General features: G+C 70.9%; 36 protein-coding genes, 3 tRNA genes and 3 pseudogenes. 24 read left to right on the top strand and 18 right to left on the bottom strand.

What is annotated here, in order from left to right:
- Window positions 1-546: 546 nt before the first annotated feature.
- From ADK54_RS35080 to ADK54_RS35065, 5 genes and pseudogenes are all read left to right on the top strand, one after another.
- Window positions 547-1,254, top strand: coding sequence for an HNH endonuclease (locus tag ADK54_RS35080; protein ID WP_159048004.1), 708 nt, complete (start codon window positions 547-549; stop codon window positions 1,252-1,254).
- Window positions 1,251-1,907 (top strand): hypothetical protein, encoded by a 657-nt coding sequence (locus tag ADK54_RS35075; protein ID WP_159048003.1) that lies wholly within the window; start codon window positions 1,251-1,253, stop codon window positions 1,905-1,907. The genes ADK54_RS35080 and ADK54_RS35075 overlap by 4 nt, the downstream gene beginning before the upstream one ends.
- Window positions 1,898-2,176 (top strand): hypothetical protein, encoded by a 279-nt coding sequence (locus tag ADK54_RS35070; protein WP_053729834.1) that lies wholly within the window; start codon window positions 1,898-1,900, stop codon window positions 2,174-2,176. The genes ADK54_RS35075 and ADK54_RS35070 overlap by 10 nt, the downstream gene beginning before the upstream one ends.
- A 65-nt stretch (window positions 2,177-2,241) precedes the next feature.
- Window positions 2,242-2,367, top strand: a pseudogene (locus ADK54_RS44170) (VapC toxin family PIN domain ribonuclease); the annotation flags it as partial.
- 172 nt (window positions 2,368-2,539) lie between these two features.
- Window positions 2,540-3,079: a site-specific integrase gene (locus ADK54_RS35065; RefSeq protein ID WP_234392343.1), complete on the top strand. Its 540-nt coding sequence runs from the start codon at window positions 2,540-2,542 to the stop codon at window positions 3,077-3,079.
- Window positions 3,080-3,170: 91 nt separating this feature from the next.
- Here ADK54_RS35065 and ADK54_RS35060 read toward each other — a convergent pair.
- Together ADK54_RS35060 and ADK54_RS35055 are read right to left on the bottom strand one after the other, a co-directional pair.
- Window positions 3,171-3,243: transfer RNA gene (locus ADK54_RS35060), tRNA-Arg, on the bottom strand.
- Between the two features lie 452 nt (window positions 3,244-3,695).
- Window positions 3,696-3,789: transfer RNA gene (locus ADK54_RS35055), tRNA-Ser, on the bottom strand.
- 237 nt (window positions 3,790-4,026) lie between these two features.
- Between ADK54_RS35055 and ADK54_RS35050 the strand changes: the two genes are divergently transcribed.
- Complete coding sequence (locus ADK54_RS35050; RefSeq protein ID WP_053729833.1) at window positions 4,027-4,464, top strand: SSI family serine proteinase inhibitor; 438 nt, start codon at window positions 4,027-4,029, stop codon at window positions 4,462-4,464.
- Window positions 4,465-4,615: 151 nt separating this feature from the next.
- Complete coding sequence (locus tag ADK54_RS35045; RefSeq protein ID WP_053729832.1) at window positions 4,616-8,671, top strand: PAS domain-containing protein; 4,056 nt, start codon at window positions 4,616-4,618, stop codon at window positions 8,669-8,671.
- An 80-nt stretch (window positions 8,672-8,751) separates the two neighbouring features.
- Here ADK54_RS35045 and ADK54_RS35040 read toward each other — a convergent pair whose 3' ends face one another.
- The 9 genes and pseudogenes from ADK54_RS35040 to ADK54_RS35005 form a co-directional block, all read right to left on the bottom strand.
- Window positions 8,752-10,407: a long-chain fatty acid--CoA ligase gene (locus ADK54_RS35040; protein ID WP_053729831.1), complete on the bottom strand. Its 1,656-nt coding sequence runs from the start codon at window positions 10,405-10,407 to the stop codon at window positions 8,752-8,754.
- 202 nt (window positions 10,408-10,609) lie between these two features.
- A complete protein-coding gene (locus tag ADK54_RS35035; RefSeq protein WP_053729830.1) occupies window positions 10,610-11,155 on the bottom strand; it encodes a SigE family RNA polymerase sigma factor in 546 nt (181 codons plus the stop codon).
- Window positions 11,156-11,397: 242 nt separating this feature from the next.
- Window positions 11,398-12,240 carry a DUF1906 domain-containing protein gene (locus ADK54_RS35030; protein WP_053729840.1) on the bottom strand — a complete coding sequence of 281 codons (843 nt, stop codon included), beginning with the start codon at window positions 12,238-12,240 and terminating at the stop codon, window positions 11,398-11,400.
- 190 nt (window positions 12,241-12,430) lie between these two features.
- On the bottom strand, window positions 12,431-13,597 hold the full coding sequence (locus tag ADK54_RS35025; protein WP_053729829.1) for a lipid-transfer protein: 1,167 nt from the start codon (window positions 13,595-13,597) through the stop codon (window positions 12,431-12,433).
- Between the two features lie 110 nt (window positions 13,598-13,707).
- Window positions 13,708-14,085 (bottom strand): annotated as a pseudogene (locus ADK54_RS44165) (MaoC family dehydratase); the annotation flags it as partial.
- A gap of 69 nt (window positions 14,086-14,154) precedes the next feature.
- Window positions 14,155-15,174: pseudogene (locus ADK54_RS35020) on the bottom strand (acyl-CoA dehydrogenase family protein); the annotation flags it as partial.
- A complete protein-coding gene (locus ADK54_RS35015; RefSeq protein WP_053729828.1) occupies window positions 15,174-16,145 on the bottom strand; it encodes a bifunctional MaoC family dehydratase N-terminal/OB-fold nucleic acid binding domain-containing protein in 972 nt (323 codons plus the stop codon). The pseudogene ADK54_RS35020 and the gene ADK54_RS35015, both read right to left, overlap by 1 nt.
- Entirely contained in the window at window positions 16,142-17,305 is a 1,164-nt protein-coding gene (locus ADK54_RS35010; RefSeq protein ID WP_053729827.1) for an acyl-CoA dehydrogenase family protein, read from the bottom strand. The genes ADK54_RS35015 and ADK54_RS35010 overlap by 4 nt, the downstream gene beginning before the upstream one ends.
- Window positions 17,306-17,539: 234 nt before the next feature.
- Window positions 17,540-17,851, bottom strand: a complete 312-nt coding sequence (locus ADK54_RS35005; protein WP_053729826.1) for a hypothetical protein — start codon at window positions 17,849-17,851, stop codon at window positions 17,540-17,542.
- 449 nt (window positions 17,852-18,300) lie between these two features.
- Here ADK54_RS35005 and ADK54_RS35000 point away from each other — a divergent pair, with 449 nt between their 5' ends.
- A complete protein-coding gene (locus tag ADK54_RS35000; protein ID WP_053729825.1) occupies window positions 18,301-19,164 on the top strand; it encodes a bifunctional DNA primase/polymerase in 864 nt (287 codons plus the stop codon).
- Window positions 19,165-19,507: 343 nt separating this feature from the next.
- Here ADK54_RS35000 and ADK54_RS34995 read toward each other — a convergent pair whose 3' ends face one another.
- The 3 genes from ADK54_RS34995 to ADK54_RS34985 form a co-directional block, all read right to left on the bottom strand.
- Entirely contained in the window at window positions 19,508-20,362 is an 855-nt protein-coding gene (locus ADK54_RS34995) for a helix-turn-helix domain-containing protein (RefSeq protein ID WP_159048002.1), read from the bottom strand.
- Between the two features lie 221 nt (window positions 20,363-20,583).
- Window positions 20,584-20,670 (bottom strand) — tRNA-Ser (locus ADK54_RS34990).
- 50 nt (window positions 20,671-20,720) lie between these two features.
- Window positions 20,721-22,244 (bottom strand): S1C family serine protease, encoded by a 1,524-nt coding sequence (locus ADK54_RS34985; protein ID WP_053729823.1) that lies wholly within the window; start codon window positions 22,242-22,244, stop codon window positions 20,721-20,723.
- 273 nt (window positions 22,245-22,517) lie between these two features.
- On the opposite strand from ADK54_RS34985, the gene ADK54_RS34980 reads away from it, so the two are divergent.
- The 3 genes from ADK54_RS34980 (at window position 22,518) to ADK54_RS34970 (ending at window position 25,161) form a co-directional block, all read left to right on the top strand.
- The gene (locus ADK54_RS34980; RefSeq protein ID WP_053729839.1) at window positions 22,518-23,345 is read left to right on the top strand and encodes a glycerophosphodiester phosphodiesterase; all 828 of its coding nucleotides are present in this window, start codon (window positions 22,518-22,520) and stop codon (window positions 23,343-23,345) included.
- A 53-nt stretch (window positions 23,346-23,398) separates the two neighbouring features.
- Window positions 23,399-24,010 carry an ATP-binding protein gene (locus tag ADK54_RS34975; protein ID WP_078966864.1) on the top strand — a complete coding sequence of 204 codons (612 nt, stop codon included), beginning with the start codon at window positions 23,399-23,401 and terminating at the stop codon, window positions 24,008-24,010.
- 185 nt (window positions 24,011-24,195) lie between these two features.
- Window positions 24,196-25,161 carry a DUF5926 family protein gene (locus ADK54_RS34970; protein ID WP_053729821.1) on the top strand — a complete coding sequence of 322 codons (966 nt, stop codon included), beginning with the start codon at window positions 24,196-24,198 and terminating at the stop codon, window positions 25,159-25,161.
- Window positions 25,162-25,355: 194 nt separating this feature from the next.
- Here the strand turns inward: ADK54_RS34970 and ADK54_RS34965 are convergent, their stop codons facing one another.
- Together ADK54_RS34965 and ADK54_RS34960 are read right to left on the bottom strand one after the other, a co-directional pair.
- A complete protein-coding gene (locus tag ADK54_RS34965; RefSeq protein ID WP_053729820.1) occupies window positions 25,356-25,898 on the bottom strand; it encodes a hypothetical protein in 543 nt (180 codons plus the stop codon).
- A gap of 202 nt (window positions 25,899-26,100) precedes the next feature.
- Window positions 26,101-26,763, bottom strand: a complete 663-nt coding sequence (locus tag ADK54_RS34960; protein ID WP_053729819.1) for a bifunctional DNA primase/polymerase — start codon at window positions 26,761-26,763, stop codon at window positions 26,101-26,103.
- Window positions 26,764-27,211: 448 nt separating this feature from the next.
- On the opposite strand from ADK54_RS34960, the gene ADK54_RS34955 reads away from it, so the two are divergent.
- Both ADK54_RS34955 and ADK54_RS34950 read left to right on the top strand, forming a co-directional pair.
- Window positions 27,212-28,699, top strand: coding sequence for a PP2C family protein-serine/threonine phosphatase (locus tag ADK54_RS34955; protein ID WP_078966863.1), 1,488 nt, complete (start codon window positions 27,212-27,214; stop codon window positions 28,697-28,699).
- An 87-nt stretch (window positions 28,700-28,786) separates the two neighbouring features.
- Window positions 28,787-30,283, top strand: coding sequence for an aminopeptidase P family protein (locus ADK54_RS34950; protein ID WP_053729817.1), 1,497 nt, complete (start codon window positions 28,787-28,789; stop codon window positions 30,281-30,283).
- A gap of 34 nt (window positions 30,284-30,317) precedes the next feature.
- Here the strand turns inward: ADK54_RS34950 and ADK54_RS34945 are convergent, their stop codons facing one another.
- Entirely contained in the window at window positions 30,318-30,776 is a 459-nt protein-coding gene (locus ADK54_RS34945) for an ATP-binding protein (RefSeq protein ID WP_053729816.1), read from the bottom strand.
- Window positions 30,777-31,036: 260 nt separating this feature from the next.
- On the opposite strand from ADK54_RS34945, the gene ADK54_RS34940 reads away from it, so the two are divergent.
- The 9 genes from ADK54_RS34940 (at window position 31,037) to ADK54_RS34900 (ending at window position 40,934) form a co-directional block, all read left to right on the top strand.
- The gene (locus tag ADK54_RS34940) at window positions 31,037-31,885 is read left to right on the top strand and encodes a hypothetical protein (protein WP_199827101.1); all 849 of its coding nucleotides are present in this window, start codon (window positions 31,037-31,039) and stop codon (window positions 31,883-31,885) included.
- 107 nt (window positions 31,886-31,992) lie between these two features.
- Window positions 31,993-32,715: a YcnI family protein gene (locus tag ADK54_RS34935; protein WP_053729815.1), complete on the top strand. Its 723-nt coding sequence runs from the start codon at window positions 31,993-31,995 to the stop codon at window positions 32,713-32,715.
- Window positions 32,716-32,762: 47 nt separating this feature from the next.
- The gene (locus tag ADK54_RS34930) at window positions 32,763-33,422 is read left to right on the top strand and encodes an SCO family protein (RefSeq protein ID WP_053729814.1); all 660 of its coding nucleotides are present in this window, start codon (window positions 32,763-32,765) and stop codon (window positions 33,420-33,422) included.
- The gene (locus tag ADK54_RS34925; protein WP_053729813.1) at window positions 33,419-33,886 is read left to right on the top strand and encodes a copper chaperone PCu(A)C; all 468 of its coding nucleotides are present in this window, start codon (window positions 33,419-33,421) and stop codon (window positions 33,884-33,886) included. The genes ADK54_RS34930 and ADK54_RS34925 overlap by 4 nt, the downstream gene beginning before the upstream one ends.
- Before the next feature lie 28 nt (window positions 33,887-33,914).
- A complete protein-coding gene (locus ADK54_RS34920; RefSeq protein ID WP_053729812.1) occupies window positions 33,915-35,831 on the top strand; it encodes a copper resistance CopC/CopD family protein in 1,917 nt (638 codons plus the stop codon).
- An 11-nt stretch (window positions 35,832-35,842) separates the two neighbouring features.
- Window positions 35,843-37,123 carry an iron uptake transporter deferrochelatase/peroxidase subunit gene (gene efeB / locus ADK54_RS34915; protein WP_053729811.1) on the top strand — a complete coding sequence of 427 codons (1,281 nt, stop codon included), beginning with the start codon at window positions 35,843-35,845 and terminating at the stop codon, window positions 37,121-37,123.
- A 161-nt stretch (window positions 37,124-37,284) separates the two neighbouring features.
- Window positions 37,285-38,220, top strand: coding sequence for a prephenate dehydratase (pheA, locus tag ADK54_RS34910; protein ID WP_053729810.1), 936 nt, complete (start codon window positions 37,285-37,287; stop codon window positions 38,218-38,220).
- Window positions 38,221-38,826: 606 nt separating this feature from the next.
- A complete protein-coding gene (gene serS, locus ADK54_RS34905) occupies window positions 38,827-40,116 on the top strand; it encodes a serine--tRNA ligase (RefSeq protein ID WP_053729809.1) in 1,290 nt (429 codons plus the stop codon).
- Entirely contained in the window at window positions 40,113-40,934 is an 822-nt protein-coding gene (locus ADK54_RS34900) for an HAD family hydrolase (protein ID WP_234392342.1), read from the top strand. The genes serS and ADK54_RS34900 overlap by 4 nt, the downstream gene beginning before the upstream one ends.
- A gap of 332 nt (window positions 40,935-41,266) precedes the next feature.
- Here ADK54_RS34900 and ADK54_RS34895 read toward each other — a convergent pair whose 3' ends face one another.
- Entirely contained in the window at window positions 41,267-41,953 is a 687-nt protein-coding gene (locus ADK54_RS34895) for a rhomboid-like protein (RefSeq protein WP_053729808.1), read from the bottom strand.
- Between the two features lie 119 nt (window positions 41,954-42,072).
- Here ADK54_RS34895 and ADK54_RS34890 point away from each other — a divergent pair, with 119 nt between their 5' ends.
- Complete coding sequence (locus ADK54_RS34890) at window positions 42,073-42,756, top strand: FadR/GntR family transcriptional regulator (protein WP_053729807.1); 684 nt, start codon at window positions 42,073-42,075, stop codon at window positions 42,754-42,756.
- 219 nt (window positions 42,757-42,975) lie between these two features.
- A complete protein-coding gene (locus ADK54_RS34885) occupies window positions 42,976-44,250 on the top strand; it encodes a CynX/NimT family MFS transporter (protein WP_053729806.1) in 1,275 nt (424 codons plus the stop codon).
- The last annotated feature ends 552 nt before the right edge of the window (window positions 44,251-44,802 follow it).

Here is a 44,802-nt window from a genome sequence, read left to right as displayed (position 1 = left end):
ACACACTGAGGTGCTGGACCGGCATCTGCACCACCTGCCACCGCCCGCTACCTAGCCCACGGAAACCAACAAGATCGCCTGAGACTTAACGGAGTCCTATTAGCCATCGTCGTAGGTGGCGATAGTCGTAGCCCTTGTCACCGTGCAGCTTGCCAGGCCGCCGACGTTGCGGGCCGCGGGCCGCGACGTACGCTTCGACGAGCCCCAAGCCCGGAGAGGCGACGTAGCAACAACACTCCTCTACCTCGCGGCCTCGTGCCCTTCAGACAGGACTGCCACAGTCAATAGTGGTGCCACCAAGCCCTCACTCCTGCCGCAGCCCTACAAATCTGCCCAGGTCAGTGGCCTGGGTTTGCTTGTTGTCTAGTCCAACTCGAGAGTGGGAGACCCTCTGCGCGCCCTTCCCATAACTCGTCCGGCACGAGCCTCTCCAGCCATGCGATGGGCAAGATCATGTTCAGCGGGGTTAGTAACACCCCTCAGTCAGTAGGGGCGGCCACGTAGGCTGTCGTCCGCTCGGATGATCCCATCGACGTGGACGGAGCAATGGCAGATACCTCGTGCCGGGTGAACCCAGATGCGAACAGCCGGCGTCGCCTTTGGGGCGACTCCGGTGGCTACTGCGGCAATCCCAAGTGCCGGACGTATCTGTTCCCCGATGATCTAGACGTAGATTTCGCCGAGCTCGCCCACATCATCCCGGCTTCACCCGCCGGCCCGCGTGGAGTACCTCTGACGGAGGTCTCTGCCGAGGCCCGTGCGCATCACCAAAACCTGATCTTGCTGTGCGCCAACTGCCACACGACGATCGACAAAGCTCCGGACCCCTACCCCGCCGACATGCTGTATGGCTGGAAGCAGGCTCGAGTCAACGAGATCCAGGTCGCGGTCGCCACACCGGTGTTTCAGACCCGTGCCGAAGCGCGGGCCCAGATCCAACGCCCGCTGGATGACAACGCCTTGATTCATGCCAGGTACGGCCCGGTAGGTGACCCGTACCAGCAGGGAGATTCAGTCCTCTGGCTTCGCCATGCGCGGTCCACGATCGTTCCCAACAACCGCACGATCCTCCGTGCGCTGGACGCCAACCGGAACCTGTTGACACCGGAGGAACAACGACTCGTGGCGGCCTATCGTCTGCACGTTGAGCAGTTTGAGAGTCGGCATGTCCTCGACGACTTCACGACCGGTACGGAGCGCTTCCCTGAAGCCATTCAACATGTCTTCCTGGACGAGAGGACGGACGAGCCGTGAACGATGTACGAGGCTGGATCGAGAGAAAGCTGGCCGAGAGTCGCTTCTCTGCAACGAGACTGTCGGATCGACAGTTGGAGATCACCCGTGACAACCTCCCGAACGCTCGTGTCCTGTGTGTCGGACTAGCTAAGGGGGAGACGTTCGGGGTCGAAAACCTCGACGCCGCCCTCGCGGATGTCCCTGGCACCGGCTTCATCGTCGTGGTGCCGACGGCCATCACACATGCTGCGTACGAGCGAGCCGAGGAACTCGGCGTCTGCGTGGCAGGTTTCGGCGAACTCGTCAGTGCCCTGCACCATGACCCGGACGTAGCTCAACACATCGACAGCCAGGAGCAGTACGAACGGCGCCGTTTGATCCGCAACGAAGCCGTGACGTCCATCAAGCGCAAGGGGTACCACGCGTACGAGATCCAGCGGAGGAAACTCCGGTCGCTTACCGTCGTCACGACGAACGACTATGAGTTTACTGCGGACCGGCTGTACAGCATTCTGGAGAGCCATGATGGAATTAACCCTGACCTGATTATCGTCACCAATCCGAATTGCCGGGGGTTCTCCACCGACTCGCGAAAGGCTGCCGCCCGGGCGGGCATCCCCCTCGTCCACTTCGAGGACTTTCTCGACGGTCTCGGCTCCAAGTGGGCCTGAGCCGCTGGCCTCACCTGAAACTTCTGACGGAGGCGGCGCGTGCCTTGCCATCATTGGAGGTTTGGCTATTCGGCTCGGCACTACGGTCCGAACGCCCTGCGGATCTGGACATTCTGCTGATCTACGAGGATCGCTCCGCAGTGGTGGCCCTGCGCAAGATGAACCACTGGGAAGACATGCGCCCGCCGTTCCACCTCATCGCCATGACACCCCGGGAGGTCGACGAGTACGACTTCATCAGGATCACCGGGGCGGTGCGCTTGATGTGACCATACCGGTGACTGATCACCGCCGATTCGCTCGCCGATCAGCACCCCAGCACCGAGACCATCGACTCGTGGTGGCCGCCACGGCCGAGTTGCAGGAACTGACACTGGTCAACCGCGACCGCGTCTTCGTGTGCATCGCCGCAGTCACCGGCCAAGCACTCCAGTGGTACAACCCGGAAGCCGGCAATTGAACCAAGGGCCAGCCCCGGCCACGGCACCAAGCGCGAGATCGAGCCGCTGACTGTGGTGGAGGGGCGCCAGCTCTTGGCGGCGGCCCGTGAAAACCGCCTCTGGGCCGCGTACGAACTCGCTGTTCGGATCGGTTTGCGGCGCGGTGAGGTGCTGGGCCTGCGCTGGTAGGACGTGGACCTGCACGAAGGAGTTCTCACCGTCCGGCAGGCGCTCCAGCGCGTCAGCGGCGAACTCCTGATCGTCCCGCCCAAGACACAGCGATCTGCACGTCGCGTGGCCCTGCCGCCCGAGTGCGTGACGGCGCTCCGCGCCCAGCGCGCCCAGCAGATCACGGACAAGAAGGGGGCGGGCGACAAGTGGAAGGGCACGGGACACGACCTCGTCTTCACCACGAAGAACGGGACGCCCATCGAGCCGCGCAACCTGAACCGTTCCTTCGAGGTGCTGTGTGTCCGCGCTGGCGTCCGCAAGGTCCGCTTTCACGACCTGCGGCACACCTGCGCGTCCCTGCTCCACGAGCAGGGGGCCGACGCCCGCATGATCATGGAAGTCCTCGGGCACAGCTCGATCCGCGTCACGATGGACATCTACACCTTCGTGCGGCTCGACTCGCAACGCACGGCCATCGACCGCGTAGATGACGCGCTCAGGGGTGACGGCGACAGCGGCGAGGACGACGACGGCTCGGCCGGTGTCCCGATAGCCGTCTGATCCACACGCCAGGGCGGTTGCCGTCAACGACCGCCGTCAGGAGAAACACCAGAGGCCCCGTCGATCTCTCGACGGGGCCTCTGGCCTGCTGTGCACTCGGCAGGATTCGAACCTGCAACCTTCTGATCCGTAGTCAGATGCTCTATCCGTTAAGCTACGAGTGCTTGTGCTTCCGGGGTTTTTTCTGCCCCGTCGGCGTTGCGAGAACAACATTACATGACCTGCGCCGTGACGCGAAATCCATTAGCCCTACCGCCTCTGACCTGCGGAAATGCCTCTGCGTGAGCAATCCCGGGGTGCCGGGCGAGGTCGGGCGCGGGGCGGGGGCGGGCCCAGAACGGGGCCTCCGTGGCGGAGGAGTGGCGGAGAACGGCCGGGCGGCCGGCCGTGGGCGGGGGGCGCACTCGGAGCACGGGTGGCCGGCAGGCCGAAGGGTGCGAGTCCTGCGCGAGAGTCGGGGGCGGCCCGGCGAAGGGTCAGGGGTGGGAGCGAGATCCACCGGGCGCAGACGTACGGGGCCAAGAGTGGCCCGGGGTGCGCGTCGGGCGCAGGGGCGGGCGGCAGGCTCGGACAACGGCCGAAGCCCCGGCCGTGGGGCCGGGGCTTCGGGTGTTGCTGGCGGAGGCGGAGGGATTTGAACCCTCGATGGGCTTTAAGACCCAAACCGCATTAGCAGTGCGGCGCCATAGACCGGACTAGGCGACGCCTCCAGCACACCGTCGCGTGCGCGAGTGGTGCGTGCAGATGATGACACAGCCTTGCGGGCCGTCACCAATCGCACCCCACGGTACTAGGCAGGTGGGCACCAGAGCAAAGCCGTTCTGCGGCGCAACGCCGGGCGTTGACGCGCGTTAGACCCCTGGAGCCTTCAGGGAGCCTCAGGAGACCCCCCGGGGGACCGAACCGTCCGCCGAAAGTCCGCCCATACGCCTGGAGATACGAGACCCATGCTGCGCCGCCTCGCCATCACCGCCGCCGCTTCCCTCACCGCGCTCGCCGCCGCGCCCGCCGCCTCCGCCGGGCCCCTGCCGGTCCCGCTGTCACTGCTCGGCGACGGCCACACCGAGGACCGGCTCACCGTCACCGTCGAACACGACCCCGGTGTCGAGGGGAAGTACACGCTTGAGTGCCACCCCGCCGGCGGGAGTCATCCGCGGAGCCAGCAGGCCTGCGACAAACTCGACTCCGTGACGACCTGGGGCAAGGACCTCTTCGCGCCGGTGCCCAAGGACCGGATCTGCACGATGCTCTACGGCGGTCCCGCCACCGCGCACGTCACCGGCAGCTGGGCCGGGCGGCCCGTGGACGCGACGTACAGCCGTGCCAATGGGTGCGAGATCTCGCGGTGGGACAACCTGGTGCCGGTGCTGCCGAGCGCCAGGTAGGGGACCCCGTACGCCCACCGCGCGTACCCCTTGGTCACACAACCTTGGTGAGAGCTCCCCCTCATCCGCCGTCGCTCGCGCATCGCCAGCCTTTAGACTCCCTCCCAGTGACAGGCCGCAAGGTGCAGTGGTTCAGGGAGGAAGCGTCGTCGTGAGCAGCAGGCCATCCCGAGGCGCTGCTCGCCTCGCAGCCATACTTGACGCCCTTCCGGACGGGCTACTGCTCGTCAACTGCAACGGCACGGTCGTCAACGCCAACACCGTCGCGCTGGGAATGCTGGAGGCGCCCGGTACGGGGCTCGTGGGGCGGGGAGTTCTCGATCTGCTGCCCACTTTCGACTCCAAGCTCATCCCCGGCTCCATGCGCCGGCCCGAGAGCGAGGACGACCAGGGCCGCACCAAGCCGACCCGGATGATCGCGCGCCGCACCGACGGCACCGAGTTCCCGGTCGAGGTGACCAGCGCCAACCTGGAGGACGGCCGGGACGCGTACGCCTCCTACGGAAGCGGCGGCGGGCCCGGCTCGTACTCGGGCGACGAACTCCTCATGCTGGTCGTACGGGACCTTTCGGGCACCGTCGACACCGAGGCGGAGCTGGCCCGTTCGCAGCGGCAGACCGAGATGATCCTGCGGGCCGCGGCCGAGGGCGTGGTCGGGACCGACACCGACGGGCGGGTCGTCCTGGTCAACCCCGCGGCCGCGCAGATCCTCGGCTACCGGGCCAGCGACCTCGGCGGGCAGGAACTCCACCCGCTGGTGCTGCACTCGCGCGAGGACGGCGAGCCGTTCCCGTACGAGGGCAGCCCGCTCGCCGACACCCTCAAGTCCGGGCGCAAGCACCGGGTGCGCGGGCAGGTCATCTGGACCAAGAACGGCACCCAGGTTCCGGTCGACCTGACCACCGCACCGGTGCGCGACGGCGACCTGCTCGTCGGCGCCGTCATGACCTTCACCGACCGGCGCCCGTACGAGGAGCAGGCCGCCAAGCACGCCGCGGTCCTTGAGCGGGAGACCGCGCGCTACGACGCGCTCGCCGCCCGGCACCAGCAGCTGCTCTCGGTGCTCGCCGGTTCGCTGCGCGGGCCGATCGACGAACTGCGCGCCGAACTCTCCGCGCTCGCCGCCGACGACGCGGGCCAGCTGTGGCCCGAGGCCAACCAGGTCCTGCACCACCTCGCCGCCGGCTACTCCCGCATCACCACGCTCGTCGACAACGTCCTCGGCTACCAGCGCCTCGACGCGGGCAGCGAAGAGCTCAAGAAGGCCAAGGTCCTTGTCGATTCGGTGGTCGGCGCCGGCGTCGACGGCGCCGTCGAGCTGATCGGGCCGGGGCGCGCCCAGTTCGCCGTGCACACTCCGCCCATCGAGGCCGAGGTCGACGCGCCCCGCCTGGCGACCGCGCTGGCCCACCTGATCGCGGACGTCGCCGGCGTCGACGCGACCGGCAAGGCGCCGGTCGCCGCCGGTGGCTACATGGACTCCACCGTGGTCGTCGCGGCCGCGGTGCGCGGCGAGGTCGTACGCATCGAGGTGCGCGGGCCCTACGCGGGGGGCGACCCCGTGCACGGGCCCATCGTGCGCGGCATCGTGAAGGCGCACGGCGGCGTCCTGCAGACCGTGGACGTGCCGGGCATGAGCGGTTCGGCGTACGTGCTCGAAGTGCCGCTCGGCGCGGGCGCCGGGACGGTCGAGGCACCCGCGGCCCCGCAGCCCGACGAGGCGCTGCTGCCCGCCCAGCAGGACGGCGGCGGGCGCAGGCGGGCCCGGCGGGCGTCCACGGACGCGTTCCTGGAGAGCCCGGTCAGCGAGGAGAAGTCCCCGACCGGTCGGCGGCGGGCTCGGGCCGGCGTCGGTTCCGAGCCCGGGTCCGGGTCGGGGTCCAGGTCTGGTGACGGTTCCCCTGCCGGTTCTGGTTCGGACGGTGCTGGGGAGGGCGACGGCCCCGACGGGGAACGAGCCCGGATTCCGGGTCAGCAGAACACCGGGACCGGTGGGCTCACCGAGTCCGCCGAGGGTGCGGGCGTACGCGCGAGTGCTTCCGGTTCCGGGGGCGCGGCCGCGGGCCCCTCCGGGTCCGGTCGGCGTCGTGGGCGGCCCAGCCCCGCTGAGCAGGCCGTCGGGCGCGCAGCCGGACAGCCCTTGGGGCAGGCCGCTGAAGGTTCCGTCGTCACCGGTGCGGAGAGCGCCCGCGAGTCGTCCGGCATGGGCCGGGCCGCGCTGGGCGAGACCGTGCCGCCGCAGGGGGTGCCCACCGAGGCCACGGGTCGCCGGGCCCGCCGTGCGCTGCCCGCGCCTGCCTCCAGCGAGGCACCGGCCGCCCCTTCCTCCGGCCCCGCCGAGAACGCCGCCGAGCCGACGGGGCGCCGGGCCCGCCGCGCCCTGGGTGCCGCGCCGGCCGGGGGCAGCGCCGCGAACGGACAGGAGGGCTCGGTGCGGACCGCGTTCGCGCTGCCGCCCGCCGATGCCGACCGGGCGCCGCGTCCGGCTCCCGTGTCCCCGAGCCCGACCTCGATCCCGACCCCGGATACTGCGGCGGACGCTGCGGCACAGGGGCGGCTCGGCTCCGTACCTTCTGCCGGTTCCGCACGGACTGTGGAGGAGGCCGGGCAGGTAGGGGCGGGGAACGTGGGTGCCGGGCACATGGGGTTGGCCGAGCACATGGGTGCCGGGCCTGTAGGCGCTGGGGCCATGGGTGTTGAGCCCACGGGAGCTCGGGCTATGGGTGCCGGCCCTATGGGTGCCGACCCCATGGGTGCTGGGCCCACAGGTGCCGCCGGGTCCACAGGGGCGCACCCCACTCCCGCCGGGCAGGGTTCGAACACCGCCACCCGGAACAACCCCGCCCCCGGCGACCCCGTGGCGGATCACACCCCGCCTCAGCCGCACCCCGCCGAGCAGCCCGAATGGGCGGCCCGCGCGGTTCCGGTGCCGGGCGCGGCAGGTCCCGTACCGCCGCAGAACCAGAACCAGGCCCAGGCCGACCAGGCCCAGGCCGACCAGCCGCAGAACCAGCCGGCGCCCAAGTCCGCGCCCGCCAGGCCCGCTCGGCAGCCGCTGCCCGCCGAGACTCCGCCCGGAGGCATCCCGGTCGTCGGCGGGGACACACAAGGACGGGCGTTCAGTGTGCGGGCGCTCGGGCAGAATGCGCCGTTCAGCCAGACACAGGCCCCGGCATCGGCCCAGACGTCGGCCCAGACGTCGGGCCAGACGTCGGGCCAGACGTCGGGCCAGACCTCCGGCGGCTCGCTCGGTTCCGGGCGCCGGCGCAAGCTCGGCACGCCTCCCGAGGGCGTCGAGCGCCCCGCCGAACCGGCCGCCCGGCCGCATCCCGTACTCCCCTCGCCTCCCTCGGAGGGCCGGGGCCGCGCGTACGCCATCGGGGCGCCCGACGAGGGTGCCGAGGGACCCGAGCCGCTGGACGGGCCCGGCGGCGCCGTCGAGGTGGCCAACCGGCCGCAGCCGCAGCCCGTCGACGACGAGCTGCCCCCCGAGCCGCTCGACAACCCGCGCCGGCTGCTCGTGTGGCCCGCGCCCGACGTCTCCACCCAGCAGGCGCTGAGCGAGCGCGGCTACCGGCCCGTGGTCGTGCACTCCCGCGAGGAGGTCGACGCGCAGATCGCCGCGTTCCCCGCCGCACTGTTCGTCGACCCGCTGACCGGCCCGATCACCCGTACCGCGCTCCAGTCACTGCGGCAGGCAGCGGTCGCCGCCGAGGTTCCCGTCCTGGTCACGGCGGGGCTCGGGCAGGCGACGCGGGAGGCGGCGTACGGCGCCGACCCGGCCGTCCTGCTCAAGGCCCTCGCGCCGCGCGACAGCGAGCAGCACCCGTCCCGCGTCCTGCTGATCGAGGAGCACGAGGAGATCGCGCTCGCGCTCACCGCGACGCTTGAGCGGCGCGGCATGCAGGTCGCCCGCGCCGGCACCGACTCCGAGGCGGTCACCCTGGCCGCCCAGATGCGGCCGAACCTGGTCGTGATGGACCTCATGCAGGTACGCCGCCGACGGGCCGGAATCGTGGACTGGCTGCGCGCCAACGGGCAGTTGAACCACACCCCGCTGGTCGTCTACACCTCGGTCGGCATCAACCAGGCGGAGCTCCCGAAGCTCTCGTCGGGCGAGACGGTCCTGTTCCTCGCGGAGCGGTCCACCAGCGGTGAGGTTCAGGGCCGCATCGTGGACCTTCTGGCGAAGATCGGCACGAACTAGCACTCACGGCGCTGCAGTTGTTCGGCTGCGGGCCGTCGTGGGCCGCCCGCAGCCGAACAACCCGCACCCCGGCGGAGCGTCTACCGCAGCTCCGTCACGTCCAGCTCCCCGTCCGCGTACTGCCTGCGGATCACCTTCTTGTCGAACTTGCCCACGCTCGTCTTCGGCACCGCCTCGATCAGGGCCCAGCGCTCCGGGAGCTGCCACTTGGCGATCTTCTCGGCGAGGAACGCCTTCAGCGCGGCGTAGTCGGCGGTGGCGCCGGGCTTCAACACGACCGTGGCGAGCGGGCGTTCGCCCCATTTGTCGTCCGGGACGGCGACGACCGCCGCCTCGGCGACCTCGGGGTGCGCCATCAGCGCGTTCTCCAGCTCCTGGCTGGAGATCCACTCGCCGCCGGACTTGATGACGTCCTTGGCACGGTCGGTGAGGGTCAGGTAGCCGTCGGGGCTGATCACGCCGACGTCCCCGGTCCGCAGCCAGCCGTCCGGGCTGAACTTGTCGTCCGGGCGGAAGTCCTCGCCGCCCACGCCGCCGAAGTACGCGCCCGCGATCCACGGGCCGCGCACCTCCAGCTCGCCCGCCGACTCCCCGTCCCAGGGCAGGAATTCGCCGCCGGGTCCGGCGAGCCGCGCCTCGACCCCGGCGGGGAAGCGGCCCTGGGTGATGCGGTACGGCCACTCCTCCTCGGCGCCGAGCCCGGCCGGCGGGTTGGACATCGTGCCGAGCGGCGAGGTCTCCGTCATGCCCCAGGCGTGGCAGAGCCGCACACCGATCTTGTCGTACGCCTCCATCAGCGAGGGCGGACAGGCCGCGCCGCCGATCGTGACGTTCCGCATCGAGGTGAGATCGCGGGGGCGGGCGGTGACCTCGGCGAGCAGGCCCTGCCAGATGGTGGGGACGGCGGCCGCGTGCGTCGGCTTCTCGCGCTCGATCATGTCGGCGAGCGGCGCGGGCTGCAGGAACCGGTCGGGCATGAGCATGCTCACGCCGGCCATGAAGGTGGCGTGCGGCAGGCCCCAGGCGTTCACATGGAACTGCGGCACCACGACCAGCGTCGTGTCCGAGTCGGTGAGCCCCATCGACTCGGCCATGTTGACCTGCATGGAGTGCAGGTAGATCGAACGGTGGGAGTAGACCACGCCCTTGGGGTCGCCGGTCGTGCCGGAGGTGTAGCACATGGCGGCGGCGCTGCGCTCGTCCAGCCGCGGCCAGTCGTACGTCGTCGGCCGCCCGGCGAGCAGCTCCTCGTACTCGTGCACCTGCGGGCCCGCACCGTCGATGTCATCGAGCAGCGAACGGTCCCCGGGACCGGTGACGACGAGGTGCTCCAGCGTCGGCAGGTGCGGCAGCAGCGGGGCGAGCAGCGGCAGCAGTGAACCGTTGACGATCACCACGCGGTCGGCGGCGTGATTGACGATCCAGATCAACTGCTCGGCGGGCAGCCGCAGGTTGAGGGTGTGCAGCACGGCGCCCATGGACGGGATCGCCAGGTACGCCTCGACGTGCTCGGCGTTGTTCCACATCAGGGTGCCGGCCGCCTGGCCGTCCTCGACGCCGAGCTCGCGCAGGGCGTGTGCCAGCTGAGCGGCCCGGGCACCGATCTCGGCGAAGCTGCGGCGGTGCGGTTCGGCCTCGCCGGTCCAGGTCGTGACCTGGGACTTGCCGTGGATCGTCGACCCGTGGGTCAGGATCCGCGAGATCAGCAGCGGTACGTCCTGCATGGTGCTCAGCACGGCGTCCTCCCGGTGAGCGCTACGGTGCGCTCTGCGGCGATAGGGGTGTGCCGAATTCTGCTCACGTACCGCGCGGTATGTCACTACCCGGGAGTAGTTTCAGCCGTGGTTCCGCGAAGTTACCTGCAGAAACCTGGGCCGGGCGCTCGTTCCGTGGCCGAGGCCGTCACCCCGTGTCACCAAATGAGCGGTGCTGACCACGTCACCGTATGGGCTCCAGCTCCGGGTCCTCGCGGAGTTTGCCGAGGGCCCGCGACACCGCGCTCTTGACCGTGCCGACCGAGACCCCGAGCACCTCGGCGGTCTGCGCCTCGCTCAGGTCCTCGTAATACCTGAGGACGACCATGGCCCGCTGACGGTCGGGGAGCTTCATGACCGCCCGCCACATCGCGTCGTGCAGCACCTGCTGGTCGGCCGGGTCGGGGCCGGGCACGACCTCCGGCTCGGGCAGCTCGTCGCAGGAGAACTCGTCGACCTTGCGCTTGCGCCACTGCGAGGTGCGGGTGTTGAGCAGCGCGCGGCGCACATAGCCGTCGAGCGCCCGGTGGTCCTCGATCCGGTCCCAGGCGACGTACGTCTTGGTGAGCGCCGTCTGCAGCAGGTCCTCCGCATCGCTCGGGTTCGCGGTCAGCGAGCGCGCGGTGCGCAGCAGCACGGGGCCCCTGGCGCGGACGTACGACGAGAACGACGAGTACGCGTGGTAGGGCGTCGCCGCTCGGGAGGCGCTGGTGCAGACGGGCGTTGTCATGACTCCACGCTATGAGCGCCGAGGCCCGCCGGGATCGGCCCCAGGTCCCGAAGCGGTGTCCGCCTCAGGTTGTAGGGGTGGGGGTGGCCACACCTCCTGAAGGTGGAGGACGCATCCCCGGCCCTCAGGGTTCACCCTCCGGTCCGACGCCTGTGAAGGTGGCAGGGCCCCTCCGGTCCAGCGACCGCGGAAGACTCCCCGACCCCCGGTTCAGCCAAGACGGAGAGCTCTCCCGACCTCTTTCAGCCGATGCGGGCGACCGGCGCGTCGACCTGGTTGCGGTCCACGACCAGCCGGTATCCGCCGTGCGACTCGGCGGCGTCCCCGGCGTACTGGTGGATGCGCAGGTGCTGCCAGGCGTTCTTGCCCAGCGACGGCTCCTGGTACAGCTCGGGGCCGGTGTGCCAGCGGGCGAACCAGATCGCCGCCGGAAGGTCCTTCACCCCCGCCAGCCTGGCCTGCTCCATCTGCCGTACGCCGGAACCGGCGCTGCTGTAGAACCCCGGCAGGTACCCGCGCCCGCGCACCTCCCGGTTCCAGGCCCGCACGAAGTCGAGCGTGGTCCGGGCGCACGACGCGTTGCCCACGTTGTACGCCTCCAGGTCGAGGTAGAGCGCGCTGCCGGCCACGATGCCGAGCGCCCGCGCCGCCTGGACGGCCTGGCCTCCCTCGGACCTGCCCTGCTTCGCGGGCTTGCTGCCGATCCGTACTCCCTTCTTGTTCTGCGCGTACACGCACGGGGACTGCGAGCCCACGAACACGGGCAGCACCTGCCAGCCCATCCGGTGCACCTGGGTCACCCAGCTCTTGTTCAGGTTCCGCTGCACCGGGCAGTGCCGGCCACGGCCCGCGTAGTAGATGCCGACGGCGCGGTACGGCGAACTCCGCCAGGCCCGCATCGCGGCCAGTGAGGGCGTGTTGCAGAGGTCGAAGGCGGCGCCCTTGAAGGGCGTGGCGGCCACCGCCGCCTGCTCGTCCTGCCCCTCGTCCTGGCCCTCGTCCGCGACCGCGGAGGGGACCAGCAGAGTGGCGAGGGTGAGCAGCGTGGTGGCGCAAGTGGCGAGGGTCAGCGTGAGACGGCGCATGGCCCGAGTGAACGACCGCCCGCCCGAACCGGCCACCGCTCGGCCCGCCGCCTCCGCCGTCCGAGCACAGGATCAGTCGGCCGGGCCAGTTCGGTCGTCCTGCGACGGACCGGCGCTCGCGCCAACCCGTGCGACGCGCATGAGCCCCTGACGTACCTTCAGGCGACGCCACTCACCCCCTGACGGGCTCTCAGCCCTCCCTCCCCAGAACGAGCCCCGACGTGGGGACGCCCGTACCCGCCGTGACCAGGACGTGGGCCGCGCCTGGTATCTGGTTCACCGACGTGCCCCGCAGCTGGCGGACCGCCTCCGCTATGCCGTTCATCCCGTGCAGATACGCCTCACCCAGCTGCCCCCCGTGCGTGTTGAGCGGCACCCCGTCCGCCGCCACGAAGTCGGCCGCCTCACCCGGTGTGCAGAAACCGAACTCCTCCAGCTGCATCAGCACGAATGGCGTGAAGTGGTCGTACAGGATCGCCACATCCATCTCGGCGGGGGTGAGCCCGGACGTCCGCCACAGCTGTCGCGCGACCACCCCCATCTCCGGCAGCCCGGCCAGTTCGTCCCGGTAGAAGCTGGTCATCGCCTCCTGTCGGCGGCCGGCGCCCTGCGCGGCCGCGGTGATCACGGCGGGCCGCTGCCGCAGGTCCCTGGCCCGCTCGGCGGTGGTGACGACGACGGCCTGACCGCCGTCGGTCTCCTGGCAGCAGTCCAGGAGCCGCAGCGGCTCGACGATCCACCGCGACGCCGCATGGTCGGCCAGGGTGATCGGCTGGCCGTGGAAGTACGCCGCCGGGTTGTTCGCGGCATGGCGGCGATCGGTGACCGCGACGTGGCCGAACGCCTCGGGCGTCAGGTTGTAGGTGTGCAGATAGCGCTGGGCGGCCATGGCGACCCAGGACGCGGGTGTGAGCAGCCCGAACGGCAGCGACCAGCCCAGCGCCGCCCCCTCCGCCGACGGCTCCCGCTGCTGCACCCCCGAGCCGAAGCGCCGGCCCGACCGCTCGTTGAACGCCCGGTAGCAGACGACCACTTCGGCCACCCTGGCCGCGACCGCGAGGGCCGCCTGCTGCACGGTGGCGCAGGCCGCGCCGCCCCCGTAGTGGACGCGCGAGAAGAACGACAGCTCGCCCATGCCTGCCGCCTGCGCGACGGTGATCTCCGGGCTGGTGTCCATGGTGAACGTGACCAGACCGTCGACGTCCGAGGGCGCGAGACCCGCGTCGTCGAGCGCCGCGTGCACCGCCTCGACCGCCAGCTTCAGCTCACTGCGCCCCGAGTCCTTGGAGAACTCGGTCGCCCCGATCCCCACGATGGCCGCCCGCCCGCCGAGCGAGTCGGCCTTGCGCACGCTCATGACTCACCCCCGGAACAAGCGGCATGCGCGGCCTGCGCGGTGCCCCCGGGCGTCCCACGGGTCCCGGCAGCTCCAGCGGCCTCAGCGCGCCCAGCGGGCCCGGAAGGCTCGGGGACAGCCACCCGCACCGTGCCGGTGACGTGATGGCCCAGCCCGTTCGCCCCGATCACCCGCACCTCCGCGACCTCCCCCGCCACGGCCGTCACCGTGCCGGTCAACGTCATGGTGTCCCCCGGGTAGTTGGGCGCACCGAGTCGTATCCTCACCGACCGCAGCCTGGCCGCCGGCCCGAAGTGGTCGGTGATGTACCGGCCGACCAGGCCGTTGGTGGTCAGGATGTTCATGAAGATGTCCGGGGACCCCTTCTCACGCGCGATCTCCGCGTCGTGGTGCACGTCCTGGTAGTCGCGGGAGGCCACCGCCCCGGCCACGATCAGCGTCCGGGTGATCGGGATCTCCAGCGGCGCCAGCTCGTCTCCGGCCTTCACGCCCCCACCCCCTCTCCGATGTCGGATCCCCCCCACCGACGGGCGTCCCGCGGACGTCTCCGCCAGCCTCTCCCTCACGATCAACTCACCCAATTCCGCTAGGAGTTCACCCCCGCACCCCAGATACGCATCGAGCTGCCGCCCCCACAGGAAGTGCCGGTGGACGGGGTGTTCCAGGTCCGCGCCGAGGCCGCCGTGCAGATGCTGGCCCGCGTGCACGACTCGGGTACCCGCCTCGGACGCCCACCAGGCCGCCGTCAGCGCATGCGTCCCGTACGGCAGCCCCTCGTCCCGCCGCCAGGCCGCCTCGTAGGAGGTGACCCGTATCGCCTCGGTGTCCATGTACGCGTCGGCCGCGCGCAGCAGCACGCCCTGATTGGTGGAGAGCGGGCGCCCGAACTGCTCCCGGGTCGTGGTGTGCCGGACCGCCCTGGCCAGCGAGCCCGCGCACACACCGGCCTGTAGCCCGGCGAACGCCGTCCGCGCGGTGGCCAGCACGTCCTCGTACGCCTCCGCCCCGCCCACCCGCTCGGCCGGGGTGCCGTCGAGCGTGAGCCGCCCGGCCGCCCAGGGTGCGGTCGTCTCCACCGGCTCGGCCCCCGCGTCGGCGACCCGCACCAGCCACAGGCCGCGTTCCGCGTCAGGGACCAGCACATGGGTGGCGTCCCGCAGCCACGGCACGAGCGGCACGGCCCCGGTCAACTCGCCAGCTGTCGTTGCCCGTACGCGGCCGGCCGACGCGGGGAACGCTCCGGTCGCCACCGCGCTGCCCTCACGCAGGGCGGGCAGCAGCCGGTCGCGCTGTTCGGCCGTGCCGTGCGCCGTGAGCGCGAGCACTCCGTAGACACAGCTCGCCGCGAACGGCACCTGCGCGGTCGTCCTGCCCTGCTCCTCCAGGGCGAGGACCAGGCCGAGGAGGCCGACCTCCTCGACGGCCGCCACGAGGCCGGTCCCACACAGCGCCTTCCACAGCTCGGCGTCGGTGCCCGTACCGGCCGCGGCGAGCCGCTCGTGCGTCGAGAGGTCGCCGAAGATCTGCCCGGCGAGCTCCGAGACGGCCGACTGCTCCTCGGTGGGCGTGAAGTCCATCAGGCCGCCTCCGCCCGGAACACGGGGAGCTCCAACTCGTCGTCCACCCGCAGGAATTCGAGCCGCACCGGCATTCCGATCCGCACCTCGTCCGGCGCCACCCCGACCACGTTGCTGATGATCCGCACGCCCTCCGCGAGCTCGACCAGGCCCACCGCATAGGGCGGGTCGAAGGCGGGGAAGGGCGGATGGTGCATCACGACGTACGAGAAGACGGTCCCGCTGCCGCTCGACTCGACCGTGTCCCATCGCTGCGACCCGCAGGCGTTGCACCCCGGCAGCCAGGGGAAACGCGGCTCCGCACAGTCCTCGCAGCGCTGGATCAGCAGCCGGTGCTCGGCGACGCCCGCCCAGAACCCGGCGTTGTCCCGGTTGATGACCGGCCTGGGGCGCATGGCTCGCGAAGGCGCCTCACCCGCCTCCCTCCCCTCAGCCCGGGCGAGCCCCTCCTCAGGAGGACGCGAACTCCGTTGCACAGGCGCGTACTTGAGAATGCGGAAACGATGTGTGCCCGCGAGCTCGCCGTCCGCCGAGACGTCCATCCGCGTGGTGACGAAGTGCCCCGTCCCCAGCTTGGTGGTCTTGCGCTCCGACACTGTCTCGATCACCGCGTCGTACGTGATGCGGTCGCCCGGCCGCAGGTCACGGACGTACTCCTGCTCGCAGTCCGTCGCCACCACCGAGGTGAATCCGGCGCCGTCGAGCAGCTCGAACAGCTCGTCGTAGCCGGAGGTGCGGCCCGTGCCGTCGCCGTGCCCGGAGAGGCCGCCCATCGTCCACGCCTGGAGCATGGTCGGCGGCGCTATCGCGTCCGGCCCCGTATACGCGGCATGGCTGTCGCCCATCGCCTCGCACCAGTGCCTGATCATCGGCTCGTTGACGAGGTCCTTGCCGACCCCCGCGGTCGCCGCCGGCTGCCCCTCGAACTTCTTCAACCGGCCAAGGAAATCCGCCTCGTTCACCCCGCTCACCTCTTCCCCCGTTTCATCCCGAGCCGCATCGTCGCGACGATCTCCCGCTGCACCTCGCTCACCCCGCCCCCGAACGTGTTGATCTGTGCCGCCCGGTTCATCCGCTCCAGCTCCCCGTCCCCGAAGGCGCCGGGCGAACCTCCCCTGATCAGGCCCGCGTCCCCCACGATTTCCCGACACATTCGATACGTTTCGACCGCGGACTCCGTTCCCGTGAACTTCACGCCGCTGGCGTCTCCGGGCGCGAGGATCCCGGCCCCCACATCGCCCACCAAACGCCAGCTGAGCAGGCGATTCACCGCCAGCCGGGCATGCGTGGCGGCCACCTTCGCCTTCACCCATCCGTGGTCAACCGGGCGCCGCGAAGTCACCGGATCGGGCGTACACGCATACGCGAGCGCCGCGTCGTAGAAGTCCTCGGCCTGCATGCCGATCGCGGCCAGCGCGACCCGCTCGTGGTTGAGCTGATTGGTGATCAGCCCCCAGCCCGCGTTCTCCTCGCCGACCAGGTTTCCCAGCGGCACCCGGATGCCGTCGTAGTACGTCGCCGTGGTGGTCAGGCCGCCGACCGTCTCGATCGGGGTCCACGAGAAGCCGGGTGCGCCGGTCGGCACCAGGATGATCGAAATCCCTTTGTGCTTGGGCGCGTTGAGGTCCGTGCGGCAGGCGAGCCAGATCCAGTCGGCGTTCTGCGCGTTGGAGGTGAAGATCTTCTGCCCGTCCACCACCCAGGATTCCTCGTCCCTCACCGCCCTGGTCCGCAGCGAGGCGAGGTCGGTGCCGGCCTCCGGTTCGCTGTAGCCGATGGCGAACACGAGGTCGCCGCTGAGGATCCTGGGCAGGAAGTACGCCTTCTGCTCGGCGGTCCCGTACTTCATCAGGGTCGGGCCGACCGTGTTCAGGGTGACCATCGAGACGGGTGCGCCCGCCCGGTAGGCCTCGTCGAAGAAGACGAACTGCTCGTCGGGGCCGCGCCCCTGGCCGCCGTACTCGACGGGCCAGCCGAGGCCCAGCAGCCCGTCGGCGCCGATCCGGCGCAGCAGCGCTCGCTGCTCGTCCGGGCCCGCCCCGAGCGGCGGCCCGTCGGGCATCAAGCGGGCGAAGTACGTGCGGAGTTCGGCGCGCAGCCGCTGCTGGCGCTCGGTCGGGGCGAGGTGCACGACGGCGGCCTTTCCGTGCGTACGGACGACTCCGCCGATCCGCCCGCGCGCGGGACCGGGCAGATCTACGGATCAGGGTTTCTGACTGTCCGTCAGATTCAGCCTCGCTGTCAATGCCCCGGGCGACGGACGAATCGCCGGGCACACGCGAGCGGCCCGGGTGACCGTGCCGAAGCACTGTCACCCGGGCCGCCGATCACCCCATGGACCGGACCCCGCGCCAGGGGAGGCGGCTCACCACAGACGGGAGAAGTTCACGGCGACGTTCCCGTTGCCCTGGTTGATCGACGTGAATGCCGAGCCGTTCACCTGGGCCGTGTTGCTCTGGTTGGTGGCACCGGCTCCGACGGCCTGCTGCTGCGTGGTGGACGAATTCCCACTGTTGTTGTGGCCGACCCCACTGCCGCTGACGGTGGCTACCGCCGCGTTCGATCCGTGGCCCGCGATGGCGCCGTTGTCGGCGGTGGCCACACCCGAGAAGAGGGCAGCGGCGAGAGGCAGCGCGGCAACGGCGGCGAGGACGCGGGCGGTACGGATGCTTGCCATGTCAATTCCTCCAGGAACCAGAAGTACGGGTAGTTCGGCTCGTTCCAGGTCGCACCTACTGGCCGTAAGTGCGCCCTGGTCCAAGGCAGTTGGCCGACCGCCCCGGACGCTGTGACGACGTCGCGGGATCAGAGTTGCCCACCGAATCCCCGGCGAACCAGTCACCGCGGCATCTTTCGCCCGCAAGCGTGAGGACATGTCGATAAACCCTCAATGCGCTCCCAAAGCTCTGGCCACGGCTGGATCACGAGCGCCGGAGCCGCCCCCGCGCAAGAGAAGAACCGTTTCGGCTCGGATTCGGCCAACCTTTGGCCGCCATCGAAAACTCGCCCGGAGGACACCGATACGGCACCGGATCGTCGCGCCGACCCTCCCGTAGGCACCCCGAGTCGTGCCGGTCACTCCCGAAAGGGATTCCCTTTCTCGAACATTCGTACGAACATGGAGCCATGGCCACCATCGACCGGCAGGCCGCCACCCTGGCCCTCGCCCACGCCCTGTCCGCCGCCGAGCGCGGCCTGCCCGTCATCCCGCTGTCCCGCACCAAGCTCCCCGCCCTCCCCTCGCCACACCGGGAGGACCCCCAGCCGGCGCTCTGCCGGGGCGAGTGCGGGCTCACGGGGCACGGGGTGCACGACGCCACCACCGACCCGGCCGCGGTGCGCGCCCTGTTCGCGGCCGCGCCCTGGGCCACCGGTTACGGCATCGCCTGCGGCCGGCCGCCGCACCACCTCATAGGCATCGACCTCGACACCAAACCCCCGGCGGCCGATGCGACGGCGGCGCTCCAACACCTGGCCCTGCGGCACCTGTTCACAATCCCCGAGACCGTGGTCGTGATCACTCCGAGCGGGGGGCGGCACATCTGGCTGACCGGTCCGCCCGGCGCGGTCGTGCCGAACTCCGCGAGCCGCCTCGCCCCCGGCATCGACATCCGGGGCGCCGGCGGCTATTTGGTCGGGCCCGGTTCGCTGAGCACCCGGGGCGTCTACCGCCTCGCGCCCGGCACCGCCCACCTCGGCCCCGCCCCCTGCCCAGGCGCACTTCTCGACCTGCTCACACCTCCCGCGCGCCCTCATCACCCCCAGCAGCACGGTGATCACCAGGGGCAGGGCCTGGTCCAGTTCGTGCTGGCCGCCCATGAGGGCCAGCGCAACACCCGGCTGTTCTGGGCGGCGTGCCGCGCGTACGAGAACGGCATCGGCGAGGAGCTCACGGGGGCGCTCGCCTCCGCCGCGATGCGTACCGGGCTCACCGAACGCGAGGCCCTCGCCACGATCGCGTCGGCGGCCCGGATGACCATGTCCCGGTGACGGGGCCCGGTGACGGGGCCGGGTGACGGGGCCGGGCCCGGCGCGGCCCTCCTGGGTGCTCGGCCCGGTGGGCGCGTCTTCGGTACGTGGCCCGGCCGGGCGCACAGAAGGCTTCCCCCGAGGAGCCTCCCGTGCGCCGGCCGGCTTCGGACGCGTCCTGATCAGCTGGGAGCACGACCCCACCAGCTCGCCCGGACGGGAAGTCCGTCCCCGTACCGGGAACTCTGACATCCGCCCCGCCATTGAGTCTTGGACAAAATCGCGGGTCCCCACGGAGGTGACTGGGCAAGGCCGTCACTTGGCGGTCGCGTACGTTCCAAACCCGGGGCGGCCGACTGGTTGTTCACCCCGCGAGCCACACGCTGGTGTCGGCCCTGGCAGCCAGGAAGCGGCCCGGGGTGACGCCGGTCAGGGCGGTGAACTCCCTGCTCAGATGCGACTGGTCGTAGAAGCCGCAGGCGATGGCCGCGTCCACCGGCCGGCTTCCCGTGGTCAGCAGCCAGGTCGCCCGGCGCAGCCGCAGGATCCTGGCGACCCGCTTCGGCGTGAGCCCGAACTCCCGCCGGAACAGCGTCTCCAGATGGCCCATCGACCAGCCGGTCCTGGCCGCCACCTCCCGGATGGGGAGCGTCCCCGAGCTGCGGACCAACAGGTCCCAGGCGCCGCGCGCGCCGGGTTCCCGCGCGGGCCGCGCGTCGGCGGACCACCGCAGCAGGGTCCGGTCCAGCAGCGCGAACCGCTCGCGCCAGTCGGGGGCCGCCGCCAGCGCCTCGCGCAGGTCCTCCACGCGTCTGCCCAGTACGTCGACCGGGTCGGTCACGGTGTCCGCGAGCTCGCCCAGCGGGGTGCCGAACATCCGCTGCGCGGCCCAGGGGGCGAGCGTGACCTCCACCCCGTGCAGCCGGCCCGCGTGCCCGAGCACCCTGGCCCGGGTGTGCAGGCCGGACACCAACGAGGTGTGCACGGCGGTCCGACCGGGGTGCCGCCCGGCAGGGCCGACGCGGATCTCGTGCCCGAACCCGATGAGCAGCGACACCTTCCCGCTCGGTACGACGAGCCGCTCCCGCGGCCGCTCACCGGTCAGCCGGAACCCGCGATAGGCCCCGACGCCCGGCCGCAGGCGTGCGTCCGGCAGCGCGTAGACCCTGCCCTCGTCGCCGCTCCCGCAACTCCCGGGCCGGCACGTTCGACCTCTCACCCACAGCTCCTCGCCCCGGGACCACCCCGGACGGGTTCCACTGTCGATTCCCCCTGGCCCAAGAGCCAGACTTCACGGCATCCCTGGGACGCGAAGGCCCATCCCAAGCCGCTGACCTGCGGAAACACAAACTGCGGGCGGCACTACGGGACGGGCAATGCAAAAGGGGCGCCCCGGAATCCGGAACGCCCCTTCTCGGCCGACCCCTGGGCCGGCACCTGCGGTGGGTGTGGGATTTGAACCCACGGTGACATCGCTGCCACGACGGTTTTCAAGACCGTTCCCTTAGGCCGCTCGGGCAACCCACCCACGCCCCGCCGACCAGCGGCGGAAGCGGCTACAGCCTACCGGCAACGGGTCAGTTGCTGTCGCCCTTGCGTTCGCCGAGGGTGATCGTGACCGTGGTCTCCTTGCCGCCGCGCTGGTACGTGAGGGGGACCTGGTCGCCCGGCTTGTGCGTCCAGATCTCGCTGATCAGCGTCGGGCCGCTGTCGATGGGCATGTCGCCGAACTTGGTGATGACGTCGCCGGGCTTCAGACCCGCCTTGTCCGCCGGGCCGCCCGGGGTGATCGGCTGCTGGCCGGCGTTGCCCTGCGGGGAGATCTGGGCGCCGTCCGTGCCGCCGCCCGGGGCCGCTCCGCTGCCCTGCTGGATGCCGACCGAGGCGCCGATGACCGGGTAGACCGGCTGACCAGTCTTGATGAGCTGCTCCGCGACGTTCTTCGCCTGGTTGATCGGGATGGCGAAGCCGAGGCCGATCGAGCCCGCCTGGGACTGGCCCATGCCGCCGGTGCCCGCCGACTGGATCGCCGAGTTGATGCCGATGACCGCGCCGGCCGAATTGATCAGCGGGCCACCGGAGTTGCCCGGGTTGATGGAGGCGTCGGTCTGCAGGGCGCTCATGTACGAGGCCTTGGAGTTCTGGCCGTCGCTGGAGGCCACCGGGCGGTTCTTGGCGCTGATGATGCCGGTGGTGACGGTGTTGGAGAGGCCGAAGGGGGCGCCGATCGCGATGGTCGAGTCGCCGACGGCCACCTTGTCGGAGTCACCCAGGGCCAGCGGCTTCAGGTCCCCCGGGGCGTTCTTGAGCTTGACGACGGCGACGTCGTAGCCCTGCGCGCGGCCGACCACTTCGGCGTCGTACTTCTTGCCGTTGGAGAACGTCGCGGTCAGCTTGCCGCCGCCGCTCGCCGCGGAGGCCACTACGTGGTTGTTCGTGAGGATGTGGCCTTCCTTGTCGTAGATGAAGCCGGTGCCCGTGCCGCCCTCGCCGTCACTGCCCTGGGCGTCTATCGTCACCACGCTGGGCAGCGACCTGGCCGCCACGCCCGCGACCGTGCCCGGGTCACGCTTGAAGTCCTTGGGGGTGTCGGAGGACGCGACGGTGGTGGAGCCCGAGCCGTTGCCGTCCCGGTCCGCGGCGAAGTACCCGATGGCGCCGCCGATGCCGCCGGCCACCAGGGCGGCCGCGACCACCGCGGCGATCAGCCCGCCGCCGCGCTTGCGCGGGGCCGGGGGCTGCGGGGCGCCCCAGGGCTCGCCTCCCACGCCCTCGCCACCGCCTCCGTAGGAGGGCAGCGTGGGCGGGGGCGGCGGCCACCCCGCTCCGCCGCTCTGCGCGGGCGCCGGCTCGTGCGCCGCGTACGCCGGCTGCGCCGGGGCCCCGGGCGTCGCGGGCATCGGCGCGGTGACCGGGTCCGGGCCGGGCTGCGGGGTCGGCGCGGACGACTGCGGCACGGCCTCGTGGACCAGCGTGCGCTCCGCCTCGCCGGGTGCGGCGTCCGAAGGAGCGGGGGCGGCGGGCGCGGGAGGTGCAGCAGGTGCAGACGACGGGGCAGGCGGGACGGCCGGGACCGCGGTGCCCTCGTTCTCGGTGCTCACAGCTTGCTCTCCTCGGTTTCCACTCGGTCTTGGGGACGGATCGGCGGGTCGGCTGATGCCGGTGGTGCGGGTGTTGCGGGTGGTGCTCGGCGGTGGTGCCGGGCGCCGACGTGGGGCCTCGGCGACAACCATGGTGCGCCAGGGGTCTGACATCGGATCCCGCACTGTGCAGAATGCCTCCGCTCAGCTTTTCCCACCGCACGTCAGGCCACTGTAAGCAGGAGCTGTGTATTCGTGCGCCAACCTGTGACCCGTCGGTGGCACGATGACGCGGTGACCCAAGCACGGCAGCACAGCCCGCACACCCCAGACCACGCCCGCGTCCAGGTGGTGGCCCATCGAGGAGCCTCCGAGGACGCCCCCGAGCACACTCTCGCCGCGTACATGAAGGCGATCGAGGACGGGGCCGACGCCCTGGAGTGCGACGTCCGCCTCACGGCCGACGGACATCTCGTCTGCGTCCACGACCGGCGCGTCAACCGCACCTCCAACGGCCGTGGCGCCGTGTCCGCGCTGGAGCTCTCCGAGCTCGCGGCGCTCGACTTCGGCTCCTGGAAGGACAGCGAGGAGAGCCCGGACTGGGGGGACCGCGAGTTCACCTCGGTACTGACCCTTGAGCGGCTGCTCGAACTCGTCGCGGACGCGGGGCGCCGGGTGGAGCTCGCCATCGAGACCAAGCACCCCACCCGCTGGGCCGGCCAGGTCGAGGAGCGTCTCCTCGACCTCCTCAAGAGGTTCGGCCTCACTGAGCCGCCGCCGGCCGGTGAAACCTCCCCGGTCCGCATCATGAGCTTCTCCGCGCGCTCCCTGCACCGGGTCGCGGCGGCTGCCCCCGACATCCCGACCGTGTACCTGATGCAGTTCCTGTCGCCGAGGCTGCGCGACGGGCGGCTGCCGGCCGGGGCGCGGATCGCGGGCCCCGGCATGCGGATCGTGCGCAACCACCCGGCGTACATCGAGCGGCTGCACCGCGCCGGGCACCGCGTGCACGTCTGGACGGTGAACGAGCCCGAGGACGTGGATCTGTGCGTAAGCCTCGGAGTGGAGGCAATCATCACCAACCGCCCGAAACAGGTCTTGTCTCAACTGGGCCGCATGTAACGCCCATTACAGGGAGTGCACCGGCGCGTTCGCTCCGTATCCGATCGTGACGAATGCGTCTCCCGTCGTCGATTGGCCGGTTTCCGGTCCAGTCCATTGGGGCATCCACACCGTGGCGTGGGGCGAAGGAGGTCTCGGGGGTGGCGTTGGTGGTGGCACAGGAGGTGCCCACGTCGTCGAGCATGGCCGTACCCCATGGCCCTGCGGGCGTGGGCAAGGCAAGACACCGGATGCGTGAGCAGCTGCTCGGCAGCGGGGTGTCCGAGCCGGTCGTGGACGATGCCGTTCTGATCCTGTCCGAACTGCTCAGCAATGCCTGCCGGCACGGCAGGCCGCTGGGGCGGTCCGACATAGGCGACGGCGACATCGAGGCAGCTTGGCGAATCGACAAGACAGGGCGGCTGACGGTCGAGGTGACGGACGGGGGCGGCCCGACACGGCCCGTCCCGGCGACGCCGTCGGTGACCGCGCGCGGCGGCCGGGGGCTGAACATCATCAGCGCCCTCGCCCAGGACTGGGGCGTCCGGGACAGCGCGTCCGGCGAGGTCACCGTGTGGGTGGTCCTCACCGTGGGGCACCGTCACGACGATTTCGCTACGCGCGTCACAGGGCCGGCAGCGGTGGCGGGCCTGGAGTTCGCGGACGCGTTCGACGACCTGGACTGAACAATCCCGGGCCGAGGGTTCGGCAGGCGCGTGCGGCCGGGGCGCACGCAGACACCCGGAGGCAGGCCGATCCGCCTCCGGGCCAGGCCGGACAACCGGCGCTGCCGCCCGTGGCCGTTCCGTACGGCTAGGCTCGCGCCCGACACAGCGACACCGCACCACCGCAGTCGGGAGAGAGCCACACCATGGCCAAGAAGCGTCCCCAGGCGAAGGCCGTCAAGCCGCAGATCAGCGACGGGGAAATCCCGGTCGTCGGGGCTCGTGAGCCCTGCCCCTGCGGCTCCGGCCGCCGTTACAAGGCCTGTCACGGGCGGGCCGCCTCGCACGCCGTGACCGAGTTGGTCCAGCGCCCCTTCGAGGGTCTGGCCGGCGAGTGCGACTGGGTCGCGCTGCGCGAACTGGTCCCGGCCGCGACCGTCCCGCTGACCCTGAAGGACGGGCTGCCCGAGGGCGTGCCGTCCGTGACGCTGGCGACCGTGCTGCCGATGGCGTGGCCCGCGCTGCGCCGCGAGGACGGGTCGGTGCTGATCGGCCTGCAGAACGAAACCCCCTCCGGCGACATCAGCCGCGACCTCGCCGACACGCTGAAGCGCGCGCTGGTCGCCGAGCCCGGCTCGCCCGTCGCCGCCCGGCGCTCCGACTCCGACGGCGTACGCCTGCAGGACCTGCTCGACCCGGCCGCCGCGTTCGAGCCGGAGGTGCACACCGGCTTCGAGTTCTGGGTGCCGGACGCCGACAGCGCCGCGACCGAGGTGGCCGCGTCCCTGGAGCGCGCCAACGCCGCCGCGATCCCGACCGTACGGCTGAAGTCGGTCGACTCCTCGTACTGGTGCGAGACGCCCGAGAAGAACCACCTGCGGTGGGTCATGCCGTACCCCGAGGAGAAGCTCCTGGACGCGCTCGCGCGGCTGCACGCGGCGGGAACGTCCTCGCTCGGCGAGGGCACCCGGCTCGTCGGGTCCTTCCGGGCGCACGGCCTGACCGTGCCGGTCTGGGACCTGCCGAGCGACATGGGCGCCGAGGAGTGCGAGAAGCCGGCCGCCGAGTTCGCCGAGCGGCTCGCCGGGGCACTCGCGGCCGAGGAGCCGCTCACCGCGGACGAGCGCCGGGCCCGTGGCGGTCTCACCAACCGCCAAGTGACCCTCAGCTGAGAGTGACGGCGGGGACGGTTTCGGTCGACCGACAGGTGACTCCTGTCACAACTGCCCGTACCCACAGGTAAATCGGTGTCCGAATTACCGAGATCGAATTTGCGAACGACAGATCTCTTGTTACCGTTCTAAGAGCCCGGTCGCTGGTGCATCCCCCGTCGCCAGCGACCGGGCCCTTCCATTTACCGGCTCGGTCAACGAGCCGCGGGTTCCGTGGAGTTGCTACCGGAACGCAGGAGCAGCGGTGAGTCCTCTCCCGCCCCGAAGAACTCCGACACCGCCGAATACTCCCCCGCCGTGGCGGACCGCCCCGACGCACTCTGATGCGGGGTTTCACAGGAATCCGGCTGGTCGTCGGCCGCCACCTCGCAGTTCGTCTCGACGATCCGGCCGTCCGGGCCCATCAGCGTGAGCACCGAGCCCAGCTCCTGGCCGGTGGCGTTGCGGTAGTAGGTACGCGCCCAGGTGTCGCTCCCCCGGTTCAGTACGCAGGTCTGCGCCTCGACCCCTTCGGGGGAGACCAGTTCGGGCCCGCAGTGCGCGGCCGCGTCCTCGGGGGCCGTCAGCAGTGGCTTGTTCACCCGCGCGAGGGCGTGCGTGAGGGGGCTTTTTGCGTCATCCGCCGCGCCCCCGTTCTCGGGCCCTCCGGCGGGCCCGGCGGAGGCGGCCAGTGGGAGCAGCACGGTGCCCACCACTACGGCCGTGAGCCCGGCCATGCGGAGGTGCTGGAGATTCATGGAGGGACCCACCTGCTCTGGAATTCCTGACGGTGGGCCGAAGGTATCCACGGAAACCGGGCGCCCCGTGGTGCGCTGGGCCAATTCCCGTACAACCAGGGCCCGCTCACACCCGAAAGAGTGAAGGCGGCCCGGGAACCGGACCGCCTTCTCGCTCATTGGGCGGCCCGGCTCCCGCGTGCTTCCCGGGACCGCCCCGTTCTCAGTACGCCAGCCGGCTCCCGCCGTCCGGTGCGCTGGTGCTCGCCTCGACCAGCGCGTCCACCACCGCCTCCACGTCCGGCAGCCAGGGCCCGGCCGCTCCCAGCGGGGGGCGCTCCCAGCGGATCTGCCCCTTGCCGGTCTGCGACGGGGGCAGCACCAGATATCCGCCCTCGCTGTGGAAGCGCAGCGAACTGGGCACCCAGTCCTTGGAGTAGAGCAGCTCGCCCAGGCGCTCCATCGAGTACGGAGCCACCAGGAGCGACCACCGGGTGGGGGTCGCCACGACCGGGCCGAGCCGCACGCCCATGGAGTCGAGGGCGGCGAGCGCCCGGGCTCCGGCGACGGCCGGGAGACTGATCGCACAGGGCGCGCCGGTGCCGGTGGCGAGCAGGACCGGCGCGGCCGGCCGGTTAATCCACCACCAGCGGATCATGCGCTCGTCGGTGGTCGCCGCGAGCAGTACGGGGTCGAAGGGGTGCGCCCCGGGCACCACGCATTCAGGGTCGGGACAGGCACAGCCGCGCCCGCTCGCGGCCAGTCCCACACCGGGGAGCACGGGCCATTTCCATCGGGTCGCACAGGTCAGCGCGGCGCCGAGCTGAGCAGCCCTTTCACTGCGCCGGAACCGGAACCTGCGTCGCCTTCCGAGGATCTCGCGCATGGGCGCTCGTTCCTTTCCGTTGAACGCCGAGTCCACATCACACCATGTGTGCATCTCTTCACTGCGCGTACTTGCTCTGTGAGCTTGAGCCTGCGGTACGGGGAACCCGCCAAGGACCGATCATGGGCGGTCACCACTGGTTGCGACGGCCACTGCCCGTAACCATTTAAAGCATGGCGAAGGGTGGCGCGTACGTGGCGCTTGCCGTCCTGTGTGCAAAAACCCCGCCGCTCGGGGATGAGGCGTGGCCGGTCGGCTCTTAAGACGCTCAGGCCGGCCGCAAGGTTCCGGGGCATCCTCAACTGCCCCGGACCACACCGATTACGTACCCAACGCGGTTGAAACGACGCACAGTTGAACGGCTTCAGTCGACCCCAGGGCTGGGCCACCAGGATCATTTTTTGGCCAAGTTCAACGCCCCACGGACACCAATAGTCCCGCTATGACAATGCTGGACATCCCCTCACTTGTGCGTGTACATGTGGATGCATTGATAGCGGCGCAGAATGACATGGGGGTTTGCGATGCTATTGAGCAGAATCAACCAGTCGGAAAGCCGGCTGCCATGAGCGCCCCTCACCTGCCGAAAGTGGCTGGAATCGATCCAGCCGTTCCGCCCCCCGCGCACACTCATGCGCCTCTGCCCTCACCCGCCGCCCACCCCCCGCCCGGCGCGGAGCTCCAGGACCGCCTCGCCGGCTGGGTCTCCGATCTCACCACGCTGCACGAACTCACCGAGCGGCTGGCCTGCACCACCGCTCTCGACGACGCCCTGAACGAGCTCCTCAAGGCCGGTGCCGCGCTGGTCGGCGCCCGGCGCGGCCTGGTCGTCCTGGAGCCCGCCGACGGCCTCGGCCCGGCCGTCACCACCGGCCTCGGACTGGCCCACGCCGACCTCGGCCACATCGAGACCGTGCCGCGCAGCGCCACCGCGTACGGCCGGATCCTGGACGGGCTGCCGGACGCCGACGGCGGCCCCGACCTCATGGCGGACCCGGCCGGAGTCGACCCGCGCCACCGCGAGGTCGCGGCCCGCCTCGGCTACGCCGCCAGCTACGCGCTCCCCCTCACCACCGACGCCGCGGGCCGGCTCGGCGCCGCCGTATGGCTCTACGACGAGAGCGCGGAGCCCGTCGAGCGCCAGCAGCACCTGGTCGGGCTCTACATCCGGTACGCGGCCGAGCACCTGGCCCGGCTCGTCGAACTGGAGCGGGCCCGCGCCCACGTGGCGACCGTCGCCGAGGAACTGCTGCCCAGCCGGCTGCCCCGGGTCGCCCGCGTCCAGCTGGCCGCCCGCCGCCGCACCGGGCCGCGCGGCGGCGGCGACTGGTACGACGCGCTGCCGCTGCCCGAGGGCGCGCTCGGCCTCGCCGTCGGCTCCGTCACCGGGTCCGGGCCGAGCGCCGTGGCCGCCATGGGACGGCTGCGCGCGAGCCTTCGGGCGTACGCCGTCATGGAGGGCGAGGATCCCGTCGCCGTGCTCTCCGACCTCGAACTCCTGCTGCGCCTGACCGAGCCAGCCCGCTCGGCCACCGCGCTGTTCGCCTACTGCGAGCCGGCTCGGCGCAAGATCGTCCTGGCCGGGGCCGGGCACGCCCCGCCGTTGATCGTCGGGGACCGGCGCACCGAGTTCGTGGAGACCTCGCTCTCGGCGCCGCTGGGCATGCTGGCCTGCTGGGAAGCGCCCAGCGTGGAGATCTCGACCGAGCCCGGAGAAACGGTGCTGCTGTACACGGACGGCCTGCTGCACCGCACCGGCGACCCCATGGACCGGGCCTTCGCCCGGCTGCACGCGGCCGCGGCGAGCGTCCCCAAGGCGGTGCGCGACGACCCGGACGCCGTGGTCGACCACGTCCTGCGCACCGTGCTGCCCGACGGTCTCGACGAGGCGGACAGCGCCGAGGACGTAGTGATCCTCGCGGCCCGCTTCGCCTAGGGATCGGTAAGAGGCACTTCGACCCTGGACCCCCTTCCGCACGCCCGTACGATGGAGGGCGGCCCAGTGTCGTACCAAGGAGCAGACGTGTCAGAGGAGCTCACCCCGACGGAGTCCCATTTTGCTGCTGACGCAGCGGGCCCGGAAGAGACCGCCGACGAGAAGCCGATCCAGCAGCGGAAGAACGGCCTGTACCCGGGCGTGTCCGACGAGCTGGCCGAGAACATGAAGTCCGGCTGGGCCGACACCGAGCTGCGTGGCCTGGAGCCGATCGCCCAGGCCGGCCACACCGCCGACCGCCGCGCCGCGCTCTCCAAGCGCTTCCCGGGCGAGCGTCTGGTGATCCCCGCGGGCAACCTGAAGACCCGCTCGAACGACACCGAGTACAGCTTCCGCGCGTCCACCGAGTACGCGTACCTGACCGGTGACCAGACGGAGGACGGCGTCCTCGTCCTGGAGCCCACCGGCGACGGGCACGAGGCGACGATCTACCTGCTTCCGCGGTCGAACCGCGAGAACGGGGAATTCTGGCTGTCCGGCACGGGCGAGCTGTGGGTCGGCCGCCGGCACTCCCTGGCCGAGGCCGAGCAGCTGCTCGGGCTGCCCGCCAAGGACGTCCGCGAGCTGGCCGCGGCCCTCGCCGAGGCGACCGGTCCGGTCCGCAACGTGCGCGGCCACGACGCCTCCATCGAGGCCGCGCTGACCGACAAGGTCACCGCCGAGCGCGACGAAGAGCTGCGCGTGTACCTCTCCGAGGCGCGCCTGGTGAAGGACGCGTTCGAAATCGCGGAGCTGCAGAAGGCGTGCGACTCGACCGCCCGCGGCTTCGAGGACGTCGTCAAGGTGCTCGACAAGGCCGAGGCGACCAGCGAGCGCTACATCGAGGGCACGTTCTTCCTGCGCGCCCGCGTCGAGGGCAACGACATCGGCTACGGCTCGATCTGCGCCGCGGGTCCGCACGCCACCACCCTGCACTGGGTGCGCAACAACGGCGAGGTCCGCTCCGGCGACCTGCTGCTCCTGGACGCGGGCGTGGAGACCAACGAGCTCTACACCGCCGACATCACCCGCACCCTGCCGATCAACGGCACGTTCTCGCCGCTCCAGCGCAAGATCTACGACGCGGTGTACGAGGCCCAGGAGGCCGGCATCGCGGCGGTCAAGCCGGGTGCCCCCTACCGCGACTTCCACGACGCCGCCCAGCGCGTGCTCGCCGAGAAGCTCGTCGAGTGGGGTCTGCTCGGCGACCTGGCCGTGGACAAGGTCCTGGAGCTCGGCCTGCAGCGCCGCTGGACCCTGCACGGCACCGGCCACATGCTCGGCATGGACGTCCATGACTGCGCGGCCGCGCGCACCGAGACGTACGTCGGCGGCGACCTGGAGCCGGGCATGTGCCTGACCGTCGAGCCCGGTCTGTACTTCCAGGCCGACGACCTGACCGTGCCCGAGGAGTACCGGGGCATCGGCGTCCGGATCGAGGACGACATCCTGGTCACCGAGGACGGCAACGAGAACCTGTCCGCCGCGCTGCCGCGCCGCGCGGACGAGGTCGAGGCGTGGATGGCCCAGGTCAAGCAGGCCTGATCCCGCACCGCTCACGCGCCCGGGGGCGCGCCGCTCAGGACACCTTGAGCAGCGCGTCCTCGCGCCATTTCAGGATCTTGTCGAAGCTGACCACCGCGCCCCGGCCGGGCCGGTTCCCGAAGTGCACGTGGTCGGCGAGCTGTTCGATCAGGCCGAGGCCCCTGCCGTGTTCGGGCAGGGCGCCGGTCCACGCCGGCACCGCGGCGCGCCGGCCGCGTCGTACGGGAAAACCCGGCCCCGAGTCCGCGACCTCGATGCGGCACTTCTCGCCGTCGAGGTAGGCGGTCACCCGGTAGGCCGCCGACGCGCCGCCCGCCACCGCGTCCCCGCCGTGCTCGACCGCGTTCGCGCAGGCCTCACTGAGCGCGACCGACAGGTCGTAGGAGATGTCGGGGTCGACCCCTGCGGTCTCCATGGCGCCGAGCAGAAGACGACGGGCGAGCGGAACGCTCGCAGCCTCGCGCCGCAAGTGGAGAGACCACCAGATGCTCATGCTCCAGCCTCCTGGCTGCGCCGCTGCGGCTCGACATAGTTCCTTCTCTCTACGGGCGCAGTATTGCCGCAAGTCCCGCTCCGTAAGCGCGCTCTTGACGTGATGGCGCCCATTCGGCGGATGTACGCGCCCCTCACGCCGGTGTAAAGCACCCCGGAACCTTCCCATCCGCTTCGCCGGAACCCCCGCCCCGTATCCAAAGGCGACCTTCCGGACCTGCCGTATGGAGCGGGTAAGCGCAGTGCGATGATGGCCGCGCCATGTCTACCCCCCACGCCTCAGCAGGCGCCGGTCTCCGGCTGCTCCGGGCCGCGGTGTTCGCCGCGGTCTGCGTCGTGCTGTCCGCGATGGGGCACGTCATGGCGGCCTGTGCGACCGTCCCCTGGTGGACGCTGCTCGCCGGTTTCCTCGGGGTGTTCGCGGTCGTGGCGCCGCTCGCCGGACGCGAGCGCACGCTGCCGTCCATCGCGGGCGCCCTCGCGGCCGGACAGCTCGGCCTGCACACGCTCTTCGGCGTCGGCCAGCACACGGCGGCCGCCACCGGCGACGGATCCACCGGGGACCTCCCGATGGTCCGGTTCGCCGCGAAGCTGATCTGCGGCAGCGGCGCCGCCCCGCTCACCGCGGCGGACGCCCAGCGGATCGTGACCGACGCGGGCATCGACCCGTCCAGGATCTCCGGCACAGGCCACGCCTCCATGGCCGGCATGTCCGGGATGGCCGACATGATGTCCGGCATGGCGGGCAGCGGCCCAGGCTCGGCTTCGCTGGCCGCCTCGCTGCTGCCCACGCTCCCCATGCTGCTCTGCCACCTGCTCGCGGCGCTCGCCACCGGATGGCTGCTGCGGCGCGGCGAGATCGCCCTGTTCCGCGTGGTGCGCCTGGCCGCCGAGTCCGTGACAGCGGCGGCCGAGGCCACGACCGTACGCGCGCTGCGCCGCGCCCTGGCGTTCGCGGCGGCCCTGTGCGCCGGGCTCCTGGCAGCCGCCGGGCAGCGCCCGCGCGTCGCTCTCGCCGACCGGCGCGAGACGCCTCCCCCGCCCGGGGCGGCACTTCAGCACTCGGTGATCAGGCGCGGGCCGCCCGCTGCGTGCGCCCTCGCAGCCTGAACGCGGCCCACTCCCCACACGTACCGCAGGGGTGGTGTCGCGGGTCCCCGCGCATCCGTGGCGCGGTGGACGTCCCCACCCTTCCTGCTCACTGGAGTGTCTCTGCCATGAACGCTGCCCGTTCGCGCACCCGTCTCGCCGTTGTCACCTCCGTCGCCGCCGGGTCCGTCCTGCTGCTGTCGGGAACGGCCTTCGCGCACGTCACCGTGCAGCCCGAGGGCGCGGCCGCCAAGGGCGGTTACGCCGTCGTCGACTTCAAGGTCCCCAACGAGCGCGACAGCGCCAAGACGGTCAAGCTGGAGGTCAACTTCCCGGCCGACCACCCGCTGGCGTCCGTCATGCCGCAGCCGGTGCCGGGCTGGACCGTCCAGGTCACCAAGTCCCCGCTTCCCAAGCCGCTGACCGTGCACGGCAAGCAGATCAACGAGGCCGTCACCAAGGTGACCTGGAGCGGCGGGACGATCGAGCCCGGCCAGTTCCAGAAGTTCCCGCTGTCCATCGGCTCGCTGCCCTCCGACACCGACCAGCTCGTCTTCAAGGCGCTCCAGACGTACGACAACAACGAGGTCGTGCGCTGGATCGACGAGGCGAAGAAGGGCGCGCCCGAGCCCGCGAACCCGGCGCCGACGCTCACGCTGACCGCCGCCGCGGCCGGCGGGGACGACGATGACGCGGCGCCCGCCGCCGCGAGCGCGACCGGCACGAAGACCGAGGCCTCGGCCTCGTCGGACACCGACACCACCGCGCGCATCCTGGGCGTCGTGGGCATCGTCGTCGGCATCGCCGGAGTGGCCTTCGGCGTGTTCGCCGGACGCCGCCGCTCCGCGTAACCCGCCTCCTGCACCCATTCGACCGGAAAAGACCGGAAAATCACCCCATGCGCAACAAGACCGCGCTGACTGCCGCCGCCCTCGCGGCGGCAGCGGCGCTCACCCTGACCGCGTGCGGAAGCAGCGGTGACAGCGGCTCCAACAGCCCTGTCGCCGATGTCTCCGCCTCGGCGAAGACCCAGGCCGCGACGCTGCTCGACCGGCCGTTCGCCAAGCCCGACTTCGTCCTCACGGACACCAACGGCAAGAAGTTCGACTTCCGGGCCGAGACCAAGGGCAAGCCGACGCTCATCTACTTCGGCTACACCAACTGCCCGGACGTCTGCCCGCTCACCATGGGCAACATCGCCGTCGCCAAGAAGTCGCTGCCCAAGGCCGACCAGGACAAGCTCCAGGTCGTCTTCGTGACGACCGACCCCGAGCGCGACACCCCCGCCTCGCTCGGCAAGTGGCTCAAGGGCCAGGACCCGTCCTTCATCGGCCTGACCGGAGACTTCCCCACCATTCAGGCAGGCGCCCGCCAACTGGGCATCGGCATCGACCCGGCCACCAAGGACAAGGACGGCAAGGTCGTCTCGATGCACGGGGCCCAGGTCATCGCGTTCTCGCCCAAGACCGACCAGGGCTACGTCCTGTACGGCGAGGACGCGACCGTCGCCGACTACACCAAGGACCTGCCGAAGATCATCAAGGGGGAGAACCCGTGAACCGCCGCACCACCGCCGTCCGCTCCACCGTCGCCGCCCTCATAGCCCTGTCCGCGGGCCTGGCCCTCGCGGGCTGTTCCGACAGCGCCGAGGCCAAGCCGAAGCTCCAGGTGAGCGACGCGTTCATGCCGGTGCCGACCAGTGACATGGCCGGCGGCTTCCTCACCGTCAAGAACGACAGCAAGACCGCCGACAAGCTCACCAAGGTCACCAGCGACCTGTCGGACAACGTCACGATCCACGAGACGAAGAACCAGAAGATGCAGGAGGTGACCTCCTTCGACATCCCCGCCAATGGCGAGCTGGACCTCGAACGCGGCGGCAGCCACATCATGTTCATGGGTCTCAAGACGAAGCCGAAGCAGGGCGAGAAGGTCACCATCGAGCTGCACTTCGAGAAGGCCGACCCGGTCAAGGTCGACCTCCCGGTGAAGGAAGCCACCTACAACCCGAAGCACCACTGAGGTAACCAGAGGGACTTGAGGGACTGACATGACGGCCACCGCCCCACGCCTTCGAACCACCGCGAGCCGAAGCCTGACCCGGCTGCTGCTCGTCACGGTGGTGCTGCTCGGCGCGCTCTTCGCGGGCGCCGTGCCCGCGTCCGCGCACGCCGCACTGACCGGCAGCGACCCGAAGGAGGGGGCGGTGGTCGCCACCGCCCCTGCCCAGGTCACCCTCACGTTCTCCGAGGGCGTCGCCCTGGACGCCAACTCCATCCGGGTCCTCGACCCCACGGGCAAGCGCTCCGACACCGCCGAGCTCGTCAACCTGTGCAGCGGCGACATCGTCAAGTACGGCGTCCGGCTGCGCACCGGCATCCCCAACGGCACCTACACGGTGGCCTGGCAGGCGATCTCCGCCGACAGCCACCCGGTCTCCGGCGCCTTCACCTTCTCCATCGGCGCCCCCTCCGCGACCGCCGCGGTCGTCCCCGCCCAGGAGGTCGGCGGCGGCCTCGTCGGCGCCCTCTACGGCATCGCGCGCTACGCGGCGTACGGCGGCTTCGTGCTGCTCGTCGGCGGCGCGGCCTTCGTGCTCGCGTGCTGGCGGCGCGGGGCGACGGTGGGGCCGGTGCAGCGGGTCGTCGTCGGCGGCTGGCTCACCATGACCGCGGCCACCCTCGCGATGCTGCTGCTCCGCACGCCCTACACCGGCTCCGGGAAACTCTCCGACGCCTTCGACCTGAACGGTCTGCGGGCCGTCCTGGAGACCAAGCCGGGCGCCGCGCTCATCTCCCGGCTGCTGCTGCTCGGCGCCGCCGCCCTGTTCGTGTCCGTCCTGTTCGGCGCGTATGCCAAGCGGGACGACGAGGCCGAGAAGAAGGACCTCACCTTCGGCCTTGCCATCGGCGGCGCCGTGGTCGCCGCCGGTCTCGCCGCGACCTGGGCGCTCGCCGAGCACGCCTCGACCGGACTCCAGCCGGGCATCGCCATGCCCGTCGACGTACTGCACCTCCTGGCCGTGGCGACCTGGCTCGGCGGGCTCGTCACCCTCCTCGTCGTCCTCTACCGCTCCCCGGGCATCGAGCGCGCGGCCGTCCTGCGGTTCTCGCGGATCGCGTTCTGGAGCGTGGCGGTCCTCGCCGCGACCGGCGTCTACCAGTCCTGGCGGCAGGTCGGCACCTGGTCGGCCCTGGTCGACACCACCTATGGGCAGCTGCTCCTCGTCAAGGTCGGCCTGGTGGCGGTCCTTGTCGGGACCGCCTCGGTCTCCCGACGCTGGACCGCGCGCCTCTCCGAGCACACCGCGCCGGAGGCCGACGCCGCCCTGGTCGTCGAACAGCACGCGAGCGAGCCGGAGCCCGTCACCGTCCCCGACGACGGCAAGGACGCCAAGCGGGCCGCCCAACTCGCGCGCCAGCAGGCCGCGTTGAGCACCGCCCGCGAGAAGCGGATCCGGGACGCCGACCCCGAGCGGACCGGGCTGCGCCGCACGGTCCTCGCCGAGGCCGGCATCGCCGTGGTGCTGCTCGCCGTGACCACCGTGCTGACCTCGACCGAGCCCGCCCGCACCCAGGAGGCGGTGGACAAGGCGAAGGCCGGGACCCAGGTCGCCGTCGCGGACCGGCCCGTCGACATCCGGCTGCCGTTCGACACCGGCGGCCAGAACGGCAGGGGCACCGTCGAGCTCACCCTCGACCCGGGCCGCACCGGCTCCAACGACCTGCGGGTCTCCCTGGAGGACCCGGCGGGCAAGCCCAAGGACGCCCCCGAGGTGAAGGTCTCCTTCACGCTGGCCGCGAAGTCAGTGGGGCCGCTGCCCGTCGTGCCCGACCGCGTCACCGCCGGGCAGTGGAAGGCGAGCGGAGTCCAGATCCCGATGGCGGGCGACTGGCAGATCTCGGTGACCGTACGCACCTCGGAGATCGACGAGACCACCGTGGACAAGAACGTCAAGATCGGCTGAGTAGAACTGACATGAGCGAGACCAAGAACTCCGATCGGGCTCCGGCCGCTTCCGCCGAACCCGTCCTCGACATCTCCCGCCGCAAGCTGCTCGGCACCGTCGGCGGAGTCGGCGTGGCCGGTCTGGCGCTGGGCGCCGCGGGCGGGGCCGGGGCGTACGCCGCCGTCGAATCCCCGGATTCCACCAGCCCGTTGACGTCGGTCGGTTCCACGGAGGTGATGTTTCACGGGAAACATCAAGCGGGGATCTCCACTCCGCTTCAGTCCACCGGCCATCTCATCGCCTTCGACCTTGCCCCCGGCGCCGGGCGCAAGGAGGCGGCCGCGCTGATGCGGCGCTGGTCGGCGACGGCCAAGTCGCTGATGGCGGGCGAGCCCACGAGCAGCGGCGACACCGGTGTGGCCCTGGACGCGGGCCCGTCCTCGCTGACCGTCACCTTCGGCTTCGGCCACAGCTTCTTCGACCGTACGCAGCTGGCCGGCCTGCGCCCCGTACAGCTGGACCCGCTGCCCGACTTCTCCTCCGACCAGCTCGACCCCAAGCGCTCGAACGGCGACCTGTGGGTGCAGATCGGCGCGGACGACGCCCTGGTCGCCTTCCACGCGCTGCGCGCGATCCAGCAGGACGCGGGCTCCGCGGCCAAGGTGCGCTGGCAGATGAACGGCTTCAACCGCACCCCGGGCGCCACCCAGAAGCCGATGACCGCCCGCAATCTGATGGGCCAGATCGACGGCACCGGCAACCCCAAGCCCGCCGACGCCGACTTCGAGCAGCGCATCTTCGTGCCGGACACCGCGCAGCCCGCGTGGATGGCGGGCGGCTCCTACGCGGTCGTGCGCCGGATCCGGATGCTCCTGGACACCTGGGAGAAGCTGCCGCTCCCCGAACAGGAGCAGGTGATCGGCCGCAAGAAGTCGAACGGAGCCCCTCTTTCGGGAGGTACGGAGACGACGAAGATGCAGCTCGACAAGTTCGGCCCGGACGGCAAACTGGTCATCCCGGAGAACGCCCACGCCCGCATCGCCGCCCCCGAGCAGAACGGCGGCGCGGCCATGCTGCGGCGCGCCTTCTCGTACCACGACGGCATCGCGGCGGACGGGACCCCGGACGCGGGCCTGCTCTTCGTCGCCTGGCAGGCCGACCCGGTCAAGGGCTTCGTACCGGTGCAGCGCAAGCTCGACCGGGGGGACGCGCTGTCCCCGTTCCTGCGGCACGAGGCGAGCGGCCTGTTCGCGGTGCCGGGCGGGCCGCGGGCGGGCGAGTACGTGGGGCAGCGCCTGCTGGAGTCGTGACGGGAGCCGGCCCCGCCGGGGTGGTCCACCACGGGCGGTGGGTCCGGGCGCGGGCCCGTCCATGTGAGCGGGCCCGCCCGGTGGAACGGTTCGCCACAGGCGGGCCGCCGGTCGGCGTGAGCGGTGGGTGCAGGTGACTTCGGGCCATTAGTGTGACGTGCATGTCCGCCACGCGATACACCTATCTGGGTCCCGAGGGCACGTTCACCGAGGCCGCCCTGCGCACGCTCCCCGAGGCCGCGACCCGCGAACTGGTCCCGATGGTCTCCGTGCCGGCCGCCCTGGACGCGGTGCGCAGCGGGGAGGCGGCCGCGGCCCTGGTCCCGATCGAGAACTCGGTGGAGGGCGGCATCACCACCACCCTGGACGAACTGGTCTCGGGCGAGCCGCTGATGATCTACCGCGAGGTGCTGCTCTCCATCAAGTTCGCGCTCCTGGTGCGCCCGGGGACGACGCTGGCGGACATCAAGACGGTGACCGCGCACCCGGCCGCCCAGCCCCAGGTCCGCAACTGGCTGAAGGCCAACCTGCCGGAGGCTCTCTGGGAGTCGTCCGCCTCCAACGCGGACGGCGCCCGCCTCGTCCAGGAGGGGCGCTACGACGCGGCGTTCGCGGGCGAGTTCGCGGCGGCGACATACGGCCTGGAACCACTGATCACCGACATCCACGACGCGGTCAACGCGCAGACCCGCTTCGTACTCGTCGGCCGCCCGGCCCGGCCCGCGGCGCCGACCGGCGCGGACAAGACCTCGGTGGTCCTGTGGCAGCGCGAGGACCACCCGGGCGCCCTCCTCGAACTGCTCCAAGAGTTCTCGGTGCGCGGGGTCAACCTCATGCTGCTCCAGTCCCGGCCGACCGGTCAGGGTATCGGCAACTACTGCTTCGCCATCGACGCCGAGGGCCACATCTCGGAGCGCCGGGTGGGGGAGGCTCTGATGGGGCTGCGGCGGATCTGCCCCGAGGTCCGCTTCCTCGGCTCGTACCCGAGGGCGGAGGTGACGCTCGACGACGTACGGGCCCTGCGGGCGGGAACCTCGGACGCGGAGTTCGTCGAGGCGGCGGAGTGGCTGGCCCGCTGCCAGGACGGCCGCGCGTAGGCCAGGGCCGCAGGGGCGTGTGACGGCACTGTCCCCAGCCCCGCACCCGCCCGGCGTCCGGTCCTACCTGCTGATTTTCGTTGTCCACAAAGTTATCCACAGGCTCACTTCTCGACCTGTGGGTAAGTCGACAACGCAACCGGACACAGTCGACAAATCCCTCTAGTGACGACACATCAGTCCACAGGTCGCCAGGACATCCTCTGTCACCTCAATTCCAGTGATCAACTCTTTAGAGCGAGCAATTCCCACCCGAATGAGTGTGTGGAACGGGTTTGAGAGGGGAAACCTCGGCCCAGCATGCGGCTTTCGGAACGATCTCTTCCGCGGTCCACAGATCCACCGCACAGCCTGTGGATAAGTTTCCGGGGGTGTGCGCTTCTGTGGACAAGTCCTGTGCACAGCAAGGGAGTCGGTCAACAGCGACCCGGAAAGCGCCCCTTTTCGGGGAATAGCGGCGATTTCATTGACACCCGCCGGACATCCGGCGCGGGAATTCCCGGGCCAGATTTCCTAATTCGGTCAATTCGGACAAAGCGACACGCTGGTGGCGTCGCGAGGGATATCCGGTGGGGTGCCGGGAGTCCGCACCGGTAGCCTGGAGGGGTGATTGACCTTCGCCTGCTCCGTGAGGACCCCGACCGTGTTCGCGCCTCCCAGCGCGCCCGTGGAGAGGACGTCGCCCTCGTCGACGCCCTGCTCTCCGCCGACGAGCTGCGCAGGTCCTCGGGCCTCCGCTTCGACGAGCTGCGCTCCGAGCAGAAGTCGCTCGGCAAGCTCATCCCCAAGGCCACGCCGGACGAGCGCGCCGAGCTCCTGAAGAAGGCCGAGCAGCTCAAGACCGACGTCAAGGCCGCGGAGGCCGCGCAGAACGAGGCCGACGAGCAGGCCAAGCAGCTGCTCCTCCAGCTCGGCAACATCGTCCACACGGACGTGCCGGTCGGCGGCGAGGAGGACTTCGTCGTCCTGGAGACGCACGGCACCATCCGCGACTTCGGCGCCGAGGGCTTCGAGCCCAAGGACCACCTGGAGCTCGGCGAGGCGCTGGGCGCCATCGACGTCGAGCGCGGCGCCAAGGTGTCGGGCTCGCGCTTCTACTACCTGACCGGTGTCGGCGCGCTCCTGGAGCTCGCCCTGGTCAACGCTGCGATCGCGCAGGCGACCGAGGCCGGGTTCATCCCGATGCTGACGCCGGCGCTGGTCCGCCCGCGCGCCATGGAGGGCACCGGCTTCCTCGGCCAGGCCGCCGAGAACGTGTACCACCTGGAGAAGGACGACTACTACCTGGTCGGCACCTCCGAGGTCCCGCTCGCGGCGTACCACATGGACGAGATCATCGACGCGGACAAGCTGCCGCTCCGCTACGCCGGCTTCTCGCCGTGCTTCCGCCGCGAGGCCGGCACGTACGGCAAGGACACCCGGGGCATCTTCCGGGTCCACCAGTTCGACAAGGTCGAGATGTTCTCCTATGTCCACCCGGACGACGCCGAGAACGAGCACAAGCGGCTCCTGGACTGGGAGAAGCAGTGGCTGACCGGCCTCGAACTGCCCTTCCAGGTGATCGACGTCGCCACCGGTGACCTCGGCTCCTCGGCCTCGCGCAAGTTCGACTGCGAGGCGTGGATCCCGACCCAGGGCAAGTACCGCGAGCTCACCTCGGCGTCCAACTGCGACGGCTTCCAGGCCCGGCGCCTGTCGGTCCGCATGCGCGACACCAGCGAGGGCAAGAGCAAGGTCGCCCCGCTGTCCACCCTGAACGGCACGCTGTGCGCGGTCCCGCGCACCATCGTGGCGATCCTGGAGAACCACCAGCAGGCCGACGGCTCGGTGCGGGTCCCGGCCGTGCTGCGTCCGTACCTGGGCGGCCGAGAGGTCCTGGAGCCGATCTCCAAGTGAGCACGACCGTGGGGCGCCCGTTCCCGTACAAGCTGATCGCGACCGACCTGGACGGGACGCTGCTGCGCTCCGACGAGTCGGTCTCGCAGCGCACCCGTGACGCGCTGGCCGCGGCCACCGAAGCGGGCGCCGCGCACATCGTGGTGACCGGCCGGTCGGTGCCCTGGACCCGGCACATCCTCGACGACCTCGGCTACGAGGGCCTCGCGGTGTGCGGGCAGGGCGCGCAGGTCTACCACGCGGGTGAGCACCGGCTCCTCACGTCTGTGACGCTCGACCGCCAGCTCGCCGGGCTCGCGCTGTCCAAGGTCGAGGCGGAGATCGGCCCGCTGGCGCTCGCCGCGAGCCGCGACGGCATCGACGGCGAGGTCCTGGTCGGCCCCGGCTACCAGGTCCAGGAGGGCCCGCTGCCGGTCCGGTCCTTCGAGGACCTCACCGAGCTGTGGTCGGCACCGCTGAACAAGGTCTACATCCAGCACCCCGGGTACGACGACGATGCGCTGGCGAAGATCACGCGGCAGGTGGTCGGCAGCCTGGTGGACGTGGTGATGGCGGGCGCGGGCGTCGTGGAGCTGCTGCCGCTGGGCCTCAGCAAGGCGACCGGGCTCTCGCTGGCCGCGCGCCGGCTCGGCTGCAAGGCGGCGGACACGATCGCGTTCGGGGACATGCCGAACGACATCCCGATGTTCGGCTGGGCCCAGCACGGCGTGGCGATGGCCAACGCCCACGACGAACTGAAGGCCGTGGCCCACGAGATCACCGCGTCGAACGAGGACGACGGCATCGCGGTCGTCCTGGAGCAGCTGCTCCAGTGTTGAGGCCGTGAAGCCTTGGGGCCCGGCCCTGGGCACGTGCAGTAAACGCCCCCCTTGGGGCGCGAGTTGGCATGGGTAAGGGGCGTCCGCCATTGCGGACGCCCCTTACCCATGTGGGAGGGGCGGCCTCGCGCTGATGCGCGCTCGAAGCGGCCGCCCCGGGCAGCCGCTCGCGGGCGGCCCGTCGGAGTCGTCGGTGCTGCTCCGATGCCCCGCGCGGCCCTGCCGGGAGCGCGACGGGCTCGTCCGTACAGCCCTCATCGGACTCGTACGAACCGCCCTCGTCGTGCTCTTTCCCCCGTCCGGCGGACCCGCGTCTGCCGCGCGCGGCTGCCTCAACTACTGTGCCCGGCACGGTCGTTGACCGCCACTGAATTTCGGGTGGGCACGCCCCGCGTCAGCGGATAGCAGGCGAAGCCGATGAACAGCGCGGTCACATGGCCGAGGTCGGTGAACGTACCGCCGGTGGCGAGCGGGACGCCGAAGAAACCGGTCACCCCTACGAGGTATAGCCAGCGCCAGGGATACGGCAGCCTGTAGACGAGGATGCCGGCCGACGCGGCGAGCCCGTAGCTGACCCCGATGTCCACGACGTGCGACATGGCGTGCGCGAGCCGCTTGGGCAGATGCTGGTTCTGGATCGACCACAGCACGTACTCCTGGCTGATCAGGGTCGCCACCACATGCCCGACGACGACGGTGCACAGCCAGCGCAGCGTGCCCAGCCAGCGCTCCACCGTGCCGTGGACGACCTCGAAGAGCACCAGGTAGAGCAGGAGCGAGGACGGATTCTCGATCCAGAACGCACTGGTGAAGAGGGACTGCACGGGGTGCCGGGTCAGCTCGTGGATGTTGCTGCTGTTGCGGTGCAGCAGAAAGCGCTCCAGGCCCTGGGTGGAGAGCTGGATGACGAGGCTGGTTATGGCGATGATCAGCAGCCAGATGTGCGTCCCGGGCGTGGAGCGCAGCCAGGACCGGACCGGCCGCGAGCGCTCGGAGCCGCGGTGGAGCAGGGTCGTCATCCCTAGATGATGTCGCGAAACTCTGAGGATCAAGTAAGAGGCAGTTGTAGGACGACTGCGGTTTCGGGATGAGCTCAGTTGTAGGATGACTGGGCAACCGGGTGAATGGAGTGGGCGACGTGGCTCTGCGTACGGCGGGACGGCAGTCCCTGGTGGACACCGTGGTCGATCAGCTGAAGGCCCAGCTGACCAACGGCGAGTGGGCGGTCGACGACCGCATTCCGACCGAGCACGAGCTCGCCGAGCAGCTGGCCGTCGGTCGCAACACGGTCCGCGAGGCGGTACGCGTTCTGGTGCACGCCGGGCTGCTCGAATCACGCCAGGGCAACGGCACGTTCGTACGCTCCACGGCCGACCCCTCCGCGGTCCTCCAGGGAATCCGGGCCGCCGACGCCCTTGACGTACTCGAACTCCGCGTCGCATTGGAGGCCGAAGCCGCCCGGCTCGCCGCCGAACGCCGGGACACCGCCGACATGGTGGCCCTGCGCGGCGCACTCCAGACCCTGCGCGAACACGGCGACCGCGCCGCCGACGCCGACATGGCGTTCCACATGGGCGTCGTGCAGGCCACGCACAACCCGGCGTTCATCGAGGTCTACCGGTTCTTCTCGGTGCAGGTCCACGAAAGTCTGATCACCTCGCTGCGCGACGAGGAGATGCCCGCGATCGACCTCGACACCCACGAGGCGCTGGTCGACGCGATCGAGAGCGGCGACCCCGCGGCGGCCGAGCAGGCGGTACGCGAACTGCTGCGCAAGCCGCTGGAGGCGGTACGGGCGGTGGCGGCCCGGCGGAGCGGGTGAGGTTCCCGTGACGGGGGTCGACGTCCGGGCTGCGCGAGTCGACTTCCGGGTGACCTGTGGCGCGAGTCGACGACCGGGTGACCCGGGTGGCGCGAGTCGACGACCGAAATCTGAAATCCGATATCTGAAATTCCACATCTGACCGTCAACGGTCGGAGTCCGAAGCTCGACCTTCGATGCTCGGCATTCGAAGTTCGACGTCTGAGAAAGGTGCTTGTTTTGTCACGCCCGGATGCTGATCGCCTGCTGTTGCCCGATGCCGAGGCCGATGTACGGCCCTCGCCACAGGGCGCCGCCGCGCGGCGGGCGCTGCTCGCGCATCCGGTGGTGCTGCTGGTCGGGATCGTGCTGGCATCGGTGAACATGCGGGCGGCGCTAGCCAGCGTGTCGCCGCTGGTGAGCGAGATCAGCCAGTCGTTCGGCCTGTCGTCGACGGCGAGCAGCCTGGTGACCTCGGTACCGGTGCTCTTCCTGGGGCTCGGCGCGCTGGTGGCGCCCTGGCTGGCCCGCCGCTTCGGGAGCGAGCCGGTGCTGCTGTTCGCCCTGCTGCTCCTGGCTGTCGGCATCCTGGTGCGGGTGGCGCCCTCGACGGTCGCGCTGTACGGCGGCGGCGTACTCGTCGGCACGGCGATAGCCCTGCTCAACGTGCTGATGCCCGGCCTGATCAAGCGGGACTTCCCGGACAAGGCAGCGTCCATGACGTCGGTCTACACCGGCGCGATGATCGCGGGCGCAACGCTGGTGGCCGCCTCGTCGGTGCCGTTGGAGAAGGCGTTCGGCGGCAGCTGGGAGGCCTCGCTGGCGGTGTGGTCGCTGCTCGCGGTCCTCGCCGCGGTCGCCTGGCTGCCCCAGGTCCTGATCGCCCGCGGCCGTACGGGCCACGAGGTACGGGTGGTGACGGCCACGGCTTCCGCTCCTGCCCGAAAGAGCGTGTGGCGCTCGGCCCTCGCCTGGCAGGTCACCCTGTTCATGGGGCTCCAGTCGCTCTGGTCGTACGTGCTGATCGCCTGGATGCCGACGATCTTCACGGACCACGGGATGAGCCGCTCCACGGCGGGCGTGATCTTCGCGTTCAACAACCTGATCCAGGTGGCCGGCGCGTTCGGCGTGCCGCTCCTGGCCGGCCGGATGCGCAGCCAGCGCCCGCTGATCGTCCTGGTCACCTCAATGGTCGCGGCCGGATACGCGGGTCTGATGGTCGCCCCGGTGAGCGGCGCCTGGCTGTGGGCGGCGGTCCTGGGCATCGGGCAGGGCGGCGCGGTGGGCCTGGCCCTGACGATGATCGTGCTCCGCTCCGGCGACGCCCACACGGCGGCCCGCCTCTCCGGCATGGCTCAGACGATCGGCTACCTGCTGGCCGCCGTCGGCCCCCTGGCCGCGGGCGCGGTCCACCAGGCGACGGGCGGCTGGACGGTACCGATCGCTCTCGTACTCGGCGTGTGTGCGGCGGCGCTGGCGGTGGGACTCTTCGCGGCGCGGGACCGGACGGTCTAGGCGGGCCGAGCTCCGCCCGGCGGGGCTCGGACAGCCTGGCGAAACGTCAGTTCCCAACATCTGTTCCCCGGATGCGTGACCTGTACGAAAGTCCGCTCGTTGTCCAACGTGCGTGGAGGCAACTGGGGTTAGCGGCGTCGTACCTTTCGTGAATTTGGGGATTGCCGGTCGCGGTACAAGAACCGGTCATTGAGTCAGTGGCGTAGATGAGCGGACCTCCACCCCTGCAGCCCGGGGATTGGGCGTCCAAGTCATGCACCAACGACCGTGAACGGAAGGCTCGACCATGCCATCCGAAGTCGCTCTACTCGAATCGCGCACCCTGCGCGCCGACCACCTGGGACGCGTCGACGCCCTGGAGAGGGTCAAGGCGTTGCGGTTGCTACCTGATGGGCTGCACGTGACCACTGAGGGGGTCGCCCAGTACTTCGTTGTCCACAGGGACGCTGTGCATTGACCTGACCCACCTCTGAGGTTCCAGTTCTGGTGGCTAACTGACAGCCCTTCACGGAAGGCTGGCAGTCATGCCTCGTCCCTATCCTCCGGAGTTCC

This window comes from Streptomyces sp. WM6378, from assembly GCF_001279695.1.
In the GTDB taxonomy this organism is placed as follows: Bacteria; Actinomycetota; Actinomycetes; order Streptomycetales; family Streptomycetaceae; genus Streptomyces.
This window is presented reverse-complemented; position numbering and strand designations above follow the sequence as displayed.

What these genes read in the sequence shown, in the direction of transcription:
- ADK54_RS35080 (WP_159048004.1), top strand. Translation starts at nt 547, where the DNA reads ATGGCAGATACCTCGTGCCGGGTGAACCCAGATGCGAACAGCCGGCGT.
- ADK54_RS35050 (WP_053729833.1), top strand. Translation starts at nt 4,027, where the DNA reads ATGCTGCGCCGCCTCGCCATCACCGCCGCCGCTTCCCTCACCGCGCTC.
- ADK54_RS35035 (WP_053729830.1), bottom strand. Translation starts at nt 11,155, where the DNA reads ATGACAACGCCCGTCTGCACCAGCGCCTCCCGAGCGGCGACGCCCTAC.
- ADK54_RS35030 (WP_053729840.1), bottom strand. Translation starts at nt 12,240, where the DNA reads ATGCGCCGTCTCACGCTGACCCTCGCCACTTGCGCCACCACGCTGCTC.
- ADK54_RS35025 (WP_053729829.1), bottom strand. Translation starts at nt 13,597, where the DNA reads ATGAGCGTGCGCAAGGCCGACTCGCTCGGCGGGCGGGCGGCCATCGTG.
- ADK54_RS35005 (WP_053729826.1), bottom strand. Translation starts at nt 17,851, where the DNA reads ATGGCAAGCATCCGTACCGCCCGCGTCCTCGCCGCCGTTGCCGCGCTG.
- ADK54_RS35000 (WP_053729825.1), top strand. Translation starts at nt 18,301, where the DNA reads ATGGCCACCATCGACCGGCAGGCCGCCACCCTGGCCCTCGCCCACGCC.
- ADK54_RS34975 (WP_078966864.1), top strand. Translation starts at nt 23,399, where the DNA reads ATGCGTCTCCCGTCGTCGATTGGCCGGTTTCCGGTCCAGTCCATTGGG.
- ADK54_RS34970 (WP_053729821.1), top strand. Translation starts at nt 24,196, where the DNA reads ATGGCCAAGAAGCGTCCCCAGGCGAAGGCCGTCAAGCCGCAGATCAGC.
- ADK54_RS34965 (WP_053729820.1), bottom strand. Translation starts at nt 25,898, where the DNA reads ATGAATCTCCAGCACCTCCGCATGGCCGGGCTCACGGCCGTAGTGGTG.
- ADK54_RS34960 (WP_053729819.1), bottom strand. Translation starts at nt 26,763, where the DNA reads ATGCGCGAGATCCTCGGAAGGCGACGCAGGTTCCGGTTCCGGCGCAGT.
- ADK54_RS34955 (WP_078966863.1), top strand. Translation starts at nt 27,212, where the DNA reads ATGCTGGACATCCCCTCACTTGTGCGTGTACATGTGGATGCATTGATA.
- ADK54_RS34945 (WP_053729816.1), bottom strand. Translation starts at nt 30,776, where the DNA reads ATGAGCATCTGGTGGTCTCTCCACTTGCGGCGCGAGGCTGCGAGCGTT.
- ADK54_RS34940 (WP_199827101.1), top strand. Translation starts at nt 31,037, where the DNA reads ATGTCTACCCCCCACGCCTCAGCAGGCGCCGGTCTCCGGCTGCTCCGG.
- ADK54_RS34935 (WP_053729815.1), top strand. Translation starts at nt 31,993, where the DNA reads ATGAACGCTGCCCGTTCGCGCACCCGTCTCGCCGTTGTCACCTCCGTC.
- ADK54_RS34930 (WP_053729814.1), top strand. Translation starts at nt 32,763, where the DNA reads ATGCGCAACAAGACCGCGCTGACTGCCGCCGCCCTCGCGGCGGCAGCG.
- ADK54_RS34920 (WP_053729812.1), top strand. Translation starts at nt 33,915, where the DNA reads ATGACGGCCACCGCCCCACGCCTTCGAACCACCGCGAGCCGAAGCCTG.
- efeB (WP_053729811.1), top strand. Translation starts at nt 35,843, where the DNA reads ATGAGCGAGACCAAGAACTCCGATCGGGCTCCGGCCGCTTCCGCCGAA.
- pheA (WP_053729810.1), top strand. Translation starts at nt 37,285, where the DNA reads ATGTCCGCCACGCGATACACCTATCTGGGTCCCGAGGGCACGTTCACC.
- ADK54_RS34895 (WP_053729808.1), bottom strand. Translation starts at nt 41,953, where the DNA reads ATGACGACCCTGCTCCACCGCGGCTCCGAGCGCTCGCGGCCGGTCCGG.